Source organism: Bartonella sp. AP30XZML, from assembly GCF_042195945.1.
Classification (GTDB): domain Bacteria; phylum Pseudomonadota; class Alphaproteobacteria; order Rhizobiales; family Rhizobiaceae; genus Bartonella.
The window spans coordinates 115343-161588 of record NZ_JBHIPJ010000109.1; the positions used below are offsets into that span (position 1 = coordinate 115343).

Genomic DNA, 46246 nt, shown 5'->3' on the forward strand with positions numbered 1-46246 from the left:
GCGCTGATGTTCTGCTTGTTTTAATTGACGCTCAAAGTGGTCTTTCGGATGAAGTTGATATGATGTTAGATATTGTAAACAATATGAAACAAGAAAAAGTTCTTGTTCTTAATAAGGTTGATACAGTTGTTAAATCATCTCTTCTAGCGTTAACCACTAAAATAAATGAACGTGTAAAGTTTGCGCAAACATTTATGATTTCTGCTCTAAACGGTTCTGGTTGCAAGGATTTACTTCATGCGTTGAGTAACATGATGCAGGAAGGACCATGGTATTATCCGGAAGATCAAATTTCTGATATGCCTATGCGTCATCTTGCTGCTGAAATTACGCGTGAAAAACTTTTTCTTCGTCTTCATGATGAACTTCCTTATTCCTCAACGGTTGAAACAGAAAACTGGGAAGAGCGTTCAGATGGTTCCGTTAAAATTAATCAAGTTATTTATGTCGAGCGTGAGAGTCAGAAAAAAATTGTCTTAGGAGCAAAAGGCGATACAATTAAAGCGATTGGTCAAGCAGCACGTAAAGAACTCATGGAAATTATGGATCAAAAGGTTCATCTTTTTCTCTTTGTGAAAGTGCGCGATAATTGGGATACCGATCCAGAACGTTATCGTGAAATGGGATTGGATTTTTTAAAATAAGATTTTTAAAAATAATTAAAGTAAAATGAAGTGGAAAGAACAAGCCGTTATACTTGGTACGCGCCAATATGGTGAAACAAGTGTTATTCTTGAGATTATGACACGTGAACATGGTCGTTATATGGGAGTGGTAAAAGGGGGGCGCTCGCGTCGCATGGCAGCTCTTCTTCAACCTGGAAATTTTGTGGAGGCTGAATGGTGGGCTCGTTTAGACGAACATTTGGGACTTTTTCGGCTTGAAGCTCTTGATTTACATGCGGCACGATTAATCTGTCTACCAGAAGCACTTTATGCTTTGCAATTGATAGCTTTTCATTTGCGGCTTCTTCCCGAACGTGATCCGCACCCCATTTTATATGATATTTTACACCTTTTTATGCAGAATTTTGATGAACCATTTGTAAATGCAGAATTGCTTGTACGTTTTGAAATGCGGCTTCTTGAAGAACTTGGTTTTGGTCTTGATTTATCTTGTTGTGCTGCAACAGGTCGTCAGGAAAGGCTTCATTACGTATCACCAAAATCTGGTCGGGCTGTCTGTGAAGAAGCAGGAGAACCTTGGAAAAAAAAACTTCTTATTCTACCACAGTTTCTTGTACAAAGAATGACTCGTCCTGCTGATTTTAGTGATATAATAAATGGTTTTATACTGACGGGTTTTTTTCTTATGCGTCATGTCTGGGAGCCACGAGATATAAAGCAGCCGTCAGTGCGCATGAATTTGATACAATTGTTTGAGCGCCAATTTGGTGTACAGGCATTAATTTGTTGATCTGATGATAATTGAATGGGAAAATGAGAATTTTAAAGACAATTGCTGAAGTTCGCCAATATACTTCAGAGGAACGACGTTTAGGTTTTTCGATTGGTTTTGTTCCAACAATGGGGGCATTGCATGATGGTCATCTTGCATTAGTACAGTATGCAAGAGCAATGTGTGATCGCGTAGTAGTTTCTATTTTTGTCAATCCAAAGCAATTTGGACCTCATGAAGATTTTTCTCAATATCCAAGAGATTTGAAGGGCGATTGTGCTTTGTTAAAAGAAGCAGGTGTTGAATGTGTTTTTGCTCCTTCTGTAGATGAAATGTGGCCACCAGGAAATGACACAATTGTACAAGTGAAAAAATTATCACGTATTTTGATGGGAAAATTACGTCCAGGGCACTTTTGTGGTGTAACAAGCGTTGTTGCTAAACTTTTTAACATTGTCCAACCAGATAAGGCTTTTTTTGGGGAAAAAGATTTTCAACAAATTTTAATTATTCGGCGTATGGTTGAAGATTTGGCTTTTCCTATTGAAATCGTTGGAGTTCCTATTCTACGGGAGTCAGATGGTGTAGCTTGTTCTTCACGCAATCAGCTTTTAACATTAGAAGATCGTAAAGCTGCCAAAATTCTTCCTGAAAGTGGAAAAGCTGCTGAAAAGCTTTACCATGAAGGTGAACGGTCGGTTGATAAATTATGCAAAACTGTTCATGATATTTTACAACAAGAAACGCGTGCAATCATTGAAGCGATAGATTTACGGGATATGGAAAATTTATGCGTGATTAGAGGAACATTGAATAAACCAGCAGTTTTACTTCTTACTGTCCGCTTTGGTGAGGTAAGGCTGATTGATCAATATATATTGCAAGAGAAGGGTGAAAAATGAGTGTACATAAAACCGTAAAGCGTATAACATCTTCCGAAATACGTGCAAGAAAGGGACAACAGCCAATTGTTTCTTTAACAGCTTATCAAGCTTATACTGCGCGGATTGCTGATCCATATTGCGATATCCTTTTGGTTGGTGATAGCGTTGGGATGGTTGTGTATGGGTTTGAGACAACGCTTCCTGTTAATTTAGATATGATGATTTTACACGGGAAAGCCGTGGTGCGTGGATCTCAAAAAGCTCTTGTGGTTATTGATATGCCTTTTGGTTCTTATGAAGAAAGTCCAGAACAAGCTTTTTTTAATGCATCGCGTATTCTTGCTCAAACGGGGTGTGGTGCAGTTAAGCTTGAAGGGGGTGTTTATATAGCAGAAACAATAGATTTTTTGTGTAAACGTGGCATTCCAGTGATGGGGCACATTGGTCTTACACCCCAGGCGGTGAATCGTTTTGGTGGCTTCAAAACACAAGGACGCAAGGAGAATGATTGGCAAAGAATTGAAGCAGATGGAGCAGCGATTGAAGAGGCAGGTGCTTTTGCTGTTGTTTTAGAAGGGATTGTCGAACCTTTAGCGGTGAAACTGACAAATAAGCTTTCTATCCCTACGATCGGTATAGGGGCGTCTAATCAATGTGATGGACAAGTATTGGTTATGGAAGATATGTTGGGCTATGGTTCTCATGTGCCAAAATTTGTACGCCGTTATGGAGACCTTGAACAAGCCATGGAAACTGCAATAAAGAATTATGCAGAGGATGTCACATCTCGTGCTTTCCCAGCGGATAATGAAGTTTATAAACTAAAATAAACTTCAGTTTAAGATGAAAGGTTTGACAAGAGAACATTTGTTGTTTTGATAATAAATGTGCATTATTTAATATATTTTGTATACAATTTGAGCTGTGATTTTTTCCATTTCTTGAATGGAGTCACGCCTCTCATGCAAAACAGAACGCCATTGGGTCGCTAATTCACGTGCTTTTTTAAAGAGAGCTTTCTTAAGGCACCCAATCCTATTTCGCGACGGCGTTCGTGAATAATATAGTAGTAAGTCCCTTATGAAGTGTATAAAATTTATAGAGCACTCCCGTCTTTACGCTTCATAAGAAAGCAAGCCGGCATCATCACACACTTTGCCAATTTTCAATGCTGCGACAGCGCTTAGCACTTGAGATGGTTCATAAGAAGCATTTTAACTCTTTCTTTAAAAAATTTTACCCACACGCCAGCCCCGCTTGTGGTGTGCAAGAGAATGATTTTGATTGATTCAATATAAACAGATTTGAAATGAGTGAAGCTTACGATATTAGGAGCTCTCATTCAAAATGAAAAAACAATGAATTATTATTATAAGTCAGTGTGATGAGTCTGTAATGACAAGGAATCAACAATGCGAAGAGTCTATAATCTTTGGGCATCTAAGTCATTAAAGCGCGTTAAAAATGCGTTTTCAATGTGTTGTGTAGAATAAGGGGATAAATTAAGATCATCGGGTAGAATATTATTGGGAGAGCCAAAATAGTGAAGGGCTTCTTCTGTATTAAATCCAGCAAGCGTAATCGCTTCATAATAGGCAGCAATACGGTCGGCTTGTTTAATTTTTTTTAAAAGTTTTTGAGAAAGATCAACGGGAAGAGAAAAGCGCATGTGGATAGCATCTTGGATGCGCTTTTCAACGCGTTCATATTGTTTTCCTATGACAGCTTTAAAAGGGGAAATCATATCGCCGATGACATATTCTGGAGCATCATGAAGAAGGGTATAAAGACATTCATTGCTTCCCGATTGTGGAAAAAGTTTTTGAAATATTTGTTCAACCAAAAGTGAATGTTGTGCAACAGAATAGGCATGCTCTCCTCGTGTTTGACCGTTCCAACGTGCTACGCGAGCAAGTCCATGGGCAATATCTTCAATTTCAACATCAAAAGGAGAAGGGTTGAGAAGATCAAGTCGCCTTCCAGAGAGCATTCTTTGCCAAGCGCGGGCTTCTCCATTTTTTAATAATTCAGCTTTAGCCATGAGTGTTTTCTATAGTATTTTCAGGAAAGGTAAAATTCATATTTTCAGCAATGCTTATAGTGACAGGAATGTTTTTTACAGTAAAGGGGATGTTATGATCCATAGCATCTTTGACGTGGTCAATACGCATTAAAGCAAGAGCCTCATTTTCTACACATGTTCCCAAGTAGCCAAGCACTTTTGTTCCTGCTTCAATGCTAGATTGAGGGGTTAATTTACACTGGCCTTTTACAATAAAAATACGGCGACGTGCTGCACGGCGGTGGTGCATTCGTGAAACAATTTCTTGTCCAATATAACATCCTTTATTGAATGCAAGTCCATTGATTTGATCGTAATTAATATCATGAGGAAAGACTTTGCCAATTTCATAGTCTTGATCACTTTCCGCAATTGCATAACGGATACGCAATTGATTCCATGTGTCATGATATTCTGAAGTCAAAAAAGGTTTTTTACCATAGATTCGTATTATTTTTTCTTGTTGTGGGAAGCGTTTATCAACAAAACTTGAATCAAAATTTAAAGCATCTGATTCATTATTCAAAGAAACTGTAACAAGCTCTTGGAATGGTTGTGTAATTTCTACTTTTTTGCGCAGCTTATAGAGCAACAGACGCTTATGGAGCGTATCAGCTAAAGGCATTCTGATATCAATCAAGTAACCATCTTCTTTTTTTCCGATAAGAAAATCAGCAAGAACCTTTCCTTGTGGGGATAAAAGGGCTCCAGGGAAAAGTTCCTGTGGACTGATTTTTTTTACATCTGTCGTGATCAGGGATTGTAGAAAATCTGTTGCTTCTTCACCTGTAATTTGAATAAGCCCGCGGTTTTTTAAGCAAATGGCATTTTGTTTTTCAATCATGGTTCTTGCCTTTCTGCTCAAAGTTACATAATCGATAAGTGAGCAATATGTAAGGAGCGTGGTTATGTTTAAAACATTTGATACAATTTTTAAAGGTGCAACACTTGTGAATCATGATGGAAGAAGCAAGCGTGATATTGGTATTACAAATGGTCGTATTGCTGAAATAGGCGACCTTACATGTGCATCGGCTAGTGAGGTCATTGATTGTACGGGGCTTCATATTTTACCAGGAGTTATTGATAGCCAAGTGCATTTTCGTGAGCCAGGAAATGAATATAAGGAGGATTTGGAAAGTGGCTCGTATTCTGCTGTGTTAGGGGGTGTTACGGCAGTTTTTGAAATGCCTAATACCAATCCATTGACAACATCAGAAGAAACATTAAGCGATAAGGTTCAACGCGCATTTCATCGAATGCATTGTGATTTTGCATTTTGGGTTGGAGGAACGCGTGAAAATGCTCATGAACTATCTGAATTAGAAAGACTTCCTGGTGCGGCTGGAATTAAAGTTTTTATGGGGTCCTCTACCGGTGATCTTTTGGTTGATGATGATGAAAGTGTACGCCTTATTTTGAAGAATACACGCCGTCGTGCGGCTTTTCATTCTGAAGATGAGGCGAGGCTCAAAGAGCGTAAAATATTGCGTATTGAAGGGGATGCATCGTCACATCCGATTTGGCGTGATGAAGTTGCGGCATTAAAATGTACGCAGCGTTTGGTAAAAATTGCTCATGAGACGAAGGCTCGGATTCATGTGTTACATCTTTCGACAGAAGAAGAAATTGATTTTCTAAAAAAACATAAGGATGTTGCAACAATTGAAGTGACACAACATCATTTGACGCTCACGGCTGATGATTATAAGAAGTTTGGTACATTAATTCAGATGAATCCGCCTATTCGTGAGCCGCGCCACCGTGACGCTCTTTGGTACGGTGTTCAACAAGGAATTATTGATGTCTTAGGTTCAGATCATGCGCCTCATACTCTTGAAGAAAAACTTCAACCTTATCCCTCTTCACCTTCAGGTATGACAGGCGTGCAAACAACAGCAGCAATTATGTTGACACATGTGAATGCAGGAAAAATATCTCTTGAACGTTTTGTTGATCTCACTTCACATGGCCCTAGTCGTATTTTTGGTATAAGTTGTAAAGGGCGCATTGCTGTTGGGTTTGATGCTGATTTAACCATTGTTGATCTTAAGCGAGAAGAAATTATTACGAATAGCTTAATTGGTTCGCGTACCGGTTGGACACCTTATGATGGTCAAAAAGTTAAAGGTTGGCCTGTTGGGACTATTATCCGTGGTATGCGCGTTATGTGGGAAGGTGAAATTGTTACACCTTCACAAGGAGAGCCTGTTAAATTTATAGAAACTTTGGTGTAAAAAAAATTAAAATTATAAGTATGCCGTAAAATACCATCTTTTAGAGTGGTGATATAGGGTATGTCAGCCTCTTTGGCACATAAGTGTTTTTTTATGCGTGGTAAATATTTTTAGGCTTGTTTTTAGAAACTATGAAGCAAATTACATGAGTGGGAAGCCAAGAGGAAACTTATTCAACAAGAACCTAGATTATTTACAGAGCAAATTTAGTTAAAAATCTTTGTCCGTTAAAGTGTGGGGAGGAAGCCAAAGAACAGTTTTGTATGGGGAAAAAGGCGCATATGAATAAAAGCGTATCAAGACATTATTCTTTAAACGTCTCTCTATTTTCAGAGCTGGTTTATTGCTCCCCGCATTTGTGAAAGGAGTATCATTGATATCGCTAAGATTGAGAGAGCTACTTTTTGTATAGATTAATTATTTATAATGCATGAGGAGGTTTTCAGATAAAATTCTTCCTTCCTCAATGTATCTTTGGTTGGCTTCAATGGCTGCTTGTGTACAATGATGATAATTTTCTGAGAAAGCACGATACGCTTCATTAAACGCTTCATAAAAATAAGCACGTCTTTGTGGAATGGGGCGTTCTGCTTCAATCAGTGCATTCATATAGTCATACCATTGGTTTGTTGGAGGCTCGCAAAGATTTTGGAGAGAATGCAATGATCCCAAAATTTCTGCTAGTCGGAGTAATTTTTTTTCATAAGGTGGAGATTGTTGTGCAAAGGTTGGCATTGAAATGACAAGAAATATTAAAATAATGATGTTTATCAATCTATTATGCATTATTTTTATTGCTTTCTTTGAATAAAACTCTGTAAAGATAAAATAATTTTGTCATGAGAACGGTGTAAAAAATAAAGTTAATTGCTACATTATTCTCAATTATTGATTATAAAATATAGGGCGTAAGAGGTAGTAAGGAACCCATTGTGGAATATTGAAAATACTGACGAAGCTTTGTGTGGTTAAAAATTTAAGATTTTCTGCCTGCAAGCTATCTATTTTTCACATAGATTTATATTGTATTGCCTATAGATTTTTTTCTAAGCTCATTTTCTTTAAGGAGGGAAAGCATCTCTAATGATAGAACGCTTTTGTCCAATCAAATAAAATAGATTGTTTTTATGATAAACGATGAATACAGCCGTAAATACAATGGGAAAATGGTAAGAAGAATTTACTATAAGATACAAGTTTTTAGCTTAAACCGCGTAATACAATGATTTGAGATAAGATACATCTAAAAGGATCGGTGCATAATATCGTCCATGGAGTCAATAAATGAAAGAGTTGCGATTTTATAATACGCTAACACGTAAAAAAGAAAAATTTACACCAATAGATGCGACAAGAGTACGTCTTTATGTTTGTGGACCGACAATTTATGATTATGCGCATATAGGAAATGCACGTCCTGTTATTGTTTTTGATATTTTATTTCGCTTATTGCGTCATGTTTATGGCAATGAGCATGTTCTATATGCGCGTAATATTACAGATGTCGATGATAAAATTAATGCACGAGCAGCTAGCGAATATCCAAACGTATCATTGAATGAGGCTATTCGTCACTTAACAGAACGTACATATTCTCAGTTTCAACAAGATACCATAGCACTTGGTTGTCTGTTGCCAACCAGTCAGCCACGCGCCACTGAGCATTTAGAGGAGATGCGCTCTTTAATTGAAAGGTTGCTTGAAAAGGGGCACGCTTATGAAGCGGAAAATCATATATTATTTTCTGTAAGTAGCATAAAAAATCCTCCCCATTATGGGGCATTTGCAAATCGTTCTTTAGATGAAATGAGGGCGGGGGCGCGTATCGATGTTGCTGCTTATAAAAGGGAAGAGATGGATTTTGTTTTGTGGAAGCCTTCTGTGGAAGGAGAACCAGGTTGGGAATCACCGGGCGGAATTCCTGTTTTAGGTCGTCCAGGTTGGCATATTGAATGTTCTGCAATGTCAATGGCAAAGTTATTAGCGCCCTATGGCGGTGGTTTAACCTGTGATGATCCGACCGCCAATGTTTTTGATATCCATGGTGGTGGAATTGATTTAATTTTTCCTCATCATGAAAATGAGATTGCACAAAGTTGTTCAGCTTTTGGGACGGAGCGAATGGCTAATTTTTGGATACATAATGGTTTTTTACAAGTTGAAGGCAAAAAGATGTCGAAAAGCTTTGGCAATTTCATAACTATTCGTTCTATTTTAGAGAATAATTTGGGGGAGTTTAATGGTATTTTAACCGATGAAATGAAGCAAAATTGGGCTGGTTTGTCTGCGCGTTTTTCGATGTTGCAAACGCATTATCGTGAACCATTAAATTGGACAGCACAGCGTTTAATACAATCGAGCAGCGAACTGTATCGTTGGTATGAATGGCTTCGCAGCAAAAAGAGTGAGATGAAAAACAATGAAGCAATTGATGATACTTTGATAGATGCACTTAGTGATGATCTTAATACTCCAAAAGCACTGACTCTTTTGCGAAAATTTTATAAAGAAGGAAATGCTTTGGCTCTTCTGAATGGGATGAATTTATTAGGATTGTTAAGACAAGAATGGATTAAAGAAATAGATTGCCCATTATTTATGAGAAAAACTTTCCTTGATACAAAATTTATTGATCAGCGCATTGCCGAAAGACTAAGACTTATCCATAATAAAGAGTGGGAAGCTGCGGATACAATTCGTGATGAGCTTGCAGCCGAGGGGGTTCTTTTAAAAGACAGTAAGGATCCGCAGAGTGGTGAGCGCATAACTGTGTGGGAAATAAAACGATTTTAATTTCTCTATTCCTGCAGCTTCATAAAAAAGGAGAATATGATGGAATTTTTATATCATTATGGATATATCGCGCTTAAACTGGCTGTAGGTCTTGTTGCCTTCTTATTTATTTTAAGAACGACGGGGCGGGGGAGTCTTAGTCAGATGACACCAGTTGATTTGGTCAGTAATTTTGTCATGGGAGGTATTATTGGAGGAGTTATTTATAATCAGAATATTAGTAGCATTCAATTATTGCTTGTTTTATTCATCTGGCAAACCTTGATTACATCTTTTAATTTTATTGCACGCTATTCAGTTTTTTTTCGTCGTCTTATTGCAGGGCGGAATGTCACATTAGTTTTAGATGGAGTTTTCCAAATGGATAAGATTAAGAGCTTAGGGATCAATATTAATGATCTCATTACGATGTTACGTCTTAAAGGGTGTCACTTACATGAAGCTGCTTTTGTTCGTTTGGAAACCAATGGTGATTTCACTGTCATTAAAAAGGAAGAGGGAAAGAAATCGACGATTTTAATAGAAAATGGTGAAGTTATTGATGAGGGACTTAAAGAGATTGGTAAAACAAAAAAGTGGCTTCAGGCAGAATTGAAAAAAAAACATGTAAAAGTTGAAAGTTTATTCGCAGCAGAGTGGTATGAAAATATAGATCAAAATAATAAATTGTATAGTGGATTATTTCTTGTTCCTTTTTCAAAAACAGTCTAACTTCAAAAAACGGGTAGGTATAGCTTATTGGAAGCTCCGTAATGAAGAGATGAATCTATAAACAACCACAGAGGGTATTTTACCTGTTTGTGCGGATGATAGAGAAGTAAGGACTTTATGAAACGCAATGAAATGACAAAAACTGTATCATCAGATACAGGGAGAACTCTGCACACACTTTACAATTTATGGCCCTATATGTGGCCAGTAGGTCGGCGTGATCTAAAAATGCGTGTGTTGTGGGCAATATTTTATCTTGTTTTGGCTAAGCTCGTTCTCATATCTGTACCGTATTTCTTTAAATATTCTACGAATGTGCTTGATTCAAGCTTTCAGCCACCTAAATGGTTCCCATCCAGTTGGATTATTCCCATCATGCTCGTTTTGGCATACAATGTCGCGCGTATTATGCAGGCTGGATTAAATCAATTACGCGATTCTCTGTTTGCCACTGTTGGTCAATACGCTGTTCGTCAATTAGCTTATAAAACCTTTGTACATATGCATGAGTTATCTTTGCGATTTCATTTGGAACGCCGAACAGGTGGGCTTTCTCGTGTGATTGAGCGTGGAACAAAAGGAATTGAAGCGATCGTAAGATTTTCAATTCTTAGTACAGTACCAACAGTTTTAGAATTTATATTAACGGCACTGGTATTTTACATAAGTTATGGGTGGCATTATCTTCTCATCGTTGTTGCAACAGTTGGATTATATATCGTGTTTACCATTAAGGCGAGTGATTGGCGTATTCGCATTCGGCAAAAAATGAATACAGCGGATACTGAGGCGAATACTCGCGCTGTTGATTCTCTTTTGAATTTTGAAACGGTCAAATATTTTGGTAATGAAACTCTAGAAGCCGATCGATTTGATGCTTCTATGGTAGGTTATGAAAAAGCCGCAACAAAGATTTGGACATCGTTAAGCTGGCTTAATTTTGGTCAGACTCTTATCTTTGGTATTGGAATGACGATCATGATGCTGATGTCAGCTTATGAAGTTTTTTATAAGACACAAACTTTAGGAGATTTTGTTTTTATTAATGCGCTTTTAATGCAACTTTCCATTCCACTAAATTTTATTGGTTCAATGTATCGTGATATTCGACAAGGTTTAACGGATATTGAAGCAATGTTTGATCTTTTAGATGTTCAGAAAGAGATCGTTGATAAATCGGATGCTAAACCGTTAGAGATAAGCGATGGGACCATTTGTTTTCATCAGGTAAAGTTTTCCTATGATTCGAGACGTCAGATTCTCAGAGATATTGATTTTGAAGTTCCTGGAGGAAAAACAGTCGCTATTGTCGGTCCATCGGGTGCCGGTAAATCTACTATTTCTCGGTTGCTTTTTCGGTTTTATGATGTTGATGCAGGCTCTATCACAATTGATGGGCAGGATATTCGTGACGTAACACAAAAGAGTTTGCGTGAAGCGATTGGCATGGTCCCACAAGATACGGTGTTATTTAATGATACAATTGCCTATAATATTTGCTATGGGCGTCCAAGTGCTACAGATGAAGAGATGCGCAAAGCTGCTGAAATGGCACAAATATCAAAATTTATTGAAATTTTACCGGAAGGTTTTCAGTCTATGGTAGGAGAGCGAGGTCTCAAATTATCAGGTGGTGAAAAACAACGCGTGGCTATTGCTCGGACACTTTTAAAAGCTCCTCCACTTCTTATTCTAGATGAAGCAACGGCGGCTCTTGATACGGCGACGGAACAGGAAATTCAACAAGCATTGGATATTGTAAGCCGTGGACGTACAACATTGATTATTGCTCACCGTCTTTCTACTGTTATCAATGCGGATGAAATTTTAGTTCTTAAAAGTGGTCGTATTATTGAAAATGGGACGCATACAGAGCTTTTACGCAAGAAAGGTCTTTATGCTTCAATGTGGAATAAGCAGCTTGAAGCATCGCAAGCGGAAGAAAAATTACGTAAAATGCGTGAAGAAGATGAGACGAGTGTTGTTAATCGTAAAAAATAAATAGAGCAAAATGTAATCTATATCTTTATATGGAGTGATTGATTAAATACATAAAAAGACACAAGAGGAACAAAAAGCTTTGTTGCTTGTTTAAGTTTACGATGAATAGGAAATTATATGAGTATTCTGCAATCTTTCCATAATAGCTTTGTACCGGTTCATAAAGAAGGTTATCCTTTTATTGTAGCGTTTTTTGTTATTTCGCTCATTCTTGGTTGGATATGGAGTCCGTTGTTTTGGTTTGGTCTCGTTCTCACGGTGTGGTGTGTATACTTTTTCCGTGATCCAGATCGTGTGATCCCTTTGAATTCAAATTGGGTTATGTCGCCTGCAGATGGGCGTATTTCATTTGTGGAATCATGTGTTCCACCTGAAGAATTAGGATTAGGGAAAGATGAAATGATCCGTATTTCCATTTTTATGGATGTTTTTTCATGCCATATTAATCGTATTCCTATCAGTGGTACAGTAGAGTCTATCGTTTATCAGCCAGGTCGATTTACTAATGCTGACTTTGATAAAGCTAGTCAGTTTAATGAGCGTAATGGGGTGGTAATTGATAGCAAACATGGTAAAATTGGTGTCGTACAAATAGCGGGAATGTTTGCGCGCCGGATTGTTTGCTGGTCAAAAGAAAACGATGCCGTTATGACTGGTGAGCGATTTGGATTGATTCGTTTTGGTTCTCGCCTTGATGTTTATATACCAACTGAAATGAAATTGCGTGTTGCAGTTGGACAGACAGCAATTGCTGGAGAAACAGTTTTGGGTTCTTTTGATGATAAGAGTGCCACAACGGACTTCAGATACGATTAGGACTCACAATGAAAAATTTTTCGCCATTTTCTTCATTCAATCCTGAGGGGCAGCATGATGATGTTGCAAATCGGCGGCGTTCACCTACATCAATGCGGTATGTCATTCCTAATATCATTACTATTTTAGCAATTTGTGCAGGGATGAGCAGCATTCGTTTGGCTTTTGAACATCGCTATGAAGCTGCTATTTTAATGGTGCTTTTGGCCGCAGTTTTAGATGGTGCTGATGGTCGCATTGCCCGTTTAATAGATGGTAGTTCATCTTTTGGGGCACAGATGGATTCTCTTGCTGATGTTATAAATTTTGGTGTTACCCCTGCACTCATTGTTTATTCTTTTATCTTGAATCAAGCAAATCACATTGGTTGGGTTGCTGCCCTTGTTTATTGTGTTGCTTGTTGTTTGCGATTAGCACGTTTTAATGTGATGTTAGATAATCCCAATATACCTAAGTGGCAGAAAAGTTATTTTGTTGGTGTTCCAGCACCAGCAGGAGCATTATTACTTTTATTGCCTACCTATTTAGGCACTCTTGGTTTGGTCCCCAATTGGGGGTGGGCATTATTTTTTAGTCTTTATACTGTAATTATTGCTTTTCTTTTGATTAGTCGTTTACCGGTATGGAATGCAAAAACAATTGATCAAAATTTAAGGCGCGATATCGTTATACCGTGCATGTTGGTCATTGTTATTTATGTCGGTTTTCTTGCGACTTACACATGGGAAACTTTATTGATTACAGCTGTTAGCTATATGATTTTTCTCCCTTGTAGTTTTATCGCTTATAATAAACGTGCTACTTTAGAAGAGAAAAAGGCTGATGCTAAAGCTATCCAAGAATTATAAAGTGCTTCATTCTTCTGTCGAAAAGCACAGGAAAAAGAGAGAGTCAAACGATTTACTTCTCATATGATGATCAATCAGGTACATGATAATCTACAAACCGATTTTTATGGACATTAAAGAGTTTTCCAGTTTCCTTTAAATCAGGTGATAACAAATGGACTATCTTTTTTGCAACCTCTTGTGGTGAAGGGAGAGTTTGTGGATCTTCACCGGGCATAGCTTCAGCGCGCATGGCAGTGCGTGTGGCACCAGGGTTGACACAATTAATCTTAATAGGGGTTTGTTTGAGTTCTTCTGCCCAACAGCGGGCAATCACCTCTAAAGCCGCTTTAGAGGCTGCATAAGCTCCCCAGAAAGGGCGCGCAGCATGCGCAACGCTTGAGGATAACAGGATGGCTCGTCCAGCATCAGATTCACGTAATAAAGGCTCAACGGCTTTCATTAAGCGCCATTGGCTGAAAAGATTTATTTGAAAAACATCTTCAAATACCGTGTTTTCTATATGCGCTATTGGTGAGAGTGTTCCAAGAATTCCTGCGTTTGCAACGATAATATCAAGTTTTTTCCAGCGTTTGGCAATTGAGATAGCAAGGGTATCGATGTTTTCCATATGATGCAAGTCAAGGGGAACAAGGGTTGCATGAGCCCCTTTTTCTCGGATTTGATTATCTAATTCAGTAAGTCCACTGACTGTTCGTGCAAGAGCAATAATATGAGCGCCGTGTGCAGCAAGCTCGAGTGCCAAATAATAGCCAATCCCTCTTGATGCGCCAGTAACAAGTGCAACACGCCCATGGAGACTAAAGTCACGTTTTGTCATCATTAATCTCTTGTTTTAAGAACAGATGATTGATGAATTTTGGAGAGATTTTCTTGATCAACCAGATGCGTAGGATAATATCCAGTAAAATAATGGTCAGTAAATTGTGGATCGGCGTTATTCCGTTTTTCCCCTGCTACAGCAAGATATAACCCATCCGTTGAAAGAAATTCTAATGAATCTGCTCCAATAAAATCACACATAGATTTTAAATTTGGATATTGATTTGCTAAAAGGTTTTCAGCTTTAGGTGTATCAATACCATAAAAGTCAGGATAAAAAATCATAGGGCTAGAAATGCGCATATGAACTTCTTTTGCTCCTGCATCGCGAAGCATTCGTACAATTTTAAGGGATGTTGTTCCACGTACAATAGAGTCATCAACCAGAATAACACGTTTTCCTTCAATCACAGGACGGTTTGCCGAATGTTTTAACTTGACGCCAAAAGCGCGAATTTGTTGTGTTGGTTCGATAAAAGTGCGGCCAACATAGTGATTACGAATAATACCAAGCTCGAAGGGAATTCCAATTTTTTGTGCATAGCCAATTGCAGCAGGCGTTCCTCCATCAGGAACAGGAACCACAACATCACCCTCACAAGGGGCTTCCTGTGCTAAACGGCTTCCCATATTTTTGCGTATTGTATAAACACTACGCCCTCCAACGATTGAGTCTGGGCGGGCAAAATAAACATATTCAAACAAGCAAAGTTTTTCTGGTTTTGTATTTTCTGGTTTTATAATTTTTTTCGTAATTTCCCCATTTTTTTGTATTTCACATATGATGATTTCTCCATTTTTAACATCACGGACATATTTTGCTCCAATAATATCAAGAGCACAAGTTTCAGAACAAAAGATAGGCTTACCATCAAGTTCCCCCATCACGAGAGGTCTAATTCCTGTTGGATCGCGTGCCGCAATAAGTTTTGTACGTGTGAGCGCTAACATAGCATACCCACCTTCTACTTGCCGAATCGCATCAACAAAACGATCAGAGGACGATTCATAACGTGAGCGGGCAATAAGATGGAGAAAAACTTCTGAATCCGACGTTGATTGACAGATAGCACCAGAAGCGATGAGTTCACGGCGTAATGTGAGACCATTGGTAAGATTACCATTATGCGCAATAGCAATACCTCCAACTTTCAATTCAGCAAAAAGGGGTTGAACATTGCGTAATGCCACTTCTCCAGTTGTTGAATAACGGGTATGTCCAATAGCACGATTTCCTGGTAAGCGTGCAAGTGTTGCAGGGTTTGTATAGTGATCTCCAACAAGACCTAAATGCTTTTCTTGATGAAATATTTTATTATGGTAAGAAACAATCCCAGCTGCTTCTTGCCCACGATGCTGAAGTGCGTGGAGTCCAAGAGCTGTTAATGTTGCGGCATCTTCATGCCCAAGAATACCAAAAACTCCACATTCTTCATGAAGGGTATCATCATCTAATGAAAATTCTTGACAGAAAACATCGCTTTTTATCATCATATTCTTTCAGTTGTGATATGGAGGAATCATTAATATCACATTTTACATCATTTAGTTCTCTTTCCTCATGAAAAACTATTCTCTATTTTTTGAAAATTATCTTTTCATGAGAGTGTTGCTCATACGTATGTTTATTGCTGTCTTTAAACAAATTTTCCGTCTTTTCGAGAACAGATCCAATATCTTTTGGGAGTATTTCCCAAACTTTTTGTCCCAATGAATCTAAAATAGGCCTTGTTTTTGCATTTTTTAACCAATTCGCTTGAAGCTCGGGTTTAATCAGTGCATTAAGCAGTAACATACCGATGACCATGATAAGTAAACCACGAAGTGCTCCAAAAATAAAACCAATAGCACGGTCAAGGATACCAATTCGACTATCAATAATAAAATCAGAGATCTTCATTGTAATAATTGAAGTAATAATGAGAACAACAATAAAAATTGTGACCAATGTTGTGATCAATGCAATCATTTTATTAGAGAGATATTGTTCAAAGAAAGGTAAGACAGGTTTGAATAAAAACAGTGTCGTAACAGCTGCAACTGCCCAAGAAATCAACGATAACACTTCACGTGAAAATCCTCGAAGCATAGCAAGAAAAGCGGACAACAGGATGATTACTACGACAATTCCATCAAGGATTGTTATGATCATTTGTTTGTTCCTTATACATAAAGTTGTGTTCTTTTAAGTCTGTGTGCAAATATATTTTTTGTTATGCCATTTTTTGTTCTTATAGCAAGGATCTTTTGTATTTTATAGAGTTTTTTCTATATTATCATATCTGTGGTGCAGATCATTTTTTACTTACGGTAAGAGTAGCAACGAGTTCGGGAAGGTCGGAGAAAGTTTTTTGTTGAAAGTTGAGCGACTTCATCATTTCGGTTGTTGTTGTGGGGTGAAAGGCTCCTTGAAAGCCGAGTTTTTTTGCTTCATTGATGCGCTGTGCTGAATGTGCAACAGCGCGGGTAGCTCCTGAAAGACTAACTTCACCAAAATATACATAATCCGTTGGCAATGCGATATTGGCAAGAGAAGATACCAAAGCAGCGGCTACAGCTAAATCAGCAGCGGGTTCTGATATGCGATATCCACCTGCTACGTTCAGATAGACATCATGCTGTCCAAAACGAATGCCACAATGGGCTTCTAAAACGGCAAGAATCATAGAAAGGCGATTTCCATCCCATCCGACAACCGCACGTCTTGGTGTCCCAAGGGAAGAAGGAGCAACAAGCGCTTGAATTTCTACGAGTATCGGGCGAGTCCCTTCCATTCCTGCAAAAACAGCAGCGCCTGGTGCTTTTTCATTACGTTCCCCTAAAAATAATTCAGATGGATTTATCACTTCGCGTAATCCTTTATCAGACATTTCAAAGACACCAATTTCATCTGTTGGTCCGAAGCGATTTTTTACAGTTCTAAGAATGCGATAATGATGTCCTCCTTCACCCTCAAAATAGAGAACGCCATCAACCATATGTTCAACGACTCGAGGACCAGCAATTTGTCCATCTTTTGTAACATGCCCAACAAGAACAACGGCGGCTCCTGTTTTCTTGGCAAAGCGGATCATTGCCTGAGCACCGATACGTACTTGTGTGACAGTGCCAGGTGCTGAATCTGCTGTATCTGACCATAGGGTTTGAATCGAATCGATAATCACCATATCAAGGTTTTTATGTTCGCTTAAGGTTGCCAGAATATCTTCAACATTGGTTTCAGCAGCAAGTTTCACTTCTGTATTGTTAGCTTCAAGCCTTTGCGCGCGCAGACAAATTTGCGCAATAGCCTCTTCACCTGAAACATAGATGACATTATATCCTTTACGTGATAAAGCAGCGGCTGTTTGTGTCAGCAATGTTGATTTACCAATACCCGGATCACCTCCAACAAGGAGTGCTGATCCACGGACAAAGCCCCCACCGGTAACACGATCAAGTTCAGCAATACCAGAATGAATACGTGGAGCATCTTCGATATTTCCAGAAAGAGATGTGAGTGTGACAATGCGTCCTTTACGAGCATTCTGCTTAGGACCACTTCCTATGCCGCTATTTATAGTTTCTTCGATAAGAGAATTCCATTCCCCACAAGCGCTACATTTCCCTGCCCAACGAGAATGGATGGTTCCGCAATTTTGACAGATAAATTGAATACGATTACGCGCCATATCGATTTAACCAATTTGCTCTGGAAGATAATCATTATCTTCCAGGTCACTGAATCGTGTGAAAGAAGACTGAAAGGCAAGTGGCACGATTCCTGTCGGTCCATGACGTTGTTTTGCAACAATAACATCAGCTTTTCCAAAAACTTTGTCCATTGTCTCTATCCATTTCATATGTTCAAGGCTACCGAACTTTGGTTCTTCATTTTTGAGGTAATATTCTTCGCGATAGACAAACAGAACGATGTCGGCATCTTGCTCAATAGAACCAAATCCACCTAAATCTGAAAGTTTTGGGCGTTTATCTGTTCTGTTTTCAACTTGATGTGAAAGTTGTGAAAGAGCAATAATAGGGATATTTAATTCTTTTGCTAAAGCTTTTAATTCTGCAGTGATTTCTTGAATACGATATTCAGATGTGTATTTTAAATCACTTGTCATGAGTTGGATATAATCAATAATTAAGACATCCAAACCATGTTTTTGCTTGAGACGCCGAGCACGGGCAGCCAGTTGTGAAACTGATATTCCTCCAGTTTGATCAATATAAAGGGGTGCCTTTTGGAGCTGATTTACCGTACGAATAATTTTTGAAAATTGTTCATCTGAAATATGACCACGTCGAATATCAGAAGAAGAGACTTCCGTTTGTTCAGAAATAATACGTGTTGCAAGCTGCTCTGAGGACATTTCAAGTGAGAAGAACCCTACAACGCCGCCTTCATTTTCTTGGATATTACCATTATGATTATAAGCATTGGCAATATTAAAGGCAATATTGGTAGCAAGTGAAGTTTTACCCATACCAGGGCGTCCCGCAAGGATAATTAAGTCGGATGGTTGTAATCCTCCCATTTTTTCATCAAGTGTTTGAATATGAGTCGCTATCCCTGATATTTGCGAAGAGCGCTTTTTTGCAGCACTTGCTATATCAACAACTCTTTTGATAGCTTCATCAAGACTGTCAAATCTACTATCGCAGTCTTCTTTTTTTTCTAGCATAATTATACACTTTCCTTTTGTTAGATATCAGTTTTTATGCAATTTTATATCAAGAATATTTTGCATGTTGTAGAATTTTCTCTGTGCTGTAGTATTTAAAACACTGCTTGTTTTTTATATTGCGGTAACTAGGGTAATTTTTCAGATAGATTAGAAAATATTTTTGTTAAAAGGTTAGAGGTTGTCCTATAAAGAGGAAAGTTTCTGATATTCTACATAATAGTCAGCCTTGCACAACAGCAGCAATTATTTTTGAATTTAAAAACAAGAAAATGAGTGTCTTGTGAGAAGGAGTTTTGTAAAAGAAGGAACAATATAGAAAGATTTAGATTAGCTATGGATTTTAATATATGTACCCCACTTACAACATTAAGAGATGTGTTATCATTTCATGCAAGAAGAATGTTATTAAATAGCAAATAACGGCGGCTAGAATCATTGAAAAATGATTCTTTGTAAGAAATTTCATTCTTGATAAGAACTACATTTTTTAATGAGAAGAATGGTTTCACAATTTTGACAGATAAATTGAATACGATTGCGCGTCATGTTGATTTAACCAATTTGCTCTGGAAGATAATTACTATCGGCCAGATCACTAAAGCGTGTGAAGTCAGATTGAAAGGCAAGGGGAACGATTCCTGTCGGACCATGGCGCTGTTTTGCAATAATAACATCAGCTTTTCCAAAAGCTTTGTCCATTATTTCTAGCCATTTTTGATGTTCCAAAGTGTTTAGTTTTGGTTCTTCATTTTTGAGATAATATTCTTCGCGATAGACAAACAGAACGATGTCGGCATCTTGCTCAATTGAACCAGATTCACGTAAATCTGAGAGCTGTGGACGTTTATCTGTTCTATTTTCTACTTGACGTGAAAGTTGAGAGAGAGCGATAATAGGAATATTCAATTCTTTCGCTAATGCTTTTAATCCTGTGGTAATTTCTGTGATCTCTTGAACACGATTTTCTGATGAACGCTTTGAACTGCTTGTCATGAGTTGGATATAGTCAATAAACAAGATATCTAAACCATGTTGCCGCTTGAGACGCCGCGCACGAGCAGCTAATTGCGTAATTGATATTCCACCAGTTTGATCAATATAAAGGGGTGCCTTTTGTAGTTGGTTCACCGCACGAATAATTTTTGAAAATTGTTCATCTGAAATATTACCACGCCGAATATCAGAAGAAGAGACTTCTGTTTGTTCAGAAATAATACGGGTTGCAAGCTGTTCGGATGACATCTCAAGTGAGAAGAATCCTACAATGCCGCCTTCATTTTCTTGGATATTGGCATTACGATTATAAGCATTAGCAATATTAAAGGCAATATTGGTAGCCAGTGAAGTTTTACCCATACCAGGGCGGCCCGCAAGGATAATTAAGTCAGATGCTTGTAATCCTCCCATTTTTTCATCAAGTGTTTTAATATGGGTGGCTATCCCTGATAATTGTGAAGAGCGCTTTTTCGCAGCACTTGCCATATCGATAGCTTTTTTAATAGCCTCATTAAAATTTTCAAATCCACCTCCATATTTCCCTTTTTCTGCTAGCTCAAATAACTGATTTTCAACAGTTTCAATTTGTTGGGTAGGCGTGAGTTCTACAGGAGCATCAAAGGCTGTATTGACAACTTGAGTTCCAAGGTTAATCAAAGACCGTCGGATAAAAAGATCGTAAATGACGCGTCCATAATCTTCAGCGTTAATAATAGTGACTGCCTCTGTGGCTAAGCGAACAACATATTGGTATACAGTAATATCTCCAATTTTTTCTTCCATTTGGATATAGGGCTTGATTGTAACTGGATCTACACGTTTTCCTGTTTTAATAAGATGAGATAAAACATGATAAATTTTTTGATGCAATGGTTCAAAAAAATGTTCTGGTTTTAGAAAATCTGAAACGCGGTCAAGAGAATCATTGTTTATAAAGATGGCACCAAGCAATGCCTGTTCAGCTTCAATATTATGCGGAAGTTGCCGAAAAGAAGGAGAATCCTCTTTCTTTGAAGAGCTGACATTAACAACGTTAGTTTCTTCCATAATATTTTTCCACTAAAATTCTAAGTCTAGCTACTTTAGGCGATAAATTGAAAATCGTATAATTAAAAGAATAGAGCGACAAATCTTCATTTTAAGTTAAAATTATATAATTTTTTGAAACTCTCTTTTCGTTCCTCATTTATCATTTGTGTATTATTTATATAACGTCTATCTATTTTATTTTATAATATGTGATTTTAAAGTGGAAGTTTTGCTACTCTAAATTTAAGTATTTTTAAGTTACTTAACCTTAAAATTCCAATATCTGTGTAAGTAGAATTATTTTTTTATAACTGAAATTATTTCAGATCATGTGAGGATATAATCAACTTAACGCTCATACAAACTTTAGCCTTAAGGGTAGAACTTTAAATTATTTTTGCTTTATATGCTGGAAAACAAAAGACATTTCCTCTTAGTGATATTATCATTCTCGGCATGTAATGCCTTTAAATAGTATATTTCTAATTCTTTCATAAAAATTAGGTTCTTTATGTACGATAGCCATAAAATACTCACTTTTAAAGTGTGAGTATTTTATGAGCGATATTTATAATGGAATAAAAAATATAAAACAGAAAGAAAAAATAGCAATTAAGCTTCTTGATGAGAACTGTTTATATCGTTGTCATTAATTTCTTCTGCCAATAATTCTTCCTGACTTTCTTCTAATAATTCTTCTGGAATATTATATATTTCTTTAGCCGAAGTGAGAGTTTCACCTTCTGCTTGGCGTTGTGCTTCACTGGTAGAACGCGCAACGTTAATAATCACAGAAATTTGAACCTCTGGATGTAAACTAAGAGTGATAGTGTGAAGACCGATCATTTTTATTGGATGATTAAGTTCGATTTGATTTCTTCCAATAGAAAAGCCTTCATCTGTTATGATTTCAGCAATATCACGTGTTGACACAGAACCATAAAGTTGTCCCGTTTCACCAGCAGAACGAACAACAATGAATGATTGTCCATCAAGTTTTTCAGCAATTTTTTGCGCTTCGCTTTTGCGTTCAAGATTACGTGCTTCAAGTTGTGCACGTTGTACCTCAAAATGTTTTTTATTAGCTTCATTTGCCCGTAAAGCTTTACCTTGAGGCAAGAGAAAATTACGCGCATAACCATCTTTAACTGAGACAATATCACCCATCTGACCAAGACGAGGAATGCGCTCAAGTAAAATAATATCCATAGTTTTTCCTTTCGAACAAATAAATTTAGTGGAGTTTTTTGCGTGATTGAAAATTGTATTGAATAGCAGCCCAAATTCCCATCAAAAGTACCATGAAAACAATAGGTGGAGCAAAAACGACTGTAAAAATAGCAATATAAACAAGAGAAAGTATAATAATTCGACCGTTTACCCCTTTTGTAATATTGTGAAGATATGCTAGACCGCTAATTAATATGATGACAATGTATGCAGTACTAAAGACAAGGGTACTCAAGTTAAGAGAAGCGCTCAGCTCAACCATCGATGTTATGCAAACAATAATGAAAATAATAATTCCAGAAATTGGAAGGCGGAGAGTTTGGCTCCAATCATCACGGGGTCTTTTCAGCCATTTCATATGTTGTGCTGCTATAATGGAAAAGTAAAGGTTACCAATGAGAAAAACCAAACTATAAATAGTCAAAGAAAAAGCAGTAAAAGTTGCTGTATGCGTCATTAAAAGCTCACTAAAAGCGCGTATATAGGCTTCTTTTATTGACTGTGTTTGTTGCAGAGTTTGTGCTATGTTTTCGGTGATTTTTTTTGCAACGATGGGTGTGGAAGGACGTGTTTGAACATAGAGCCCAATGAAAGTTGCTATAAGAGCGATAAAATTAGTTAAATGAAAAATAACCGATGATAATGGATACCATATCAGTTCATTTTCTTTTTGCGCTGGTCGTGCAAGCCCAAGAAGCCAAGAAGCATAGACAGCAGGAAGGAAAAATAAGAACATAAAGCCAAGAGCAATATAGGTATTAGTGGTTATGATAAGAACAACAGTAGCACTTATGAGGGCGATGAGACTGGCTAATGTTCCTTGACCGAACGCAACAATAAAAATTGGTAATGAAAGAAAGCAGCCAAGAAGAAGAGAAAAAAAGGGCACGATATTTGCAACACTGATGATTGCCAGTCCTATCACAACAGCAAATAATCCTGCTAAAATACCGGTTAATATCTCATAAGTACGATTTTTTTTCATTTATTGCTGTCCTGCTTTCTGCAGTTAGAGGCGTGTCAATACCCCAACTTTGACATTTAATAGCTTAACATAGGATACAACAAGCTATTTTTTAACCATATAAGAAAAGCAACTGGAGAAACTCTCCAGTTGCATAGCATATTGATCGCTTACTTTATAACGTACGGAAGTAAGCCTAAAAAGCGAGCACGTTTGATAGCATTAGCTAATTCACGCTGTTTTTTCTGACTAACAGCAGTAATCCGTGAAGGAACAATTTTCCCACGTTCGGAAATATAACGTTGTAACAACTTGATGTCTTTATAATCAATTTTGGGAGCATTGGTCCCTGAAAAAGGACATGTTTTTCGACGACGATGAAAGGGGCGACGTGCAGAGTTTTGATTAGTATCAGTCATCATTCTACCCCTTCTATAGTATTTTCACGTTGACGACGTGGAAAACGAGGACGCTCTTCATCATGTCCAATGTGACTATTGCGATCAAGGTGTGAGAGCATAGCAGATTTTTCTTTTTCGTGTTTTTCTACGCGAATGGTCATATAACGCAAAATATCTTCATTGATGCGCATCTGACGCTCCACTTCAGCAATTGCTGAAGCTGGTGCATCAATATTGACTAAGACATAATAAGCTTTACGGTTTTTACGAATACGGTAAGCAAGAGGACGAAGTCCCCAATTTTCTATACGCCCAACTTTTCCACCATGCGCTTCAATGACACCTTTGTAGAGACTCAAAAGTTCATCAACTTGCTGCGGAGCAATGTCTTGTCGGGCAAGGAACATATGTTCATAAAGAGCCATTGTTTTGCCTTTCTTCAATTAAATTTCACCGGTTTTAGCGCAAAGCCTCTGCGACTTGTCTTTTTTGGAAATCCAAAGAAGAAAGGACGCGTTTACAATTCGAGACATCTCAGAGCGGAGACACGGGAGGCCGGAAACATTGTATTTCCTACTGATATTTTACAGCCCTCCGTTCAACCTCCAGCTAAAGTGCCGGCAACGAATATTTCATATCTACAGGTTATCTTTTAAAATAGCAAGTTTATGCACATAAAAAATTGATTTGTTAAATCTTGATATATTTCCTTCTTCTACAAAAAGATAATACTGTAATATAAAGGCAAAGGAGGGAAAAATGGACTTTTTAAACCAGATTGATGTTACACTCTTTGAAATGTTTGTCGGCAATCATCAAGCTTGGTCGATTATAGTTTTGTTTAGTATTTTTTGTGCAAAGTTTTTAATTTATATTATTCCTCTCCATCTTTGTGCGTTGTGGTTTTGTAGTGGGGAGAGGGAACGGTGTGTTGTGCTAAGCATTTGCATGAGTATTTGTGCATCTCTTTTCATAGGTTATCTCATTTCTCTTTTTTATTTTCATCCTCGCCCATTCGTGGTAGGGCTGACGACACCGCTTATTCAACATCGTGCAACAGCTTCTTTTCCTAGTAATCATGCCTTGACCATTGCATCTTATGCAGCTAACTTTTATTTTTACCGATACAAAGTTACTTTTAAATTTGCCACCGTATTTTTGTGTTTGATCTGTTGGGCGCGCATCTTTGTGGGTGTACATTATCCCTTTGATATTTTAGCAGGTGCACTTTTAGGAAGTCTCATAAGTTTGGGTGTTATTCAGTTTATAGCACCCTATTTTCCTAAGTTTTTATATCAAATTCCGCCCTTAAAATATAATTTTAAGTGTGGTATTCGTTTTAAATAAAGGGCTTTATATTGATTTGTGCGGATGAATAAGGTCAAAAGAAAATAATTTAATTGTACAGTTTTAGGAGTTGATAAATGGGTGCAGCTTTTATTTTTCCAGGGCAGGGGAGTCAACTTGTTGGTATGGGGAAAGCGCTTGCAGAGCAATTTATTGTCGCAAGGATGGTTTTCGAGGAAGTTGATGATGCTTTGGGTGAGAAATTATCAAAGATCATTTTTGAAGGACCAGCAGATGTTTTAACGTTAACAGCAAATGCACAACCGGCATTAATGGCTGTATCTATGGCTGTCATTCGTGTGATGAAACAATTAGGGCTTCGTATAGAAGAAAAGGTAAGGTTTGTTGCTGGTCATTCTTTAGGCGAATATTCGGCTCTTTGTGCTGCTGGTACATTTACTCTCACAGATACAGCAAGACTTTTGCGTATTCGTGGCAATGCTATGCAGGCTGCTGTCGCGGTTGGTGAAGGTTCTATGGCTGCATTAATTGGTTTAGAAGAGCACATTGTGGAAGAAATTTGTGAAACTGTTTCTGGAGAAGGACTATGTCAGATTGCTAATGATAATGGTGGTGGGCAAATTGTTATTTCCGGTAAAGCAAAAGCAGTTGAGGCAGCGGTAGAGATTGCATCAACAAAAGGTGCAAAACGTGCACTTCTTCTTCCTGTTTCTGCACCTTTTCATTCATCTTTAATGCAACCTGCTGCTGATGCCATGAAGAAAGCACTTTTGACTGTTAACAAAATGTCCCCTATTGTTCCTTTGATTGCCAATGTTTCTGTTGCACCTGAGAGCAATCCAGAGCGTATTACTACTCTTCTTGTCCAACAAGTGACTGGGAGGGTGCGATGGCGTGAAACAATAGAATGGATCGCTGCTAATGGAGTTGATACGCTTTTTGAAGTTGGTTCTGGAAAAGTTTTAACAGGTTTAACGCGTCGTATTAACAAAGATATAAAGGGGGTAACCATTGGAACAGTTGATGAAATAGAATCAGCGCTAGGTATGCTTGGCGTTTAATCTATAAGGAGTTAAAAGATGTTTAGATTAACAGGACGTAAAGCTCTTGTAACGGGGGCTTCGGGAGGAATTGGTGAGGCAATTGCACGCTGCTTTCATGCACAAGGAGCCATTGTTGGACTTCATGGAACACGTGAAGAAAAGCTCAGAGAAGTGGCGGCAGAATTAGGGCAGAATGTTTTTGTATTTCCCGCTAATCTTTCTGAACGCCAATCGATTAAACAATTGGCTGAAGTTGCAGAGAGAAAAATGGATGGCGTCGATATTTTGGTTAACAATGCAGGAATCACTAGGGATGGTCTTTTTGTGCGTATGCAAGATAAAGACTGGGATGATGTTTTAGAAGTTAACCTAACAGCTGCTTCTCTTTTGACGCGTGAATTAATACATTCTATGATGCGCCGCCGTTATGGAAGAATTATTAACATTACATCTGTTGTTGGTGTAGTGGGAAATCCTGGACAAACGAATTATTGTGCTGCAAAAGCAGGCTTGATAGGTTTTTCTAAAGCATTGGCACAAGAAATTGCTTCGCGAAATATCACTGTCAATTGTATTGCTCCAGGATTTATTAAATCTGCAATGACAGACAAGCTTAATGAAAAGCAAAAAGAAGCCATTATGGCTGCAATTCCAATGAAGCGTATGGGAAGTGGGCAAGAAATAGCTACTGCTGCTGTTTATTTAGCAAGCGATGAAGCAGCCTATACGACAGGTCAAACACTCCATATCAATGGTGGAATGGCAATGATATGAGTATTTATTTTATTCCACATTGATTTATGAGTTGTATTATTTTAGATAGTAACGATTGAAATGGATAGATGCATCTATTTCTTTAATATGGTCGTTAATCAATTGATGTCGGAATGTCAGATTGGTTCATTTTGTAGGGGATATCCACAGGATGTTTTAAATCATTACTAAAATCTTTTAAAGTAATGCATCTATTGCTTGATTAGATGAACCGATATAGTTAACCAAATTATAGGAAATATAAATTCGAGGATTTCAACATGAGTGATACAGTAGAGCGCGTTAAAAAAATTATCGTGGAACATCTTGGGGTTAATGCTGATAAAGTTGTAGAAAATGCAAGCTTTATCGATGATCTAGGGGCTGATAGCCTTGATACGGTTGAACTCGTTATGGCTTTTGAAGAAGAGTTTGGGGTAGAAATTCCAGATGAAGCTGCTGAAACGATTTTTACAGTTGGCGATGCAGTCAAGTTCATTGATAAAGCTTCTGCGTGATTACTAAAGGGCAAAGGCATAAATTGCTTTTGCCTATATTCTTCGGAGCTCTTTTGAAAAGAGAGCTTTGAGAGGTGAAGTTTAGTTCAAGGTTAGAAGTTATGAAACGTGTTGTTGTTACTGGTTTAGGATTGGTATCTCCATTAGCTGGTAATATTGAATGTAGTTGGAAACGACTTCTTGAAGGAAGAAGTGGTGTCCGACGTATCACTGAGTTTGATGTGTCAGATTTGCCATGCCAGATTGCTGCGCGTATCCCCTTAGGGGATGGAACAGAGGGGACCTATAATGCTGATTTGTATATGGAACCTAAGGAGCAACGTAAAGTTGATGCATTTATTGTTTATGCAATGGCTGCTGCTAACCAAGCGCTTGCAGATGCCGAATGGTTTCCTAAGAGTGATGAAGATCAGATTTGTACAGGTGTGTTAATTGGTTCGGGAATTGGGGGAGTTGAAGGTATTGTTGAAGCTGGTTATACGCTTCGTGATAAGGGCCCACGTCGTGTTTCTCCCTTTTTTATTCCAGGTCGTTTGATTAATCTTGCTTCTGGTTATGTGTCTATTCAATATGGTTTACGGGGGCCTAATCATTCTGTTGTAACAGCTTGTTCAACAGGGGCGCATGCGATTGGTGATGCGGCACGTTTGATTATGTTTGGTGATGCAGATGTCATGGTGGCAGGGGGGACTGAATCTCCGATAAATCGGATATCTCTTGCAGGTTTTGCAGCTTGTAGAGCTCTTTCTACTTGTCGCAATGATGATCCTGAACGGGCGTCACGTCCTTATGATACTGATCGTGATGGTTTTGTGATGGGGGAAGGAGCAGCTGTTGTTGTTTTAGAAGAGCTGGAACATGCCAAAAAACGAGGAGCACGTATTTATGCTGAGGTTATTGGCTATGGTTTATCTGGTGACGCTTACCACATTACAGCACCTTCAGAAAGTGGTGAAGGGGCTCAGCGTAGTATGATAGCTGCTCTTAAGCGTGCACAAGTGAATGTGAGTGAACTTGATTATATTAATGCTCATGGTACATCTACGATGGCTGATTCCATAGAGCTAGCGGCTGTTGAGCGTGTTTTAGGGAGTTATGCACCACAAGTTTCTATGTCATCAACGAAATCATCTATCGGGCATTTACTTGGTGCAGCCGGTGCTGCTGAGGCTATTTTTTCTATTTTAGCTATACGGGATAATATAGCCCCAGCGACACTTAATCTTGACAATCCATCGATTGAAACAAAAATCGATCTTGTACCACACAAACCGCGTGAACGAAAGATTGATACAATTCTTTCTAATTCTTTTGGATTTGGTGGGACAAATGCATCGTTGGTGATGCGACGTTTTAGGGGATAATAAGTATTTTTATTTAATTTCTGCTTTTGAGTTTTCTACTTTATTATAAGGTGAATGAGAAATTATAATATTATCCTTAATCGCTATTGAGGGGTTATGTCCGATGTGAAAAATGGAAAATCATTAAAGGACGTAAGTGATTCCTCTTCGAATCATTTAGCAGATAGTTATGACATGTTAATACATAAAAAACGAAAGAAATCATCTATCGTCCGTAATCCGTTGGTCATTCTCGGTCATTTTTTTCTTATGCTGATTGTGATTATTCTTTTTGCCATAAGTATTCCTCTTTATATTGGAAAAAGTATTTTTGAAGAAAAGGGAAAAATTGAGGAAGAACAAATTGTTCTTATCCATCCTGGTACCGGAATTCGTGAAATTGCTTCATTGCTAGAAAAACGTGGTTTCATTCGATCATCAGATATTTTTGTTTATGGGGTTGGTTATCACCAAAAAACAACGCATCTGAAGGCTGGTGAATATTTAATTCCAGCTCATGCTTCGATGCAGGATATTATGGATATTCTTGTGAAAGGAAAATCTATAGAATATACATTTACAGTACCTGAAGGTTTAACGGTTCAGCAAGTTTTCGATCGATTAGCTGCGAATGAAATTTTGATTGGAGACCTTCCAAAAATTTTGCCTCCAGAAGGCTGTTTAATGACGGATACAGTTCATTTTATTCGGGGGACAACGCGTAAAGAGATTGTAAATAGATTGCGTGAAGGACAGACAAAATTAATTCATGATATATGGGCTACGCGTTCACCTGATTTACCTATTAAATCAATTGATGAATTTGTTATATTAGCCTCAATTGTTGAGAAAGAAACGGGAATTGCAGCAGAAAGACCAATGGTTGCTGCGGTATTTTATAACCGCCTTACAAAGCATATGCGTCTTCAATCGGATCCAACAGTGATTTATGGTCTCTTCGGAGGAAAAGGAAAACCATCCGGTCGTGCGATTTATCGTTCAGATCTTGAGAAGGAAACACCATATAATACTTATAAAATTAATGGTTTGCCCCCAACGGCTATTGCAAATCCAGGTCGAGATTCTTTGAAAGCGGTGGCACATCCACCAAGCAGTGATGCACTTTATTTTGTTGCTGATGGTTCAGGAGGGCATGTTTTTTCTCGAACTTTAGAAGAACATAATATGAATGTTCGCAAGTGGCGAGAATTAAAGGCAAGACATTGAATTTATAGTGATAACACCATCGTAAATGAAAATCTCAAATATAGTAAAATTTTTCTATTTAAACTTTTTATGAGAATGATAAAAAATTATTTTCTTGTCTGTCACAAGTGGGATTAGCGTATGGATAAAAATATTTAAGAAAGAAGTGAATATACTGCTAATACCTTATCTCAAAAAAGAGCAGAATAATATTGAGAATTTCTAAGAAAACACATTGATTAGGGGATAGGTTGAGATAATGTATAATTCAAACTTTGGAGAAACATTTATGAACAAAGTAGAGTGATGTAATGACAGACTTTGAAAGTAAATTGAGTACTATAAAAATGAATCAACGCCGCGGTTTTTTATTTATTCTCTCTTCACCTTCAGGTGCTGGTAAATCAACAATTTCTCGATTACTTCTAAAAGAGGGACAATTAGAGCTTTCCGTAAGTATGACCACAAGGAAAAGGCGTCCTAGTGAAGTAGATGGGCTGCATTATTACTTTATTTCAAAAGAAGAGTTTGAATATAAGCGTGATAGGGATGAATTTATTGAGTGGGCAGAAGTTCACGGAAATTATTATGGCACTTTACGTGAAACTGTTGAAAGCGCATTGAATGCTGGCCAAGATATGTTATTTGATATTGATTATCAAGGTACCGAGCAGCTGCAAAAAAAGATGCTAGGAGACACTGTCTCTGTTTTTATTCTTCCACCATCAATGAAAGAGCTTGTTTCGCGTTTACATCGTCGAGCAGAAGATAGTCAAGATACTATCAATTTGCGATTGGAAAATGCACGAACGGAGTTAAAGCATTGGCTTTCTTATGATTATGTTGTGATTAACGAAGATTTAGATCAGTCTTTATCTTTTATTAAATCAATTTATTTAGCTGAAACCGTAAAACGTGAGCGTTGTTCTTATCTTGGCTCTTTTGTTGATGGGCTTATTGCTGAAAAAATCGATAAATGTTGTGATTAAAAAAGGTTTTATAACACAAAGTGTATTTTTTAGAGCACTAGATGCGCTAAAGTTACAAATTCAGAAACCGAGAGCGTTTCAGCACGGCGCGTTCCATCAATTCCAGCTTTTTCTAATAGCTCTTCACCTCCAAGTATTTTGAGATTTTGACGAAGCATTTTTCGTCTTTGTCCAAAGGCGGTTTTTGTGACGAGGCTTAGTTTTTTTGCAGAGCAGGCAAGAGGTTGTGTTCGCGGAATAATATGAACAACGGAAGACGTTACTTTAGGTATTGGTATGAAGGCTTGAGGGGGGACATCAAAAGCAATTTTAGCAGTGGTACGCCAGCCAGTTAAGACACTAAGACGTCCATAATGAGTAGATTGAGGTTTAGCTGTAATCCGTTTGGCAACTTCACGTTGAAACATCAATGTCATTGATTCATAAAAAGGAGGCCATGGTTCAGTTAAAAGCCAATTTAATAAGAGTTGTGTCCCAATATTATAGGGAAGATTTGCAATAATGCGAGGTTTTACTGGGCTTGTTTCAAAGAGTTTTGAGAAGTCTTGCTTCAGTGCATCATTACAAATAACTTTTAATTTTTTAGGATAGTGTTTTTCTATTTCTAAGAGAGCCGGTATGCAGCGCTCATCGCGTTCTATTGCTGTTACAATGGCACCCTTTGCTAGCAAGGCACGTGTGAGACCTCCAGGACCTGGACCAATTTCAAGAACAGGTTTTCCTTCTATATTGCCTGCTTGATGAGCAATTTTAGATGTTAAATTAAGATCAAAAAGAAAATTCTGCCCCAAAGATTTATGCGCTTGTAATCCGTATATATCAATGACCTCACGCAGAGGAGGGAGATTATCTATTGGCATGGGTTTAAATTATTTTTTGCAAGTTGATTTGCAAGTTTAAGAGCAGCAATAAAGCTTTCGGGAGAGGCTATCCCTTTATCAGCAATGTCAAAAGCAGTTCCGTGATCTGGAGACGTGCGAATAAAAGGTAGACCTAACGTGACATTAACAGTGCTATCAAAATCTAATGTCTTAACAGGGATAAGGGCTTGATCATGATACATACAAATGGCAACGTCATATGCTTTTCTTGCGCATTCATGGAACATTGTGTCGGCAGGCAGTGGGCCTGCAATATTGAGTCCTTTCTTTTTAAGATATTCAATAGCAGGAGTGATAACTTCAATATCTTCTTTTCCCATTGCACCTCCTTCTCCAGCATGAGGATTAAGACCAGCAACAGCTAGTCGGGGTGACGTTATTTTAAACCTTGTTTTTAAGTCATATTCAGTAATAAGTACCGTTTGAATAATTAAATCACGGGTAAGCTGTGAAGGAACATTTTTAAATGGAATATGAACAGTTATTGGTACTGTTTTTAATCGGGGTCCTGCTAACATCATAACTGGATGATAACATTTATGAAAAGCTTTATGGGCTAAATCGGCTAAAAATTCTGTATGACCTGGAAATTGAAAACCGGCATCATAAAGACTCTTTTTTGCAATAGGACAAGTGATAAGTGCACATGCATGGCCATTTTGAATCAATTGAACACAGCGTTTAATTGCTTCAATAATTCCAGCGGCATTATTCGATGAAGGTATACCTAATTGATCACTTTGTTTGTTTTTTAACGGTATGATAGGAAGAGCGTTTTGAAAATTTTTTGCAGGATTATTGATTAAAACAGATTGCACCTCAACATCAATCTGTAAAAAACGAGCGCGCGAACGAATAACATCTGGATCAGCAAGAAGTACAAAACGTGGAATTTGGCGCGTAACACGCAAATTCCACGCTTTTAGTACTATTTCAGGACCAATTCCGGCAGGATCACCACCGCTAACAATAAGAGCAGCCATTATGAATTTTGAATGCGTGCCACTCGCCGCAGTTCTCCTAAATATTTTTCGCTTAATTCTTCAAGTTTTTGCGGGCTTCTTTTTTTACTATCTTGAAGAGAAAATATCAGTCGAGCGACATAATCATCAGAAACTCTTTTTATTTTGCAGACAGCAATTGCTTCGATTCCATCAGATGTTTCTTGTAATTTTGTCATTTTTCCAGCAGGCGTTTCAAGAATAGCTTGTTCCCATGCATTAGGAAGTTGTGGCTCCAGAAACTTTCCTAAGTGGCGGATAGTAACGTCTAAAATACCTCTTGCTTGATTGTGAGCATTGGCACATCCACGGAAATGTGCGCGAAAATTACTTGCTTCTCTTTGACGTCTTTCAAAGATTTCTGAACGACGATGTGCAGGAATGACAAAAACAATTCGCTGTAATGTATATTCGTTGGTTGAAGGTTTTACACCACCATTTTTTAATATTCTGCGTACAGCTTCTTGTTCGCTAATCATACCTGTTTCAGCTTGATAGCGTGCACTAACAAGACGCCCCCATCCTATTTGTCCACGGATGTAATCTTTAAAGTGTTGCACAGTGATCTCAGTTTGGATCAGAATCTGGTTGAGCTGATCAATCGTCATATTATTTTGTGTCGCAAAATTCTCAAAAGCTCTATCAACTTCATCATTGCTTACTTCAATATTACGACGTTTTATTTCAATATTTTTTAGCTTTTCGTCAATAAGCTCTTTTTTAGCCTGTGCCACCAAATTGCTTTGCTTTTGTTGTAACCTGAGAAAAGCAAGGCGTCTTTGTATATCATAATTTGTGATGGGGTTGCCATTAACTGTAACAACAATAGAAGTCTGCGCAAAGACTGTCGGAATCAAAAATCCATTTATTAGCAGGCTACTTACGCTCAAAGATGCAATATAAAATAAAGCAAGAAAACGCTTTTTCAATTTATTCATGTAAATAGGCTTTCGCATTGTTTATTAATTCTCATCAACAACTTAAAATACACGCTTTCTTTCATAAAAACAATGATAAGTTAAATGACTGATACATTCCCTTTATAAATTAATCTATCTTTTTTCCTATATCTGCAATCGTACGCAATGAAAGAGAGAAATTAAAGTTTTGCAAGGGGGCTTTCCTGCCTGGATTCGTTACCTGTTGATAACCGAATGTTAACCCGAAACATTCGTCCATATAACTCAAGCTAATTCCTCGCTTTATAAATGTACCAGATACTAAATCATAACCGGCGTTGCTATTAATGGACCAATAATCTGCCAATTTAAGTCCTGTTTGAAAAGAAATTTCTTGGCGCTCTTGAGAATATTCATAATCTAGTTGCTTTGCGATATAGGCATATTGTAGAGCCGCCCAAAAATTTTGCCATTTTTGTGATGCTTCGATTTCACTACGGCGCATTTTTCCTGTTTTTTTGTCAAAGCGTCCACGCGTTTCTAAGGAAAAACCACTTTTATGGGTTGTACCAAACATTGCAACATAGTCTGAACGTTTTGCCTCTAAGCTAGAATGAGTACCGACATTGATAAAGTCCTTTTCTGCAAAAGAATTCTTTCCTGCTAGATGAAAGGATTGTCCAATGAGACCATAAAGAGACCAATTATCATTAAGGCTTCCAGAATATCTTATACCTATATTGGCTCTTGTACCACCTTCTACACGATCATAACCAGAAAATTTGTCTCGTTGAAAGAGAGTGGTTGCATCAAAGACAAAGCTTTGAGCATCTTCATTAGGAATTTGTCCAATATATTGTTCATTATTGCGTATAAAAATTTGTGCAGTTGGTTCTATAATATGTGTAGAATGATCAGCTATAATGAGGAAGGGATAGCGTAGTTCCAACCCTGCTGTTGCCATGCCACGAATTGCTGAACCATGAGTTGCGGATAAGGCATTGTTTTCTATAGAATCTGTATGATTTTTGCTTGCATTGGTTGTAATGATATCAGCTCGTAGAGAGAGAAGAGGGGTTAAAATGAGTCCATTGTGCGTGTTGAAGCGCTTTTTCCACTGAAGCTCGTTTGTTAAACGCAAACTATTTCCAGCCATACCAGAAAGTCTTACTGTGTTGAGAGGGTTTCCGTTCTGGTCGGGTGAATTGAAGTCAGCATGGCGACGATAAACTGATTGTATATTACTATGGAAGGTAAGCTCTCCATTATAAATGGGTTCATCTGGTGTGAAAAAATAATCGATGCGTGGTAAGACCCACGCTTGTCGAGAGTGACGTTCATAATGAGGATCATTCAGTATTGAATCTTGAACTTTAAAATGATAAAAACGCATATCAAAATAATTTTTTCCTGCAAGACCATTCAAATAGATCTGAGAAAGTTGTGTAGGATTGTTATAGTTTTCAAGTTTATAGGCACGACTAAAATGCCGATCTGATTGTGCAAGAATATCCCATCCATAAGCCCAGTGTGAGTTAATACGAGAATCCCCCTTTGTCGCCAGCATATAACGGTTTTTATGTTGGGCATCAATCGTATCATTATCAAATCTATGCGGTTTCATTTGATATATATGAGCAAAGCGAATGTTATAACGGCCCGTTTTTAAACGCTGACGCCATTCCCCTTCGGTTAAAAGCCCTTGTTGGGTATAAACCGTAGAAGAAAGGGTAAAATCATAATGGGGGGCGAGATTCCAGAAATAAGAATTCTTTATCCCCATACCGAGATAATCAGTATAAAAAAAATGAGGAGTAAGCAGACCGCTAGCACGCCTGACAGTTGGATCATAGATCTCAAAATTTGGAAATTTTATAACCGGTACACCAAAAACTTCAAAACTGCTATTTTCAAACCGAATTTTTTTGACGCTATTATTCCATATGATCTTTCTTGCTTTAATTTTCCATAGGACGTCTCGATCTGGTTTATAAGAGCAAGGTTCACAGGCTGTATAGGTTGCATTTTCAAAGACTGTTATGTGATTGTGTTTGCGTGTAGCATTTTGGGCTGAAAAGTGAACATTGTTGGCTGTATCAATACGTAAGGCGTTTACAAAACCCTCGCCAAGATCTTTGGTCATATCAATTTGGTTGGAATAAATTTTATTACCATCCTTTTGAGTAATTTCAACGTTCCCTTGTGCTATAAGCCGTCCTGTTTTTTGATTGTAAATAATTTTTTGAGCGATAACTTTATTGCCATCATATTCGATTTGGACATTACCGTTTGCAGAAACAGTGTTTTCATCACGATTGTAGATGAGTTCATCCGCAGAGAGCAAAAGAGGAGGTTCCGGATTTTGAATGCGACTTTGAGAAGGAGATTGAAGGCTTTGAGCGTGCGCACAATAAGATAAAGCACCTCCTAAAATAATCCCCACAACACTTTTAAAAGCGAGAGCACTTAATTTTGTTAAAATAGTTTTTTTAAGTGTTAATGCTTTCACTTAGCCATCCTCTTTATGAAGTAAAAAAGAGATTCCTAAGAATAACGCAATAACAACGGGTGTCCAAGCTGCAATAATTGGTGGAATATATCCAGCATTACCAAAAGCTTGAACAAGTACGGAAATAACATAAAGCATAAACCCAGCTATTACGCCACCAAGAATCAACATTCTAGATTGCCCAAAACGTGTAAAATTTAAAGATACAGTTGCTGCAATGAGGGTCATTGCCACAAGCAATGCCGGTAATGCAATCAAAGATTGGAAATACATATCAAAATTATTAGCAGAATAGCCAAATGAACGTGCAATCATAATTTTTTTTGGCAATTGGTAAAATGGAATAGTTGCGGGATTCACTAAACGTTCCGTTAAAAATTCAGGTTTTAGATTGGTTTTTATTTGCAACACGGTAAATTTTTCAGGAGGATGCCCTATTTTATAGATTGTTCCATTTGTTAATTGCCAAAATCCATTAGTCAAGGTTGCTTTTGGGGCGTTAATCCAATTTTTAACGGTTGCATTGTCATTGTATTGTACAAAGGTTGCATCGAGAAGAGAAAGTCCTTGATCGGTGATAGATTTAGCACCAATGGTTGTTCTGCCTAAATTTGTACGTTGTGTTAACCAGTGGATACTTGTATTGTGAAGAGGTGTTAGTACATTGTGATTGCGCCATTCAGTCATCTTTTTTTCTGCTTGAGAAAATCCCCATGCAGCAAGTGGATTAATGAGAAGAATTGAAAATAATCCTAAAAGAAAAGCTCCAAAACAAGCTGGCATAAGAAATTGCCATGCAGAAACACCGATTGAACGAGTCACCACAAGTTCAAGTTTTTTGTTGAGCGAGATAAGCGTTGCCATTGCAGAAAAGAGTGCAATGAAAGGGATAAGTTGTTGCATGATAAAAGGGATGCGTAAAACAGAGAGGAAAAATGCATCTTTTGCTGTATAATGCGGAAGGGAAGATAGCCTACCGGAATTCTCTGTGAAATCGATTAAAAGAGCAAGAACAAAAATGCTTCCCAAGAAATAACAAGTTATTTTAAGATAACGTATAAAAAAATATCGTCCAAGTGTCCACCCAATCATGATATTTTATCCGAGGAATCTTGAGATTTTCGATGTTCAAATTTGTTCATTATTTTTTGAAAAGCGATTTGAAGTATCTCATTAACTTTTGTGGGAAGCCCAATTTTATGATTCGTTAAAAGCATAAAAAAGACAAATGCACTTGTTCCTATAGGTATAATATAAAGGAGAGGAACGTATGCAAGATCGCTTTTTGATTTTTCTGCGAAAAAATATCCTATCCAATACACCAGAAAAGAAAGGGCAATTGCCGAGAGGTTTGCGGAATGACGAGCTTGTCGATGGGAGCATACATCCCCTGCCGCTGCTAATGCAATAAGTGAAAAAACAATAGGGTAGAGCCATTGTGTTAATCTGCGGTGAAATTCAGCTTTATATTGGAGTGGTTTTCGTTGATAGTAGGGATCTTTTGGGTCAGGGTTTTGTAAATAAGAAAGAGACCGATCTTTTGGATAAAGAGTAGGTGTTTTATCACTGGGGATAAACTCTCCTAGGCTAAAAGTATATGAGCTAAATTGCACGATTGAAACACTGTTATTTTGATGATTGACTCTTTCTATTTCACCGTTATTGAGAACCAGAAAACTGCCGTTTTTATTATTCACAATGGATGCGTCTGTTGCATAATAAAAAAGATCAGTTTTAGGATCACGCTGGTCGGCAATGAAAAGGCGTTCAAGTGTTCCGTTTGGATTTCGTTCGCCAATTTCTATGTAAAGGTTATTGGCGAGTTTTTGAAAGCTCCCTTCACTAATGAATAGATTAATAAGATCAAAATGAGCGCTTGCTAGCATTTGTCGCATATGAAGACGCGCTTGAGGAACAACAAAATTAGCTATAGAAAAGGAGATACAGGATGCAACAATAGCAAGAAGAAGGATAGGTTTCCAAACAGTACTTTTAGGAAAACCAGAGGCATTGATGACAGCAAATTCTGAGTCTTGATGCATTGCTGAGAGGATGGTTGTAACTGCGATCACTAATGCAAATGGAATGACAAGAAAAATAACAGAAGGAACCAATGAGAGTGAAAATTGTAAGACTGTGAGGAGTGTTTGTTTACTTGTTGTGAGAAAGTTTATCCGTGCAAGAATTTGTATAGTCCAACTAACGCCCACTGCTGCAATCATGACAGAACTAAACAAAACAAGGACACGTTTCAGGATGTAGAACTCAATAATACGCATAAATTGGGGAAAATCCTCAGTTTTTAATTCGATAGCAAATATTCTTACTGCTTTCGGTTAAAATGTAATAAAGTTTGAAAAAATATCCTTTCATGAATTGGATATTTTTACCAAATAAATAATATAAAATTGCCTATGAGGTCCTCTTTAAATTTTCCGTACATTATATTTTATTTTCAACTATAGTCTACAAAGAAACTAGAAGAATCTAGAAGATAACTTAAAAAACTTTTTATTAACGTTGAAAATAAAAATTATTGTCTTTTAAAGACACGTGCAAAAAGATGATGCATCTCAATCAAAAAAGAGGGTTTATATCTTGAACCGTTTCCTTTGTATTAGGAATATAGAGGTTTTTTAAAAAAGATGTTAGCTTTTTTATAAAGAATGATGAAGGCTTAAGAGATTGGATATTTTATTCTATCATTTGACGCAGTCAACGCTGAAGGATATTTTGCCGACGCTTGTGGAGCGTGCATTGGCTCGTTTTGGTACAGTAACAATACAGTGTGTGAGTAAAGAACAACGCGATTCTATAGATATACATTTATGGGTTTATACTGATGAATCATTTATTGGACATGGAACGGAGTGTGATCAATATCCAAACTTTCAGCCTGTATTTCTTACGACAGGACAAGAAAATCCGAATGATTCAAAGATTCGTTTTCTCATAGAGGGAGCTGTTTGTTCGGATATTGATGCTTATCAACGACTTGTCGTGATATTTGATGGTAAAAGTGAAGAGCAGTTGAATCTCGTTCGTGCACAGTGGAAAAAATATAAAATGGAAAATCATAATTTAACGTATTGGCAACAGACTGAAGATCGTCGCTGGGAAAAACAGGTTTAATGCGTCTCGTATCTATTGTTCTGATTTTTATAGGATTACTGGGAATAGTAAATCCTTCACTTTTTATTACGGAAGGCTCAGGGGGAGGGCGTTGGGTTTTTATTGTGATTTTTCTTTTAGGCATGTTAAATATATGGACTATAATTAAAAAAATGAAACGCCATAATGATGATTATTGATCGAATTTTGCTTGTTTTATGGGCTGTGATGTTGTCCTTCTTTTGCGTTTCATGGTTGGGGACAACGCATATCTTATCAGAAATGTTTGCTGTTTCTTATATAAGCAATATTGCAGATTTTTTATTTTTCTTTTTGAGTGCCTTGTTCGCGGGAATATTGTGGTGGAAAATACCTCAACCCCTGTCTTTAAAAATGAAACTGGCAGCATTTTTGCTGCCAGTACTTATTTTATTCTTCTTTATTATATTTTAGTTGGATATTTCATCATCTGTAAATCCGACGAAGCAAATCAGTGAAATAAAAGAAGCAAGAAGCAAATAATAGCCGATATAAGATGTATCAAAATGTTGTACCAGATATTCTGCAATATAAGGCGCAAGAGAGGCTCCTACGATACCCGATAAGTTGAAAGTAATAGAAGAACCAGTATATCGAATTGCTGTTGGGTATGGTGAAGCCAAAACAGCACCAAGAGGACTGTATATCATCCCCATGATAGACAAACCGATAACAGACATTGCAAGGACTCCTATAACTCCAGAATTTAAGAAATAAGGAATTGCAAAAGAATAGATACCGGTGATGATTGTAACCCAAATCATCAAAGTTCGACGTCTAATACGATCAGCGAGTTTTCCAGTGATGACAGTAAAAATTCCACAGAAAATAGCACCAACAATTTCGACTTGAAGAGCTTGATAAAATGGCAATTGCAGATGGTTTGTTGAGTAGCTTAACAAATATGCAGTGACCAAGTAAAACAAAACAAATGTTGCCATACCAGAAAATATTCCAAGAAATAGGATTCGTGGACATTTTAAAAAGACATCGATGATAGGAACTTTGACACGTTCTTTACTTTCAAGAGTTTTTTTGAATTGAACAGTTTCATTGATTGAAAGACGGATCCATAATCCTATAATCATAAAAACAACTGAAGCAATAAAAGGAATGCGCCATCCCCAAGCTAAAAGTTCTTCATGATCAAGGAAATGCAACAGACCTAAATAAACGGCAATAGATAAAAATAAACCGATTGGAACACCCAATTGGGGGAACATCGCGTACCAGCCGCGCTTTTCTGGAGGGGCATTTTCTGTTGCGAGCAAAACAGCTCCTCCCCATTCTCCTCCTAATCCCATTCCCTGTCCAATACGGCACAAGGTCAAGAGGAAAGGGGCAAACCATCCAGCGGTTTCATAAGTAGGAAGAAAACCAATAATGACTGTTGAAAGCCCCATTGTGAGAAGAGAAGCAATAAGTGTTGCTTTTCTTCCAATTTTATCTCCAAAATGTCCAAAAACAATTGATCCAAAGGGCCGAGCAAAAAAGGCCGCTCCAAAGATCAGGAAAGATTGTAAAATGGCAATCTGATCATTTTGTGTTGGAAAAAACACATGAGGAAATATGAGAGCTGCGGCAGTGGCAAAGACATAGAAATCAAAGAATTCAATTGTTGGGCCAATAAGGCTTGCAAACAAAATGCGACGAGGGGAATTTCTGTTGCTTGTAGCTTTCATTTCTGAGTTTATAGACATGAATAGAATGTCCCTTTCAGTATATGACAAATCAAATGACGAGTTAACTGACTATAACTATAGAAATTTCAAATCAGTGTCGAGTCAATATTGTGACACTTCGTTATATATTAGAATAATGATTATGGACTGATGAGTATGAATAAGTGGTCTATATATTATCCATATTGAATAAAATAAAGACACTGCTTTAAATGCTGTAGAAGATGGCAATAGGTGGACATAAACGCAGCTCTCATTCACATTGCTGTTTCCTTTAAAGTTTAATGCTATTTTTATCTATTAAGGAATCAATCTTATTCGTAGATCGGTGTTTAGTGTCTTAAAATATTAAAAATATTTTTCATGGATGCAATTATAACACTTTTAAAGTGTATCTAAAACAAATTAAATCTTTTAGCTGTGCATGCATTTTAAAACACATGATGTATATTTGATCTGTCAGAGTTTAATCCATCGAATGCTTTGTTATCTTAAAAAAACATGAGGTTGAGCAATTGCATTGAGTTGTTTTGGTCTATGCACTTTTTTCTAAATGGGAGAATTTAAATTTAAAATTATGGAGTGTGAATAATGCAACGCAAATTGAAATTAAGTTTTTGTGCATTAATAACCAGTGGTTTTTTTGTCAAGATTGCGAGTGCAGATGGAGTAGCGACACCAAAAGAAAAGTTATTAACACCAGTAAGTATCAGTGAACACCTAGAAGAGACAAGAAAGTTGTTATCGGAAGTGAGGGGACTAAAAGAAAAAAAGGGGGAATCAAAAAAGATAGAGAATAAACAGACAGTAGAAGGAAGTGATCTTTCAGAAGAGGAAAGGAAGAGATTAGAAAAGCTATTCTTTGAAGTCCTCACAAATTCAATAATAAGCGATGGTGCTGCGATCTATATTACTAACCGTGACTCTGAAGGTTCTGAAATAAATAGCTTTAACTATAAAGATGCAGCTTATTCCATTAATAATACGGTTAGAGAAGGGGGAAAACTCTACATTGATGCAGCAAGTGTTAGTAGAGATACAACAATTGAGCATGGTGGGATTGAGGTTGTACAAAACTTGAGCAGTTCGGAATATGCCACTGTAAAAAAAGGTGGTAAACAAATTGTTGAGAGTGGTGCAAATGCAGAAGGGGCTCAAATCCATGGTGGCGAGCAGATTATTTTTGGTAAGGGAAGCCTTGGATCTGGTTTATCGCGAAAAGATAAGGCAAGTAGTGCTTATAACACCGAAATTTATGCTGAAAATGGAATGCTAGGACTACAAAGTGTCTATAGTGGTGGGATGGCTGTTGACACAAAGGTTATGAAAGGAGGTGTCCAGAATCTTGATGGTAAAGAGAATTCTAATAACGGCTTTGCAGAAGATACTGATACAGAGGGTGAGGATTTTACAATAAATGAAGGGGCTTTTGCACTGAGTACAGAACTTTTTAAAAATGGTGCGCAGAATATCTTAGCAGGAGGGAATGCGAGCGAAGTTACTTTATACGATAGAGCTACTCAGAAGATATATGATTCTGGATACGTGGATAATCTAACAATTAATCATCAAGCAAAATCATGGGTTTTTGCTGGTGCGATATTAGGTGAAAATACAAATGTTAATAATTTTGGCAACCTCTATCTTTATGCTGGAAATGGTGAAGCTGTTACGGAAGTAGACAATCTTAATTTAAATGGAGAAGATACCAAACTATACATTATTGCGTCTGAAGATAACAGCAAAAAACCTCAGGTTAATGTCCAGAATTTAACGGGAAGTGGCAGAGTTATTTTTACGTCTTTAGGGACTAATAAGCATTATTCTCAGCTTAATATTGATGATCTTTCAGGTTCTTTACATTTCAATTTTAATGTCAATTTTGCCAAGCACCTTAGTGATTATCTTGTCATTAAAGAAAGTGGTTCAGGTTATCATACAGTAAGTATTACTGATTCTGGGGGTGAGATCACAATCCCTTCCCACAGAAGATTTACATTAATTTCTGATCATAGTGGAAACGCTCATTTTACTCTGACAAACACTTTTGGTGAAAAAATCAAAGCTATTGATGCCGGAACTTACATGTACAGTTTGAAACAGAGAAAAAATGAGAGCAATGGTAAAATCTGGTATTTAGATGCGAATTATGCTCTTGATGAGACAAATACCTCTTTATTTTCTGATTTTAGCTTGCAACCATCTGCTATAGCTTCATTATCGAATGATCTCACAGAACGCACAATTGAAAAGGGAATGATTGTTACGATTGCTGATCCTAGCTTTGATAGTAACAGTGAGAAAGTTGAAAGCACTGGAGAAACTTCGATTAGTAATACAGTTAAAGACAGTGGAAAGATCTCCGTTTATCACGGTGGTTTTAGCTTGTATACAACAATTCAAAGAGGCGGCACTGAGCTTGTTAGAACACAGGGTCTTTCACAGGATAGTACAGTTAAGAAAGGGGGAAAACAAAAGGTTGAAGATGGGGGAAAAGCTGAAGGGGTTAAAATTTACGGTGGTGAGCAGTTTGTTTCAGGAAAGTCTGATATCAAAGGTGAGATGGTAAGAAGCAGTGCCTATGACACTATCGTTTCTGGTAAAAATGGAGTGTTAGGATACCAGAATGTGTATGATGATGGAGAGGTTTTTAGCACAAAGATCATGGAAGGAGGGGTACAAAATCTTTTTGTGGAAGAAGATCTAGACCATTATAGCAGTTTTGCATTTGATACGAAGGTCTTTTCTGGTGGAGAGCAACACGTTTTAGCGGGAGGAATTGCGATTGGTGTTCTCTTACAAGGGAATGCTTTCCAAGCAATAGATTTAGGAGGCTATGTAAAAGATTTAATAATTAAGGATCAAGCACAATCGTGGTTACATTTTGGTGCAACATTAGAAGGAAGCACTATGATTCATGATTCTGGACGGATTTATCTTTATGCTGGTACTGAGCGATCTCGTACTGAAGTAGAAAAAATTGTTTTAAATGACAAAGATACCACATTATACTCTATTGCTTCCAAGATAGACGGTGAAAGCTCTTTGATTGAGGATTTAAGCGGGAATGGACGCGTTATTTTTACTTCTACCGTGTTTAATCCACATTATTCTAAACTTGAGGTCGGTAATCTTTCAGGTAATTTACATTTTAGGTTTAATACTAATTTTGTAGAACAGCGCGGTGATTATCTTCTCATAAAAAGAGGAGCAGGTCATCACACCATAAGCGTTATCGATTCTGGTGTTGAAATTACCAATTCTCCTCTACAAGATCAGAATTTAGTTTTGGAACTTGATTTAATTCATGATCAAAGCGGAAATGCGCATTTTACTCTGATAGATTTTTCTGGAGAAGAGACGAGTACGATTGATAATGGAGTCTACATGTATAGCTTAAAGACAAAAGATGATAATGGGGCAAAGACTTGGTATTTGGCTACGCCACAAATAACTTTTGCTCCTGTAATCTCTTCACCTTATGCGGAGTCACCTATAGATAAGCTTCCTGAAAAAGAAGAAAATATGACATCGTCAAAAGATTTTAGTATCTCTGATGTAATTGATTACAGTATTGGCGAAGGAGGAGGAATTCTACAAAGCTCTTTGCTCGGTGATGATAACGTAGTTTATATCTCTGATGATGGAGAGCGAGGTGTTCTTAAGAAGTCCATTAACAATACAATTCAGGGATCAGGAAGACTTTATGTTGAAGCTGGTGGTTTCAGTAAGAATACGACAATTGAAAATGGTGGTGTTGAGATTGTAGGGGAACAAGGGATTTCAGAATTTACGATTATTTACGAGGGTGGAAAACAAAGAGTGGAGGGAGGAGGAACCGCATTGAGAGCTGAAATTTATAGTGGGGAGCAGCTTGTTTTCGGAGATGGTTATGTAAATGGTGGAATTGTGGGGAGCAGCGCTTATAACACGACACTTTATGGTCAAGGTGATACGCCAGGACAGCAGAATGTATATGATGATGGGATGGCTGTGGGAACAAAAGTGATGAGTGGAGGAATACAAACTCTTGCTAAGTGGTTCGCAGATGATGATGATTTTATACAAAAGAGTGGTGGTTTAGCCGTAAATACTGAAGTTTTTTCAGAGGGTATGCAGCGTGTTTTAGCAGGGGGTGAAGCGAATAGAGTAATTTTACGCACTGGTGGTGTTCAAGAAGTCTATGCGGGTGGAATTGTGAAGAATCTAACGATTGAAGGTAATGCCAATTCATGGATTTCTCCTAGTGCAATATTAGGAGGAGAAATAAAAGTTCAAGATTTTGGTGGGATCTATCTTGATGCTGGAGGTGATGGTCAACAAACTATAGTAGAAAACATTGAATTAAATGGAGAAGACGCTCAATTATACTCCGTTGCTCGTGGGGTTGACGACAAAAGTACACGCATTCAGCAGTTAAGCGGTGTAGGAAAAGTCATTTTCACCTCTTCTGAAGATGATTTATATTACTCTCAGCTTTATATTAATAATCTAGCAGGGAGTCTACACTTCGATTTTAATGTCAGCCTTGCAGAAGGAAAAGGTGATTACCTCTTTATTGAGAATGGGAGTGGTTTTCACACAATAAGTGCCGTAGATTCTGGTATTGAAGTTGTTGATCCTTCTTCAGCAGGACTTGATTTAATTTTTGATCAAAGTGGTAGCGCATCTTTTACTCTACAAAGTTTTTCTGGCGCAAAAACTGTAATGGTTGATGGAGGAACTTATACTTATGGCTTAAAACACAAAAATATTGAGAATGAAGAGGGAAAAATTTGGTATTTGACTGCAGTTTACATGGATAGTGCGCCACGCAGAAGCAGATCTATGCGGCATTTAAATCAAAATCAATCAGTTTCTTCTCTTTCAACGATTACAGCACCACAAGAGCATGCTATTAAATTGCCATGTCGAAGAAAAAACCGCCAAAACTTAAGGCAAAAATCTCAGGCTTCTGTATCTCCAACTATTTCCTCTCTTAGAAGTCACGTTACTGAAGTCTTAGGTTCAGGAAGTTCTCATCCTCTTTCTGATGAAAAACAACAAACTGCTGTTTCAACCTCTTCTCAATCTTTAGCCGATCAAATGATTGTGCGTCC

40 protein-coding genes and 1 pseudogene (1 of these 41 only partly in view) are annotated in these 46246 nt (G+C 37.5%); 21 read left to right on the forward strand and 20 right to left on the reverse strand.

What is annotated here, in order from left to right; translation table 11 throughout:
* The 4 genes in view from era to panB are tightly spaced (at most 25 nt apart) and all read left to right on the forward strand, a layout consistent with a single transcriptional unit that may run on beyond the window.
* A protein-coding gene (gene era, locus ACFIL2_RS08375) for a GTPase Era (protein ID WP_012754937.1) crosses the window boundary here: on the forward strand, positions 1–644 show its 3' portion. The gene continues 262 nt to the left of window position 1, outside the view; only the last 644 of its 906 coding nucleotides appear in the window; its start codon lies beyond the left edge, outside the window; its stop codon occupies positions 642–644.
* Positions 645–669: 25 nt separating this feature from the next.
* A complete protein-coding gene (recO, locus tag ACFIL2_RS08380) occupies positions 670–1416 on the forward strand; it encodes a DNA repair protein RecO (RefSeq protein WP_375617640.1) in 747 nt (248 codons plus the stop codon).
* Between the two features lie 23 nt (positions 1417–1439).
* Positions 1440–2300 carry a pantoate--beta-alanine ligase gene (gene panC / locus ACFIL2_RS08385; RefSeq protein WP_375680267.1) on the forward strand — a complete coding sequence of 287 codons (861 nt, stop codon included), beginning with the start codon at positions 1440–1442 and terminating at the stop codon, positions 2298–2300.
* Positions 2297–3112 carry a 3-methyl-2-oxobutanoate hydroxymethyltransferase gene (gene panB, locus ACFIL2_RS08390; RefSeq protein WP_375634156.1) on the forward strand — a complete coding sequence of 272 codons (816 nt, stop codon included), beginning with the start codon at positions 2297–2299 and terminating at the stop codon, positions 3110–3112. Before panC ends, panB begins: the two co-directional genes overlap by 4 nt.
* Positions 3113–3705: 593 nt before the next feature.
* Here panB and ACFIL2_RS08395 read toward each other — a convergent pair.
* Together ACFIL2_RS08395 and ACFIL2_RS08400 are read right to left on the reverse strand one after the other, a co-directional pair.
* Positions 3706–4323, reverse strand: coding sequence for a YfbR-like 5'-deoxynucleotidase (locus ACFIL2_RS08395; protein ID WP_375634154.1), 618 nt, complete (start codon positions 4321–4323; stop codon positions 3706–3708).
* Positions 4316–5188: a YgfZ/GcvT domain-containing protein gene (locus tag ACFIL2_RS08400; RefSeq protein WP_375634152.1), complete on the reverse strand. Its 873-nt coding sequence runs from the start codon at positions 5186–5188 to the stop codon at positions 4316–4318. Before ACFIL2_RS08400 ends, ACFIL2_RS08395 begins: the two co-directional genes overlap by 8 nt.
* Before the next feature lie 64 nt (positions 5189–5252).
* Between ACFIL2_RS08400 and ACFIL2_RS08405 the strand changes: the two genes are divergently transcribed.
* Positions 5253–6581 carry a dihydroorotase gene (locus tag ACFIL2_RS08405; protein WP_375634150.1) on the forward strand — a complete coding sequence of 443 codons (1329 nt, stop codon included), beginning with the start codon at positions 5253–5255 and terminating at the stop codon, positions 6579–6581.
* A gap of 417 nt (positions 6582–6998) precedes the next feature.
* Here ACFIL2_RS08405 and ACFIL2_RS08410 read toward each other — a convergent pair whose 3' ends face one another.
* Complete coding sequence (locus tag ACFIL2_RS08410) at positions 6999–7367, reverse strand: TIGR02301 family protein (protein WP_375634148.1); 369 nt, start codon at positions 7365–7367, stop codon at positions 6999–7001.
* A gap of 498 nt (positions 7368–7865) precedes the next feature.
* Between ACFIL2_RS08410 and cysS the strand changes: the two genes are divergently transcribed.
* The 5 genes from cysS to pssA all read left to right on the forward strand — a co-directional run bounded on the left by cysS (position 7866) and on the right by pssA (position 13750).
* A complete protein-coding gene (gene cysS, locus ACFIL2_RS08415; RefSeq protein WP_375680268.1) occupies positions 7866–9374 on the forward strand; it encodes a cysteine--tRNA ligase in 1509 nt (502 codons plus the stop codon).
* A gap of 39 nt (positions 9375–9413) precedes the next feature.
* A complete protein-coding gene (locus tag ACFIL2_RS08420) occupies positions 9414–10085 on the forward strand; it encodes a DUF421 domain-containing protein (RefSeq protein ID WP_375634302.1) in 672 nt (223 codons plus the stop codon).
* Between the two features lie 117 nt (positions 10086–10202).
* Positions 10203–12086 carry an ABCB family ABC transporter ATP-binding protein/permease gene (locus ACFIL2_RS08425; RefSeq protein ID WP_375634144.1) on the forward strand — a complete coding sequence of 628 codons (1884 nt, stop codon included), beginning with the start codon at positions 10203–10205 and terminating at the stop codon, positions 12084–12086.
* A 117-nt stretch (positions 12087–12203) separates the two neighbouring features.
* A complete protein-coding gene (locus tag ACFIL2_RS08430; protein WP_375676873.1) occupies positions 12204–12902 on the forward strand; it encodes a phosphatidylserine decarboxylase in 699 nt (232 codons plus the stop codon).
* An 8-nt stretch (positions 12903–12910) separates the two neighbouring features.
* Positions 12911–13750, forward strand: a complete 840-nt coding sequence (gene pssA / locus ACFIL2_RS08435; RefSeq protein ID WP_375634140.1) for a CDP-diacylglycerol--serine O-phosphatidyltransferase — start codon at positions 12911–12913, stop codon at positions 13748–13750.
* A gap of 70 nt (positions 13751–13820) precedes the next feature.
* Here pssA and ACFIL2_RS08440 read toward each other — a convergent pair whose 3' ends face one another.
* The 10 genes and pseudogenes from ACFIL2_RS08440 to rpsF all read right to left on the reverse strand — a co-directional run bounded on the left by ACFIL2_RS08440 (position 13821) and on the right by rpsF (position 24290).
* On the reverse strand, positions 13821–14570 hold the full coding sequence (locus ACFIL2_RS08440) for an SDR family NAD(P)-dependent oxidoreductase (protein ID WP_375634301.1): 750 nt from the start codon (positions 14568–14570) through the stop codon (positions 13821–13823).
* A 2-nt stretch (positions 14571–14572) separates the two neighbouring features.
* Positions 14573–16066 carry an amidophosphoribosyltransferase gene (purF, locus tag ACFIL2_RS08445; protein WP_375634138.1) on the reverse strand — a complete coding sequence of 498 codons (1494 nt, stop codon included), beginning with the start codon at positions 16064–16066 and terminating at the stop codon, positions 14573–14575.
* Positions 16067–16148: 82 nt separating this feature from the next.
* Positions 16149–16724, reverse strand: a complete 576-nt coding sequence (locus ACFIL2_RS08450) for a CvpA family protein (protein WP_375680269.1) — start codon at positions 16722–16724, stop codon at positions 16149–16151.
* Positions 16725–16866: 142 nt separating this feature from the next.
* Positions 16867–18243: a DNA repair protein RadA gene (gene radA, locus ACFIL2_RS08455; RefSeq protein WP_375612937.1), complete on the reverse strand. Its 1377-nt coding sequence runs from the start codon at positions 18241–18243 to the stop codon at positions 16867–16869.
* 6 nt (positions 18244–18249) lie between these two features.
* A pseudogene (locus ACFIL2_RS08460) lies at positions 18250–19194 on the reverse strand (DnaB-like helicase C-terminal domain-containing protein); the annotation flags it as partial.
* A gap of 603 nt (positions 19195–19797) precedes the next feature.
* Complete coding sequence (locus tag ACFIL2_RS08465; RefSeq protein ID WP_375617652.1) at positions 19798–21288, reverse strand: replicative DNA helicase; 1491 nt, start codon at positions 21286–21288, stop codon at positions 19798–19800.
* Between the two features lie 594 nt (positions 21289–21882).
* Entirely contained in the window at positions 21883–22479 is a 597-nt protein-coding gene (gene rplI, locus ACFIL2_RS08470) for a 50S ribosomal protein L9 (protein ID WP_375636273.1), read from the reverse strand.
* 25 nt (positions 22480–22504) lie between these two features.
* Complete coding sequence (locus ACFIL2_RS08475) at positions 22505–23485, reverse strand: hypothetical protein (protein WP_375636275.1); 981 nt, start codon at positions 23483–23485, stop codon at positions 22505–22507.
* A gap of 149 nt (positions 23486–23634) precedes the next feature.
* Positions 23635–23883 carry a 30S ribosomal protein S18 gene (gene rpsR, locus ACFIL2_RS08480; protein ID WP_012754957.1) on the reverse strand — a complete coding sequence of 83 codons (249 nt, stop codon included), beginning with the start codon at positions 23881–23883 and terminating at the stop codon, positions 23635–23637.
* A complete protein-coding gene (rpsF, locus tag ACFIL2_RS08485; RefSeq protein WP_375612935.1) occupies positions 23883–24290 on the reverse strand; it encodes a 30S ribosomal protein S6 in 408 nt (135 codons plus the stop codon). Before rpsF ends, rpsR begins: the two co-directional genes overlap by 1 nt.
* A gap of 334 nt (positions 24291–24624) precedes the next feature.
* Between rpsF and ACFIL2_RS08490 the strand changes: the two genes are divergently transcribed.
* The 7 genes from ACFIL2_RS08490 to gmk all read left to right on the forward strand — a co-directional run bounded on the left by ACFIL2_RS08490 (position 24625) and on the right by gmk (position 31025).
* Entirely contained in the window at positions 24625–25212 is a 588-nt protein-coding gene (locus ACFIL2_RS08490) for an undecaprenyl-diphosphatase (protein ID WP_375617656.1), read from the forward strand.
* A gap of 77 nt (positions 25213–25289) precedes the next feature.
* Positions 25290–26234 carry an ACP S-malonyltransferase gene (gene fabD, locus ACFIL2_RS08495; RefSeq protein WP_375612933.1) on the forward strand — a complete coding sequence of 315 codons (945 nt, stop codon included), beginning with the start codon at positions 25290–25292 and terminating at the stop codon, positions 26232–26234.
* Positions 26235–26252: 18 nt separating this feature from the next.
* On the forward strand, positions 26253–26990 hold the full coding sequence (gene fabG / locus ACFIL2_RS08500; RefSeq protein ID WP_375617657.1) for a 3-oxoacyl-[acyl-carrier-protein] reductase: 738 nt from the start codon (positions 26253–26255) through the stop codon (positions 26988–26990).
* Positions 26991–27250: 260 nt separating this feature from the next.
* Complete coding sequence (locus ACFIL2_RS08505; RefSeq protein ID WP_004860281.1) at positions 27251–27487, forward strand: acyl carrier protein; 237 nt, start codon at positions 27251–27253, stop codon at positions 27485–27487.
* 101 nt (positions 27488–27588) lie between these two features.
* Positions 27589–28851 (forward strand): beta-ketoacyl-ACP synthase II, encoded by a 1263-nt coding sequence (gene fabF / locus ACFIL2_RS08510; protein ID WP_375636277.1) that lies wholly within the window; start codon positions 27589–27591, stop codon positions 28849–28851.
* Positions 28852–28947: 96 nt separating this feature from the next.
* Positions 28948–30057, forward strand: coding sequence for an endolytic transglycosylase MltG (gene mltG, locus ACFIL2_RS08515; RefSeq protein WP_375654936.1), 1110 nt, complete (start codon positions 28948–28950; stop codon positions 30055–30057).
* 290 nt (positions 30058–30347) lie between these two features.
* Positions 30348–31025 carry a guanylate kinase gene (gene gmk, locus ACFIL2_RS08520; protein ID WP_375680270.1) on the forward strand — a complete coding sequence of 226 codons (678 nt, stop codon included), beginning with the start codon at positions 30348–30350 and terminating at the stop codon, positions 31023–31025.
* Positions 31026–31054: 29 nt separating this feature from the next.
* Here the strand turns inward: gmk and rsmA are convergent, their stop codons facing one another.
* From rsmA to lptF, 6 genes are all read right to left on the reverse strand, one after another.
* Positions 31055–31885, reverse strand: a complete 831-nt coding sequence (gene rsmA / locus ACFIL2_RS08525) for a 16S rRNA (adenine(1518)-N(6)/adenine(1519)-N(6))-dimethyltransferase RsmA (RefSeq protein WP_375636282.1) — start codon at positions 31883–31885, stop codon at positions 31055–31057.
* Positions 31876–32889: a 4-hydroxythreonine-4-phosphate dehydrogenase PdxA gene (pdxA, locus tag ACFIL2_RS08530; RefSeq protein WP_375634334.1), complete on the reverse strand. Its 1014-nt coding sequence runs from the start codon at positions 32887–32889 to the stop codon at positions 31876–31878. The genes rsmA and pdxA overlap by 10 nt, the downstream gene beginning before the upstream one ends.
* Positions 32889–33845: a SurA N-terminal domain-containing protein gene (locus ACFIL2_RS08535; protein WP_375634117.1), complete on the reverse strand. Its 957-nt coding sequence runs from the start codon at positions 33843–33845 to the stop codon at positions 32889–32891. The genes pdxA and ACFIL2_RS08535 overlap by 1 nt, the downstream gene beginning before the upstream one ends.
* A gap of 109 nt (positions 33846–33954) precedes the next feature.
* On the reverse strand, positions 33955–36315 hold the full coding sequence (locus tag ACFIL2_RS08540; protein ID WP_375636284.1) for an LPS-assembly protein LptD: 2361 nt from the start codon (positions 36313–36315) through the stop codon (positions 33955–33957).
* On the reverse strand, positions 36316–37407 hold the full coding sequence (lptG, locus tag ACFIL2_RS08545) for an LPS export ABC transporter permease LptG (RefSeq protein WP_375634113.1): 1092 nt from the start codon (positions 37405–37407) through the stop codon (positions 36316–36318).
* The gene (gene lptF / locus ACFIL2_RS08550) at positions 37404–38594 is read right to left on the reverse strand and encodes an LPS export ABC transporter permease LptF (RefSeq protein ID WP_375680271.1); all 1191 of its coding nucleotides are present in this window, start codon (positions 38592–38594) and stop codon (positions 37404–37406) included. The genes lptG and lptF overlap by 4 nt, the downstream gene beginning before the upstream one ends.
* 406 nt (positions 38595–39000) lie before the next feature.
* On the opposite strand from lptF, the gene ACFIL2_RS08555 reads away from it, so the two are divergent.
* The 3 genes from ACFIL2_RS08555 to ACFIL2_RS08565 are packed head-to-tail and all read left to right on the forward strand — an operon-like array spanning position 39001 to position 39879.
* Entirely contained in the window at positions 39001–39447 is a 447-nt protein-coding gene (locus ACFIL2_RS08555) for a DNA polymerase III subunit chi (RefSeq protein ID WP_375634338.1), read from the forward strand.
* The gene (locus ACFIL2_RS08560) at positions 39447–39626 is read left to right on the forward strand and encodes a hypothetical protein (RefSeq protein ID WP_375634340.1); all 180 of its coding nucleotides are present in this window, start codon (positions 39447–39449) and stop codon (positions 39624–39626) included. Before ACFIL2_RS08555 ends, ACFIL2_RS08560 begins: the two co-directional genes overlap by 1 nt.
* On the forward strand, positions 39616–39879 hold the full coding sequence (locus tag ACFIL2_RS08565) for a hypothetical protein (protein ID WP_375636314.1): 264 nt from the start codon (positions 39616–39618) through the stop codon (positions 39877–39879). Before ACFIL2_RS08560 ends, ACFIL2_RS08565 begins: the two co-directional genes overlap by 11 nt.
* Here ACFIL2_RS08565 and ACFIL2_RS08570 read toward each other — a convergent pair.
* On the reverse strand, positions 39876–41165 hold the full coding sequence (locus ACFIL2_RS08570; RefSeq protein WP_375634342.1) for an MFS transporter: 1290 nt from the start codon (positions 41163–41165) through the stop codon (positions 39876–39878). The genes ACFIL2_RS08565 and ACFIL2_RS08570 overlap by 4 nt on opposite strands.
* Before the next feature lie 573 nt (positions 41166–41738).
* Here ACFIL2_RS08570 and ACFIL2_RS08575 point away from each other — a divergent pair.
* On the forward strand, positions 41739–46246 hold a 4508-nt coding region (locus ACFIL2_RS08575), incomplete at its 3' end, for a pertactin-like passenger domain-containing protein (protein ID WP_375680272.1).

Excerpts from the sequence above, each read along its gene's own strand:
- ACFIL2_RS08560 (WP_375634340.1), top strand. The coding sequence starts at position 39,447 with ATGCGTCTCGTATCTATTGTTCTGATTTTTATAGGATTACTGGGAATA.
- lptF (WP_375680271.1), bottom strand. The coding sequence starts at position 38,594 with ATGCGTATTATTGAGTTCTACATCCTGAAACGTGTCCTTGTTTTGTTT.
- ACFIL2_RS08475 (WP_375636275.1), bottom strand. The coding sequence starts at position 23,485 with ATGAAAAAAAATCGTACTTATGAGATATTAACCGGTATTTTAGCAGGA.
- fabF (WP_375636277.1), top strand. The coding sequence starts at position 27,589 with ATGAAACGTGTTGTTGTTACTGGTTTAGGATTGGTATCTCCATTAGCT.
- purF (WP_375634138.1), bottom strand. The coding sequence starts at position 16,066 with ATGATGATAAAAAGCGATGTTTTCTGTCAAGAATTTTCATTAGATGAT.
- ACFIL2_RS08425 (WP_375634144.1), top strand. The coding sequence starts at position 10,203 with ATGAAACGCAATGAAATGACAAAAACTGTATCATCAGATACAGGGAGA.
- ACFIL2_RS08535 (WP_375634117.1), bottom strand. The coding sequence starts at position 33,845 with ATGAATAAATTGAAAAAGCGTTTTCTTGCTTTATTTTATATTGCATCT.
- cysS (WP_375680268.1), top strand. The coding sequence starts at position 7,866 with ATGAAAGAGTTGCGATTTTATAATACGCTAACACGTAAAAAAGAAAAA.
- rsmA (WP_375636282.1), bottom strand. The coding sequence starts at position 31,885 with ATGCCAATAGATAATCTCCCTCCTCTGCGTGAGGTCATTGATATATAC.
- ACFIL2_RS08505 (WP_004860281.1), top strand. The coding sequence starts at position 27,251 with ATGAGTGATACAGTAGAGCGCGTTAAAAAAATTATCGTGGAACATCTT.
- ACFIL2_RS08405 (WP_375634150.1), top strand. The coding sequence starts at position 5,253 with ATGTTTAAAACATTTGATACAATTTTTAAAGGTGCAACACTTGTGAAT.
- ACFIL2_RS08410 (WP_375634148.1), bottom strand. The coding sequence starts at position 7,367 with ATGCATAATAGATTGATAAACATCATTATTTTAATATTTCTTGTCATT.
- ACFIL2_RS08490 (WP_375617656.1), top strand. The coding sequence starts at position 24,625 with ATGGACTTTTTAAACCAGATTGATGTTACACTCTTTGAAATGTTTGTC.
- lptG (WP_375634113.1), bottom strand. The coding sequence starts at position 37,407 with ATGATTGGGTGGACACTTGGACGATATTTTTTTATACGTTATCTTAAA.
- ACFIL2_RS08570 (WP_375634342.1), bottom strand. The coding sequence starts at position 41,165 with ATGTCTATAAACTCAGAAATGAAAGCTACAAGCAACAGAAATTCCCCT.
- pdxA (WP_375634334.1), bottom strand. The coding sequence starts at position 32,889 with ATGGCTGCTCTTATTGTTAGCGGTGGTGATCCTGCCGGAATTGGTCCT.
- rpsR (WP_012754957.1), bottom strand. The coding sequence starts at position 23,883 with ATGACTGATACTAATCAAAACTCTGCACGTCGCCCCTTTCATCGTCGT.
- mltG (WP_375654936.1), top strand. The coding sequence starts at position 28,948 with ATGTCCGATGTGAAAAATGGAAAATCATTAAAGGACGTAAGTGATTCC.
- fabG (WP_375617657.1), top strand. The coding sequence starts at position 26,253 with ATGTTTAGATTAACAGGACGTAAAGCTCTTGTAACGGGGGCTTCGGGA.
- gmk (WP_375680270.1), top strand. The coding sequence starts at position 30,348 with ATGACAGACTTTGAAAGTAAATTGAGTACTATAAAAATGAATCAACGC.
- ACFIL2_RS08440 (WP_375634301.1), bottom strand. The coding sequence starts at position 14,570 with ATGACAAAACGTGACTTTAGTCTCCATGGGCGTGTTGCACTTGTTACT.
- ACFIL2_RS08420 (WP_375634302.1), top strand. The coding sequence starts at position 9,414 with ATGGAATTTTTATATCATTATGGATATATCGCGCTTAAACTGGCTGTA.
- ACFIL2_RS08430 (WP_375676873.1), top strand. The coding sequence starts at position 12,204 with ATGAGTATTCTGCAATCTTTCCATAATAGCTTTGTACCGGTTCATAAA.
- fabD (WP_375612933.1), top strand. The coding sequence starts at position 25,290 with ATGGGTGCAGCTTTTATTTTTCCAGGGCAGGGGAGTCAACTTGTTGGT.
- ACFIL2_RS08465 (WP_375617652.1), bottom strand. The coding sequence starts at position 21,288 with ATGGAAGAAACTAACGTTGTTAATGTCAGCTCTTCAAAGAAAGAGGAT.
- ACFIL2_RS08395 (WP_375634154.1), bottom strand. The coding sequence starts at position 4,323 with ATGGCTAAAGCTGAATTATTAAAAAATGGAGAAGCCCGCGCTTGGCAA.
- ACFIL2_RS08400 (WP_375634152.1), bottom strand. The coding sequence starts at position 5,188 with ATGATTGAAAAACAAAATGCCATTTGCTTAAAAAACCGCGGGCTTATT.
- rpsF (WP_375612935.1), bottom strand. The coding sequence starts at position 24,290 with ATGGCTCTTTATGAACATATGTTCCTTGCCCGACAAGACATTGCTCCG.
- pssA (WP_375634140.1), top strand. The coding sequence starts at position 12,911 with ATGAAAAATTTTTCGCCATTTTCTTCATTCAATCCTGAGGGGCAGCAT.
- rplI (WP_375636273.1), bottom strand. The coding sequence starts at position 22,479 with ATGGATATTATTTTACTTGAGCGCATTCCTCGTCTTGGTCAGATGGGT.
- panB (WP_375634156.1), top strand. The coding sequence starts at position 2,297 with ATGAGTGTACATAAAACCGTAAAGCGTATAACATCTTCCGAAATACGT.
- recO (WP_375617640.1), top strand. The coding sequence starts at position 670 with ATGAAGTGGAAAGAACAAGCCGTTATACTTGGTACGCGCCAATATGGT.
- panC (WP_375680267.1), top strand. The coding sequence starts at position 1,440 with ATGAGAATTTTAAAGACAATTGCTGAAGTTCGCCAATATACTTCAGAG.
- ACFIL2_RS08565 (WP_375636314.1), top strand. The coding sequence starts at position 39,616 with ATGATTATTGATCGAATTTTGCTTGTTTTATGGGCTGTGATGTTGTCC.
- radA (WP_375612937.1), bottom strand. The coding sequence starts at position 18,243 with ATGGCGCGTAATCGTATTCAATTTATCTGTCAAAATTGCGGAACCATC.
- ACFIL2_RS08450 (WP_375680269.1), bottom strand. The coding sequence starts at position 16,724 with ATGATCATAACAATCCTTGATGGAATTGTCGTAGTAATCATCCTGTTG.